The organism is Cupriavidus sp. 01L43, from assembly GCF_056399925.1.
This window is the reverse complement of record NZ_JBFTSH010000005.1, coordinates 340,258-390,469: the sequence shown is the minus strand read 5'-3', so window position 1 is coordinate 390,469 and position 50,212 is coordinate 340,258. Positions and strand designations below refer to the sequence as shown.

Sequence of the window (50,212 nt, the reverse complement as noted above, 5' to 3'; positions counted from 1 at the left end):
ACCGCCAGGAAATAGGCCTGACGCCCGGTCAGCCCCTCGTCCAGCGCGCCGCCGTAAGCCTTCAGTTCTTCCCCAAGATCCGCCATGCCTTTGCGCTCCGTTGTCAGCCTGATAAAGCCTGCTGCAAGGACAACGCGTCGTGCGACGCGAGCCTTGCGCGCCGCACGATAAACGGATTCTCAGGGGGTGGAAATGCTTTGGCTGGGGTAACTCAGGGGCGTTTGATCAAGGCTCAATCGCCATGCAGATTCAGGGTTCTTCTATAGATAGATACCGCTGCGCGTGTTAGCGATTGCGACGGCATCCGCCGGAATCGGAAATCGCCCAGTTGCAATCGGACGTCGATGGCGGACAGCGTCACCACGCGATGCGCTGGCTAGGCCGGCTGGAAGGTTCCCTGCGTCCCGCAGCACGCGCGGGGCAGCGTCACGGTGAAGACCGTGGTGCCCGAGGCCGCCGATGAGGCCGCCTCGACACTTCCGCCGTGCAACGCGGCCAGCTCCCGCGAGATATAGAGCCCGAGGCCCAGCCCCTCGGCGCTGTCGCCGCCGCCCGAGCGGAACGCCTCGAAGACATGCGGCAGGGTCGCCCCATCGATCACGCCGCCATTGGTCACCGTCACCGTCAGGCGCTCGGCCGCCGTGCCGTCCACGGCCACCACTACCGGCACCGCCGGGTCCCCGTGATGCAGGGCGTTGCTGACGAGGTTCGACAGCACCTGCGAGATCAGGTCCGGATCGATGGTCGCCAGCGTATCTCCCACGGTTTCCAGTACCACGCGCTCCTTGCCGTGAGACGCCTCGCATTCATCGACGATGGCCGCGCAGATCGCGCGCAGGTCTTCCTGGCGCGGCTCCAGCTTGACGCGCCCGCCGTGCAGCCGCGCCACGTGCAGCAGCTGGTCCACCATGCGTGCCATGCGCTGGCTGCTGCGCGAGATGCGGTCGGTGGCCGGCTTGAGCTTCTCCTCGCCCCCGAACCGCCCCAGGAACGACGCCGACGCGATGATCGCCGACAGCGGCGTACGCAGGTCGTGCGCGAGCACCGCCATCAGCATCTCGTTGGTCTTGAGCAGTTGCTGGGCGGTTTCGAGTTGCTCGGCCAGTTGCTGCTTCTGCTGGGCCAATTGCACGAATACATCGACCTTGGCCGCCAGCACGCGCGCGTCGATCGGCTTGAACAGGAAGTCGACCGCGCCGGTGGCGTAGCCGCGGAACGCCCGCGCGCTGTCCTCCCCGGCCGCCGTCAGGAACAGGATGGGGATATGGCTGGTGCGCTTGCTGCCGCGCATCAGTTCGGCCAGCTCGAAGCCGTCCATCTCGGGCATGTGCACATCGAGGATGGCCAGCCCGAAGTCGTGCTCGAGCAGCAGTTCCAGCGCCTGCGCGCCGGAATTGGCGTGGACGATCTGTACATCGGGCTTGGCCAGCACGGCATCGAGGGCCGTGAGGTTGGCGGCGATGTCGTCGACGGCGAGGATCTTGATCGGAGCTTGCATGGTCAGGGTCGTTCAGAAAACTGGGCCAGGCGTTGGCCGATTTGTTCCAGTGTCAGCACGCGGTCTGCCGCGCCACGGTCGATGGCCTCCTGCGGCATGGTTTCCACGGCGGCGCTGCCCGGCGACTGCACCCACGCCCGACCACCCGCCGCGCGGATCATCGCCAGGCCGCGCGCGCCATCGTCGTTGGCGCCCGAGAGCAGCACGCCGAGCACCCGGGCGCGCCACGCCACCGCCGCCGACTCGAACAGCACGTCGATGGAAGGCCGCGAGAAACGCACCGGCGGCTCTACGGAGAGCGCCAGTTCGACATCCTCCGGCGCCTCCGGCACCCGCTCCACGAGCAGGTGGTAGTCCGGCGGCGCCAGGTAGACGTGGCCCGGCCGCACCGGCATCTTGTCCTCGGCCTCGCACACGGGCAGCGCGCAGCGCGCGCCGAACAGCTCGGGCAGCAGGCTGGGCTGGTTCGGATGCTGGTGCATCACGATCAGCAGCGCCGGCCGGAAGCCCGCCGGCACCATCGGCAGCAGCACGGACAACGCCTCGACGCCACCGGCCGACGCGCCGATCACCACGGCGTCGCACCCTTGCGTATCCATCAGCCCTGCCATCGCGCCTCCTTCACAGCTTGCGGTACAGCCGCTCGCGCGGCACCAGTGGCTCGAAATCCCCGGCGTGGGCGCTGAAGTGCAGGCTCTCCTTGCTCCCCAGCCCCAGGAAGCCGCGCCGCGCCAGCGCGTCGTGGAACAGGCCGATGGCGCGGTCCTGCAGCGCGCGGTCGAAATAGATCAGCACATTGCGGCACGAAATCAGCTGGGCCTCCTGGAACACGCTGTCGGTGGCCAGGCTGTGGTCGGCAAACACCGACTGGCGGATCAGCCCGGCGCTGAACTTGGCCTTGCCATAGGCTGCATGATAGTAGTCCGAGAGCGAGCGCCGCCCGCCCGCCGCCAGGTAGTTGGCGCCGAACGCCCGCAGGCGCCCCGCATCGTACACACCCGCCCGGGCGATGGCCAGCGCGTCGGGGTTGATGTCCGTCGCGTAGAACACCGTGCGCTCGGCCAGCCCCTCCTCCTCGAACAGGATGGCCAGCGACCACAATTCCTCGCCGCTGCTGCACCCGGCCACCCAGACATTGATCGACGGATAGGTCTGGAGCACCGGCACCACATGCTCGCGGATGGCGCGGAAGTAGGACGGGTCCCGGAACATCTCGCTGACCTGCACCGTCAGGTACTGCAGCATGCGCGCGAACAGCGCCGGATCGCGCAGCATGCGGTCCTGAAGTTGCGACAACGTCCCATAGCCCAGGTCGTGCAGCGCCTGCTGCAACCGCCGCCGCACCGAGGCCCGCGCGTAGTGCCGGAAATCGTGCTGGTACTTGCGGAAGATCGCCTCCAGCAGCAGTTCCAGTTCGATTTCGAAATTGGCGTCGGGCAGCGCCGTCTCGCCGTGATCCACCACCGGCACGGGCAGCGGTAACGACAGCGGCGGCAGCGGCGCGGTGTCCGGGGTCTTCAACTTTCGTGGAGCCATACGCGGCACAGGGACAGCAGTTGATCCACATCAATCGGCTTGGCGATGTAGTCGTTCGCCCCGGCGCGCAGGCACGCCTCGCGGTCGGACGGCATCGCCTTGGCGGTCAGCGCGATGATCGGCAGCCGCCCGTATTCGGGCATCTGGCGGATATGGCGCATGGCCGTGATGCCGTCCATCTCCGGCATCATGATGTCCATCAGGACGAGGTCCACGTCCTTGTGGCGCGCCAGCATGTCCAGCGCCTCGCGCCCGCTGCGGGCGATCTCCACGGTGGCCCCGAGCGGCTCGATCACCTTGGACAGCGCGAAGATGTTGCGCGCGTCGTCCTCCACCAGCAGCAGCTTGCGGCCGTCGAAGGCGTCGTCGCGGCTGCGCGCGGCGCGCAGCATGCGCTGCTGCTCGGGCGGCAACTGGGACTCCACGCTGTGCAGGAACAGCGTCACTTCGTCCAGCAGCCGGTCCGGCGAGCGCGCGCCCTTGATGATGATCGACTTCGAATAGCGGCGCAGGCGCTGCTCGTCCTCGGCCGATAGCTGCCGCCCGGTGTAGACGATGACCGGCGGCATCTGCGCGGCGCCATCGCTGGCCATGTGGGCCAGCAGGTCGTGGCCGGTGCCGTCCGGCAGCACCATGTCCATCACCACGCAGTCGAACGCGGCGCCGGCCAGCGCCTCGCGCGCGCTGGCCACGGTGCCGGCGGTGACGATCTCGGCCTGGACCGATTGCAGCAGCGCGCGAATGCTCTCGCGCAGCGCCGGGTCATCCTCGATCACCAGCACGCGGCGCTGGCCCGGCGCCATGCGCGCCTCCAGCCCCCGCATCACCTCGGCCAGCTTGTTGCGCTCGCTCGGCTTGAAGGTGTAGCCGATGGCGCCGCGATGCAGCGCGGCCTCGGAGTGGTCGCTGACCGAGATCAGGTGCGTGGGGATGTGGCGCGTGGCCGGGTCGTGCTTGAGCCAGTCCAGCAGCGTCAGGCCCGACTGGTCCGGCAGCGCCACGTCGAGCAGGATGCCGCAGGGCTGGTGGTGGCGCGCCAGTTCCAGCCCGTGGCTCGACGTGGTGGCGTGGATGCAGTCGAAATCCAGCTCGTGGGCCAGGTCGTAGAGGATGCCAGCGAAGTCGATATCGTCTTCCACGACCAGGATCAGGCGGTTGCCGCGCGTGCGGTGGTCGCGGTCGTCGGCAATCGGCTGGGGATAGCCGGACGGCGATGGGCCCGGCCCGCCTTCGGACGCCTCCGGGGCCGGCACCGGCGCTGCCCGGGCGGCGGGCGAGAGCGGCATGGCCTGTGACGGCGGGGCCTGCACCTGCTCGGGGGCGGCCGGCGGCGTGACCAGCCCGGCCTGCGTGGCGGCATCCGCCACCAGCGTGCGCGGTACGGTCAGCGAGAACACGCTGCCCTGCCCCGGCTCGCTCGCCACAGCAATCACGCCGCCCAGCAGCCGCGCCAGCTCGCGCGAGATCGACAAACCCAGTCCGGTGCCGCCGTAGCGGCGGCTGGTGGTGCCGTCGGCCTGCTGGAAGGCCTCGAAGATGACCTGCTGCTTGTCCTTCGGAATGCCGATGCCGGTGTCGCGCACCTCGAAGCGGATCGCATCGTCGCCCTGCGCGACCAGCGCCAGCGTGACCGAGCCCTTTTCGGTGAACTTGAAGGCGTTGGATAGCAGATTCTTGAGGATCTGCTGCAGGCGCTGGCTGTCCGTGACGATGGCGTCAGGCAGGCCCGGCATCCGCTCCACGCGGAAGGCCACGCCCTTCTGCTCGCCCACATGGTCGAACATCTGCGAAATCCGGGCGGTGAAAGTGTCCAGTTCCACCGGCTCTGGTTCGATGGTCAGGTGGCCGGCCTCGATCTTGGAGAGGTCGAGGATGTCGTTGATCAGGTTCAGCAGGTCGGTATTGGCCGCGTGGATGGTGGCCGCGTAGCGGACCTGCTCGCCGGTCAGCGTGCCGTCCTTGTTCTCCTGCAGCAGCTTCGCCAGGATCAGCGCGCTGTTCAGCGGCGTGCGCAGCTCGTGCGACATATTCGCCAGGAATTCGCTCTTGTACTGGTTCGAGCGCTCCAGCGCCCGGGCGTTGGCGGCCAGTTCGGCCTGGAAGGCGAGCATCTCGCGCTTCTGCGTCTCCAGCCGCTGGGTGTGCTCCTCCAGCTGGACGTTGGTCTGTTCGAGTTCCGCCTGCTGGGTTTCCAGCCGCGCCTGGGAGTCCATCAGCGCGCGGCCGCGTTCCTCCAGTTCCTCGTTGGAGACGCGCAACTCCTCCTGCTGGACCTGCAGTTCCTCGCTCTGGCGCTGGGTCTCGCCCAGCAGGTGTTCCAGCCGGCCCCGGTAGCTGGCGGCGCGCAGGGTCATGCCGACCGGCTCGCCGATGCGCTCCAGCAACTCCACCACATCGGCGGTGCCGCGACGGGACGTGATGAACCCCAGTTCGATCACCCCGACGACCTCACCCTCGGCGGTCAGCGGGGCAGCCACGATCTCGGCGGGGCCGGTGCGGCCCAGCGCGGAGGCCACCGGCAGGTAGTTGGCCGGCAGCCCGCCCACGGCGATTACGCGGTTCTCGGTCACGGCCTGGCCCGCCAGCGTCTCCCCGGGCGCGAGGGTGGCCGGCGCGCGGTCCGCATCGGCCAGCGCCCAGGTGGCCAGCCGATGCAGGCGGCCGTCGTCGCACTGATAGACCACGCCCACGTGGGCATCGAGCGCCTGCGCCAGCCCGCGCACCAGCGCGTCGCCGACATTGCCGGCCGACTGCGCCGAGCGCACCGCCTGGTGAATCTTCACCTGGGCCTGCTGCACCCACATCAGGCGCTGGATGGCGATCTGGCCGACCAGGTAGCGGTAGATCACCACGGCCAGGAACCAGTTCACCAGGAAGCCGATGGAGCGGTTGGTGATGGCGATGGCCGGCGCGGCGCCAGCGGGCGAGATCACGTACCCGACCGCCAGCAGCACCGAGCTGACCGCCGCGGCGATCAGCGGCAGGCGCGGGTTGTCCGAATAGAGCGACAGGCAGATCGGGATCAGGTAGAACAGCCACGCGGCCACGCCGAGCGGCGTGAACGCATCCACCGCGAAAACCACGGCAAGCGAGACAGGCACCAGGATCGTGCCAAACAGAAAGCGTTGCAGGGAAGTCGGTTGCATACCGGCAGGATCGATGGGATGAAAGCGGGCGGGCGCGGCGGCAGGCGTCCCGGCCCCCCGCCAGCATGGATGCCGGCCAGGGCGCCTTATCGTACCTTGCGACGGGCGCCGTGGCTGTCGGTGTCGCGCCGACAATTGCTGCACCGCAGCGCCGCTACAATCGGCCGATCGCCGCCTTGCCGGCACCCCCGGATCCGCCAATGTTCCCGGACGACCCCGCCGCCCACGCCTTGGCCCATGTGGCCGCGCGCAGCCACGGCGCGCCGCTGCACCCAGACTGGCGCGTCACGCTCAATTTCCACCCCGACCGGCTCCACGCCGGCGTGCCGCTGCTCGCGGCCATGGCGGCCGACGGCGTCTATCGTTCCCAATTCGAGACCGGCACCAGCAACGGCGGGCTGACCGCCCACCCCGGCGGAGACCGCTGGCACTGGGAAAGCCGGATGTTCGGCCAGGCCTACGACGCCGCGCCGCCGGCGGACCGCCCCAAGTACGGCGCGCTCAACCATCGCCATCGGCCCGAAGGGGGCTCGCCGCGCTTCGGCGCCTGCCACCTGCGGCTGGCGGCGGACGTGCTGGCGCGGACCACCTTCTGTTACCCGGACAGCGTGTTCGATCCGGTGCATTTCGGCGTGGCCGGACGGCTGGATCTGGTAGACCGGCTGCGCGCCGCGCCGCCGGACGATCCGCTCGACCACTATATAGAAGCGCATGTACACGGCCCGCTGGTGCTGGCGCGCGACGTGGAGGCGCTCGTGCTCGATCCCTCGTACCAAGGCACCGAGACCGAGACGCTGGCCCGCGCCCTGCCGTGCGCCGTCGAATGGCACGCGGGATTCTCGGCGAATGCCGATGACTTGCGGGCCCAGCCCGACTATCGCGGCGCCGCCATCGCCGAACTGGCCGCGACGCTCGCCGGCCACGAACCGCTCACCCCGGCCCGGATCGGCGCAGCCGCCCGCACGGGCCGCCACGATCCCCAGTTGCTGAAGAAGGTCTGGCACTGCCTGGCGCGCTTCGGGAATCGGAATTAGTCACATCACCAGCAGCACCACCCCGCAGATACCCAGCGCCGCCGTCCAGATCCAGTCGAGATTGACCCAGCCGGTCCGCAGGAAGGCCACGCCGACGCGGTCGTAGACCAGCAGCGCCACGGCGCAGATGGCGGCGAGCATCGTTGCCGTGTGCAGGCCCAGCGCCAGCATGGCCGGGCCGAGCGCGTCGGCGGCGTCGAACTGGGTGGCGCCCGGCGTGGCGCAGATCGGCATCAGCGCCGGCACCAGCATCAGCCCGGCCCCGTGCATGCCGGCCATCAGGAACGACCACGCCGCCAGCCCCAGCATGCCAGCCCGCATGCCCACGCGCGGCCGCATGCGGTGCCCGCGCACCATGTGCCAGATCGCCCAACCCAGCAGCACCGCCCCGGCCACCCGCGCGAAGCCGGTGTGCGGCAGCACGCTGCCCAGCCAGAGTGCCACGCCCACGGCCAGCGCCACCGCCGCCGCGTGGCCGAGCGCAATCGGCACCAGCGACCACAGCACCACGCGGCGCTGGCCCCGGTGCAGGCCCAGCGCCACGGCGAACAGCCATCCCATGGCCGGGTTCAGGCCGTGGAACAGGCCCAGCGCGGCAATCGTCAGCCAGGGCCACCAGGCAGTCCATGTCGCCGCCCAGATTGGCGTCCACGTCAGCATGCGCGGCCCCCGCGAAGGCTAGGGAAAGCAGTAGGAATCCGAGGAGCAGTCGCCGCCCTGCAGGCGCACCTGGTGCGGGCGATGGCTCTTGGGCCAGTCGAGGAAGAAGCGCGGGTCGAAGGCGATGCCGCCATCGGGCGCGGCATCGAGCTTGACCATCCAGCCGTCCAGCCCCTCGGGGTAGAACTGCGGATCGACCGCGCCATAGAGAGAATTGGTGAAATAGACGCGCCGGCCGTCCCGGCTGACCTCCACCATCTGCGGGCCGCCGTTCAGTCTGCGGCCCGGCGCGCCCGGATGCCCGGCCCGCGAGACGATGCCGCCGATCCGCACCTTGCCGGTCAGCTTCGGGGCGAAGGGGTCGGAGACGTCGTACTGGAGCAGATCCCCCGTGCCCCAGCAGGACACGTAGAGGAAACGGTCGTCCATCGACAGGTCGATGTCCGTGACCAGCGGCGGCACCGCGCCAAACCCCTTGAGCATCGGCGGAAGCTGGTCCGGGTCGGCCGGCTCGGCGGGGATGTCGATGATCTTCTTCACCGCCCATTTGTCGCCATCGCGGTACCAGGTCCAGATCGACGAGGACAGGTCCTTCAGGCACAGCACGCAGTTGACGAAGCCGTACGCCTTGGTCGGGTCGTGCGCGGGGCGCAGTTCGAAGACCAGCTGGTAGTCCGGGCCGAAATCGATCTCCTGAAGATGCTTGCGCCCCGTGAAATCCCAGAAATGGAGCTTCCGGCCGTAGCGCGCGCCGAGCAGGATGTCGGCGACCAGGCCGTCCTCGATCATGTCCGGCGTGCCCCACTCGCTTGTCACAAGCGTGTCATAGCCCAGGTGCCACCATCCGTCATAGGCGAAATGCTGGGGACCGCGCTCCACCTCCCATTGGCCGAGCGGGTCGAAGCTCTGGGCGTCCAGCATGGCGATGCCGCCCGGCCCCTTGCCCTCGGCATTGCCCAGCGCCGTCACATAGATGCCGCCCGGGCCGCAATGCACCGTGTGGGGGCGGCTGTAGCCGGTGCGCTCGGCCAGTTCCTCGGGCTCGATCACCCGGCTGATGACGGGCTGGCGCGGGTCCGGGCCGGTATCGAGGATATAGATACGAGAGGAACGCAGGCCCGGCACCACGAGGTAGCGCCGTTCCATATGAGGATGCGGCGCGTTGGGACACAGGCAGGACGAGCAGGCATTCCACCCGAAATGATGCAGTTCGTCGCCGGCATGGGTCATGGTCACCTGCCCGACGATCTGCGCGTACGTGGCCGAGCCCGGGTCCACGTCCACCACGGCGATGCCGTCCGGCTGCTGGCGCCCGGGGTCGAACATCGCCACATAGGCCAGGGTCTCGGGCGGCGCCTTGGCGGCCAGCCGCGGAGACGGGTAAAAGCTCGGGTCGGGCTTCCAGGTGGCCATGATTCGCCTCCGGTGGACTGCGGGCTTGAACTATAGGACATGGCCGGCCCATGTGACGCCCATGATCCTTGGGTTCAGACGGCCTATCCCAAGGTGTTATGGCGGGTATCGACCCTTTCTCTGCACCATAGGCGTTCTCCTAATTTGCTGAAATCGCGGATCGAAAAGACTGACACCTATCGCCTTTATTGATCAATACGATATGACTTGTCGTAGTCGTTCTGCGATAGTGCTTTCAACACCCCCTGCCCACAAAGGAATTGTCATGAACAAGCTTACGACCGCTTTCGGCGCGCCCGTCGTCGATAACCAGAACATTCAGACCGCTGGTCCGCGCGGACCGGCCCTGTTGCAGGACGTATGGTTCCTGGAAAAGCTGGCCCACTTCGACCGCGAGGTCATCCCCGAGCGCCGCATGCACGCCAAGGGTTCGGGCGCCTATGGCACGTTCACGGTCACGCATGACATCACCAAGTACACGCGCGCCAAGCTGTTCTCCGAAATCGGCAAGAAAACCGAGCTGTTCCTGCGCTTCTCGTCGGTGGCTGGCGAGCGCGGCGCGGCCGATGCCGAGCGGGATATCCGTGGTTTCGCGATGAAGTTCTATACCGAGGAAGGCAACTGGGATCTGGTGGGCAACAACACCCCGGTCTTCTTCCTGCGTGACCCGCTGAAGTTCCCCGACCTGAACCACGCCGTCAAGCGCGACCCGCGCACCGGCCTGCGCAGCGCCGACAACAACTGGGACTTCTGGACCGGCCTGCCCGAGGCGCTGCACCAGGTCACCATCGTCATGAGCGATCGCGGCATCCCCAGTTCGTGGCGCCACATGCATGGCTTCGGCAGCCATACCTACAGCTTCATCAACGCCAACTACGAGCGCCACTGGGTGAAGTTCCACTTCCGGACGGAGCAGGGCATCCAGAACCTGACCGACGCCGAAGCCGCCGAGGTGACTGGCCGCGACCGCGAGCACCACCAGCGCGACCTGTACGAAGCCATCGAGCGTGGCGAGTTCCCGCGCTGGAAGCTGTACATCCAGATCATGACGGAAGCCGAGGCGGGCAAGTACCGCGTCAACCCGTTCGACCTGACCAAGATCTGGTCGAAGAAGGACTTCCCGCTGATCGAAGTGGGCGTGATGGAGCTGAACCGCAACCCCGAGAACCATTTCGCCGAGGTGGAGCAGGCCGCGTTCGCGCCGTCGACCATCGTGCCGGGGATCGGCTTCTCGCCGGACAAGATGCTGCAGGGCCGCCTGTTCTCGTATGGCGACACCCAGCGCTACCGCCTGGGCGTGAACCATTCGATGATCCCGGTCAACTCGCCGAAGGCCGCCAAGTTCGTGAACAGCTATCACCGCGACGGCCGCATGCGCATCGACGATAACCAGGGCGGCAAGACCTCCTACGAGCCGAACACGCGCGGCGAGTGGGTGGAGCAGCCGGACTTCCGCGAGCCGCCGCTGACGCTGGAAGGCACCGCCGACCACTGGAACCATCGTGTGGACGACGACTACTTCTCGCAGCCGGGCGACCTGTTCCGCCTGATGACGCCGGCCCAGCAGCAGGTGCTGTTCGATAACACGGCCCGCGCCATCAAGGGCGTGTCGCGCCATATCCAGCAGCGCCATATCGAGCATTGCACCAAGGCCGACCCGGCCTACGGCCAGGGCGTGGCGGCTGCGATCGAACGGATCGAAGGCCAGAAGTAAGCGCTAACCGGGCTACCGGACGATCGGGCACTCCGGGGCTGCGGCCCCGGGCTGCCCGGACACCGCAGGACAGGACAACAGGACAACGCCATGGACCAGACATCGACCCCACCCACCGGCACCATGACGGCGGAAGAGGAATCCCGCATGGTGGCCGCGCTGGGCGAAGTATTCGACCTCGCGCGCCAGGGCGACGCGCCGGCGCTGGGTGCGCTGATCGCGCGCGGCATGCCGGCCAACCTGCGCAATGAAAAGGGCGACAGCCTGCTGATGCTGGCCGCCTACCACGGTCATGTGGACACCGTGCTGGCGCTGCTCCAGGCTGGCGCCTCGCCGGACCTGCGCAATGCGGCCGGCCAGACGCCGCTGGCAGGCGCTGCGTTCAAGGGTTTCAGGGAAGTGATCGAAGCACTACTTGCGCATGGCGCCGATGTGGAAGGGGCCTCGCCGGACGGCCGCACCGCGCTGATGACGGCGGCGATGTTCAATCGCACCGAAATCGTCGATCTGCTGATCGCGCATGGCGCCAATCCGGACGCGCGCGACCACCGCGGCCTCTCCGCCGCCGATGCCGCCGCCGTCATGGGCGCCGGCCGCGCGGCCACCCAGTTGGGCGGGCCGCACCACTAGGTCTTATCGGTCAATCTGGCTTAGCCACGGCCGACGAACGGCATCTTGGTGGCCATCACGGTCATGAACTGCACATTGGCCTCCAGCGGCAGGTTGGCCATGTGCAGGACCGAACTGGCGATGTGCGCCACATCCATCAGCGGTTCCGGGCGAATCTCGCCATTGGCCTGCGGCACGCCGCGCGCCATGCGGTTGGCCATGTCGGTGCCGGCGTTGCCGATGTCGATCTGGCCACAGGCGATGTCCCAGGCGCGGCCATCGAGCGACAGGCTCTTGGTCAGCCCCGTGATGGCATGCTTGGTGGCCGTGTAGGGCACCGTGTTCGGGCGCGGGGCGTGGGCCGAAATCGACCCGTTATTGATGATCCGCCCGCCGCGCGGGTCCTGCGACTTCATCAGCGCGAACGCGCCGCGCGCGCACAGGAAGGCGCCGGTCAGGTTGGTATCGACCACGGCCTTCCACTGCTCGACCGACAGTTCATCGATGGAAATGGCCGGGGCGTTGATGCCGGCGTTATTGAACAGCACGTCCAGCCGGCCGAAGCGCTCGCGCACCCGGGCGTAGAGCTGGTCGACCGAGGCCGGGTCGCTCACATCGCACTGCACGGCCAGCGCGGTCTGGCCAGCGGCGGCGGCTTCGGCCGCCAGCGCCTCGAGTGTGGCGGCGGTCCGGCCGGCCAGCACCACCTGGTAGCCGTCGGCCAGCAGCGCCTGCGCCACGGCCTTGCCAATACCCCGGGCCGCGCCCGTGACCAGTGCGACTTTGCTTCCTTGCGTCATGCCTTGTCTCCTGTTTTCGTAGCTGCCGATGATAGTCTGACGCGCCTGAAAATGCCTTGGGAGCCATTCCCGGCGTCGCATTTTCGTGATGATCTAAAGATATAACAACAAAGCATTTGGCCGGCGGGGCGCCTTCCCGTAGCATGCGGCAGTCTTTTCTTGCGGACAGGGCCGATTGCGCCCGGTCCACGCGCAATTTTCTTTCAATCGCCCCCAATCAATGTCTGCCGATCTTGCCCTGTCGCCCGCCGCGACGCAGGCCGCCGCCCAGGCGGCCGCGCCCGCCCGTGCGACCATCCGTTCCGCCGCCGATGTGGCCAAGCTGGTCAACCAGGGCGGCGCCGCCGTCAGCAATGCCCGCATCGTCGTGGCCATCGCGCTGGGCGGCATCTTCCTCGATGCCTATGACCTCGGCGCCCTGGCCTTCGGCCTGAAGGACGTCACCCGCGAATTCAACCTGTCGCCCGCCGGCACCGGCATGGTGGCGTCGGCCATCACGTTCGGCGCCATCGTCGGCGCCTTCCTGGGCGGCTATTTCACCGACCGCATCGGCCGCTACCGCGTGTTCATGGCCGACATGGTGTTCTTCGTCGTGGCCGCCATCGCCTGCGCGTTTGCGCCGAACGAATACGTGCTGGCCGGCGCGCGCTTCGTCATGGGGCTGGGGGTCGGCATCGACCTCCCTGTCGCCATGGCCTTCCTGGCCGAGTTCTCCAAGCTCCAGGGCAAGGGCAACAAGGCGTCCCGGGTGGCGATGTGGTGCCCGACCTGGTACGCGGCCATCTGCGTGTCCTATCTGTTAGTGCTGCTCTGCTACTCGGTGCTGCCGGAATCGCACAGCAACCTGCTGTGGCGCATCATCCTCGGCTTCGGCGCCGTGCCGGCGCTGGTCATCATCGCCGTGCGCAGCCGCTACATGAGCGAATCGCCGGTGTGGGCCGCCAACCAGGGCGACCTGGAAGGCGCCGCCAAGATCCTGCGCCAGTCCTACGGCATCGACGCTGTGGTGGCCCCGGACGCCGTGGCCGAGCCGCCCAAGCGCCCCGCCTCCTGGCGCAACTACGGGCTGCTGCTCAAGGGCGTGTACGCGCGGCGCACGGTGCTGGCCACGGTGATGTCGATTGCCTCGTCGTTCGCCTATAACGCCGTGGCGTTCGGCCTGCCGGTGATCATCGCCAGCTTCCTGGCGCAGTCGATGCTGACCACGATCCTGGTCTCGCTGGCGCTGAACCTGCTGTTCGCATTCGTCGGCGGCCTGATCGGCGTGCACCTGGTGCCGAAGACCGGCGCCTGGAAGCTGACCGTGACCGGCTACGCCTTCCAGCTCGCCGCGCTGATCGGCCTGGCGCTGGTCGGCAAGCCCCACGGCGCCCCCGAAGTGGTCGCCGCCATCGCCTTCCTGGCCGTGTTCCTGCTGGGCCAGGGCTTCGGCCCGGGCGCGCACACCATGACCTACGCCTCGCTGAGCTACCCGACGTCGCTGCGCGGCGTGGGCGTCGGCTTCAACCAGACGCTGATGCGCGCCAGCTCCACGGCATCGCTGTTCCTGTTCCCGGTGCTGGCCGCCGCGCTGAGCACCAAGGTGTTCTGGGTCATCGCCCTGGCCCCGCTGGCCGGCCTGGTCGCCCTGCTGGCCATCCGCTGGGAGCCGGCCAACTACGACGTGGACGCCGAAGACTTCTGATCCGTCGATGGGGGGCTGGCTGGTTTCCCATCAGGTCTGCGCGTAAAAACCCCACGCTTGAGAGAGCGTGGGGTTTTTACGTTTTGGACACACACCGTGGGGTGTTGCCGACAGTGGGCATGACCGCCATTGCCCATGTTTTGTATATACGACAAAATGCCAACACAGGATCACTCATAGTCTGAGTTAGACCGAGAAATCGCGTAAAAATGCGACGCTGCGCCCCCTGACCACACGGCCAATCTGCTCATGCAATGGGTCTTGCCGTATATACAAATAGGGGGTAGCATTTGAAGATCGTCATCTCACCATCGATCGCGAAGAAGCTCGTGGCAAAGCACGGCGGCATCCGCGATGTGGAGATCCGGCAAGCCTTTGCGAACCGGGTGGGTCAGATCCTTGTGGATGACCGCGAGGAACACGCCTCCGACCCGCCCACGCACTGGTTCTGCGCGAAGACGGACACCGGCCGCATGCTCAAGATCGTCTACGTCAGAAGGGACGACACTATTTTTCTCAAGACCGCGTATGAACCGGCACTGCCCACCGTGGCGTTCTACCGGCGCATGTGCCTGGCCGCGTGGTCATGAATCAACCTTTGCAACAGGAGCAGTACATGGGCAACGCCAAGAAAATTCCGGGAACCGTCGAAGCGTGGGAGCAGGGTGACCTCGGGGAGGACGAGGCACACGCCGTCGTCGCGCCCGACGAATCAGCGGCACTCGACCGGGCACTTGGCCTGCAGGCGGTGTCGATCCGCCTGCAAAAGTCGCTGATCAGCGATTTCAAGTTCCTCGCCGAAGAGCACGGCATGGGCTACCAACCGCTCATGCGCGAAGCGCTTCGCCGCTTTGCAGAAGCAGAGATGAAGCGTCTCGCGGTCAAGTACGCCAACGAACGGCGGCGTGGCGCGGCCGAGCAGGGGGACAGCAAGCCCAAGCGGCCGAAGGCGGCCTGACCAAGGTTTGGCGCGCTCTACGAACCGGCCTGCGCCTCCAGCCACGACGCCAGGGTCCCGACCACGCCCTTGGCGAACATCGTGAACACCGGCTCGCTGACAAACCCCGTATGTGGCGTAATAACCACATCCGTACGCCCGCGCAGCGGATGATCGGCGGGCACCGGCTCCACGTCGAAGACGTCCAGCGCCGCCATGGCAGGGCGATGGCGGTCCAGCGCGCGCGGCAGGGCTTCCATGTCGATCAGGGCCGAGCGGGAGGTGTTGACCAGCAGCGCGTCGGCCCGCATCAGCGCCAGCCGCTCGGCGTTGATCAGCCGCGTGGTTTCCGCCGTCGGCACCAGATGCAGGCTGACCACGCGCGAGGTGGAGAGCAGCGCCTCCAGGCTCACCGCCGTCACCCCCTCTGCCGCCGCGCGCTCGGGCGTCATGCGCGGGCTCCACGTCACCACTTCCATGCCGAGCGCCTTGCCGACACGCGCCACGCGCTTGCCGATCTCGCCCAGGCCGATCAGGCCCAGCCGCTCGCCGTGCAGCACGCCGGGCAGCGGCAGCGCCTCCGCAGGCCGCCAGCCGCCGAGCCGCATCGTCGCCATCTGCATCTCCAGTTGGCGCGTGGCCGCCAAAATCAGCGCCCACGTCATCTCGCAGGTGGACTCCTTGGACGGCCCCCATTCCGTATTGGCGACGGGGATGCCGCGCGCGCGCAGCGCCTCCACGTCGAGCGTGGTGTTACGCGTGCCGGTGAAGACCACGTAGCGCAGCCGCTCGGCCAGCCGCAGCGTGGCGGCATCCAGCGGGGTGCGGTCCCGCACCAGCACCAGCACCTCCACCTCGCGCAGCACGGCGGCCAGCGCCTCCCCGCGCAGCGGGGCGTGGTGGAAGGCCACGTCCGCCTGCGCCTGGATGGCCGACCAGTCCGCCAGCCGGGTCAGGGCGCGCTCGTAGTCGCCCAGTACCGCAATCCGGGGGCGCGCCATGTTACGGACGCGCCAGCGCGGTAATGGTGCCGACGTTGGCGGTATCGCCCAGCTTCCAGCAGGCATCGATCAGCTTGGCTACCTGCGCCGCGCCGAGCACCGGGTCGGCCAGCGCGTGGAACTTGGCGTCCAGGTTGGCATCGGTCATCGGGCGTTGCAGCGAGCCGATGGCGTGCTCCACCGTCACCGCGATTTCGCGGCCGTTCTTGAGCACGGCCTTGACGATGGAAGCGGCCTCGTCGACGTTCGCGTCGGCCGTCGCCACCACCTTGCGGCGCAGCGCCACCACGTCCTCACGGGTGACGATGTGGTCCGAGAACTCCTCCTCGGCGGCGCGCCCGAAGATCAGGCCCGCCGCGCAGCCGTGGTAGACGCTGAACTTGGCGAGCAGGCCATCGGTCGGCTCCTTCTTGCCGGTCAGCTCCAGCACCAGCGGGTGCACGCGCAGTTCGATGCGCTCCACGTCCTCGGCCTTCACGCCCTGCTCGCGCAGCTGCACGCAGGCGTCGATGCTCGGGTGGATCACGATGCCGCAGGCAAACGGCTTGTAGGTATTGAACGAGATCTCGAAGCGGCTGCCCAGCTCGTCGGTAATCTCGTTCCAGTCGGTCTTGGCCGAGATCACCTGCATGAAGCCGCGCGGTGCCTCCAGCGCCTTCGCGCTCGACGTGTAGCCGTGCCGCGCCATCAGCGCCGACATCAGCCCGGCGCGCGCCGCGCCGCCCGGGTGGAACGGCTTGGTCATGGTGCCGAACTGTTCGCGCAGACCCACCGGCTGGGAAGCGGCGATGCCCAGCGCCATCGTCGTACGGTCCTCGTCCAGCCCAAGCAGGCGCGAGCAGGCTGCCGCCGCGCCCAGCATGCCGGTGGAGCCGGTGATGTGCCAGCCACGGTCGTAGTGGTCCGGGTACATGGCGTTGCCCACGCGGCAGGCCACGTCGATGCCCAGCACCACGGCATCGGTCACGGCACGGCCGCTGGCGCCGGTGTGCTCGGCCAGCGCCAGCACGGCGGATGCCACCGGGCCGGCCGGGTGGATGATGGTCTTCAGGTGCGTATCGTCGAAATCGAACGTATGCGAGGTAATGCCATTCACCAGCGCGGCGCTGGCCATGTCCACCTTGTCGCGGCGGCCCAGCACCGTGGCCTGCGGCGCCGGCTGGAGTTCCGCCACGGCGGCCAGCGCGGCCACGGCGGACTCATGCCCGGCGGCGCCCACGGCGCAGCCCAGCCAGTTCATGAAGGTGCGATGGGCTTCGTGGTCCACCTCGCGGCTCCAGCCTTGCGACGGATGCGTGGCCACGAACTTTCCGAGGATGCGCGTGACCGGCGGGGCGTTGTGGTCGGCGGCGACATGGGTATTSCGTGCCATGGGATAGGGGTCCTTGTTCAGTGAATCGAAAAATGGGGGCTGGCGCCCGGTCGGGGCAGCCGAGCCGGTCAGGTATCGAGATGGATGCCGCGGTCCTTGGCGAGCTTGCTCCAGCGGTTCACCTCGTCGGCGATATAGCGGCGGAACTGGTCGGGCGTCATCGGCGTGGGCTGCAGCGCCTCGGAGGACAGCTTGTCAGCCAGGTCGGGGCTCTTGAGCACCGTGTTGAGCGAACTGTTGAGCTTGGCGACGATATCGGCGGGCATGCCGGCCGGGCCGACCACGCCGTACCACTGCTGGGCGTCGAAGCCCTTGAGCCCGGCTTCCTCCAGCGTCGGCACGTCCTTGAGCAGCGGGTGGCGCGCGTGGCCGGTCACGGCCAGCGGCCTCACGCGGCCCGAGCGGATATGCGGCAGCGCGGCGGAAAGCCCCGGGAACATCGCCTGCGTCTGGCCGCCAATCAGGTCGTTGAACGCCGGGGCAATGCCCCGGTACGCCGCGTGGGTCATCTTCACGTTGACCTGCTGGGCGAACAGCTCCATCGACAGATGCGTCAGCGACCCCGGCCCGGACGAGCCGTACGCCACCGCGCCGGACTTCTTCGCATAGGCGATGAACTCGGCCAACGTGGACGCAGGGACGCCGGCACTCACCACCAGCACATTGGGCGTGCCGCCGATCATGCCGATGGCGGTGAAGTCCTTGAGCGGGTCGTAGGGCACCTTGCGGGTGGCGGGATTGGTGCCGTGCGTGGCGACGTAGCCCTGCATCAGGCTGTAGCCGTCCGGGGCGGCCTTGGCGGTCATCTGGCAGGCAATCACCCCGCCGCCGCCGGCCTGGTTCTCGACCACGATGGACTGGCCGAGCACGCGGCCCCAGCGGTCCGCCACGGTGCGGCCGATCAGGTCCGAGCCGCCGCCGGCCGATACCGGCACCACGTAGCGCAGCGGCTTGTTGGGAAACGGGTCTTGCGCCTCGGCAAAGCCGGGCATGGCGAGCAGCATCGCGCCAGACTTGAGCAGGCTGCGGCGGGTGGCATTCATGTCTCCTCCACTTGCATGACACCGCGGGAAGCGTCCCGGGTGCCTTTTTTTCGGGATGGGGCCAATGGCCGGCTGGGCCGGCGGGGCCCTGGCTTTGGCTGAACGCATCATGGACGCCCGCCGCGCGTCTGTGAATTGCAAATTTCCTCTCGATTGATGCATGGAGTGCATCAATGGGGAGTCGCCATGGTGCACCCTGAGTTGACACGGACCGGCGGCCTGCGAATACTCCACATCGCCAGCCCGCGCCCCGACCATGTCCATGCTCATGGGTGGCAGGGTTAGAGACGTCATTCACCGCTGTCACACATCCAAGCAAGGACGACCATGAAAAGACTCCGCACGCTCCTCTGTGCCGCCGTGGTGGCGGGACTCGCCGGTTGCGCATCGACCCTCTCCGGCACGGGCGCCGACGCGCCCAAGCCCACCGCGCCGGGGCAGATCACCGCCGGCAAGACCGAAGTGCTCTGGCTCGGCCAGGCCGCCATGCGCATCACCACGCCGGGCGGCAAGGTCATCATGATCGACCCCTGGCTGACCGGAAATCCCAAGACGCCGGCCAACTTCAAGCAACTGGGCGCGCTCGGCAAAATCGACCTGATCCTGGTCACCCACGCCCACGGCGACCACCTCGGCGACGCCGCGGCGCTGTCGCAGCTCAACAACGCGCCGATCTGGAACGGCGGCGGCATGGGCCAGACCCTCGTCGCGCTGGGCATGGTGCCGGCGGCGATGTCGCAGCGCTTCAACAAGAGCGGCACGGTGGCACCGTTCGGGCCGCAGGGGCCGAAAATCACCGCCGTCCACGCCGAGCACTCGTCCGAACTGGTCTGGAAGAACCCGGCCACGAACAAGGATGAAGTGCACTACGGCGGTGAACCGGTCGGGTACATCATCGAGATGGAGAACGGCTTCAAGGTCTGGCACATGGGCGATACCGGCCTGTACGGCGACATGCGCATGATCGGCGAGATGATCAAGCCGGACCTCGTGCTGATTCCGATTGGCGGGCACTTCACGATGGGGCCGAAAGAGGCCGCCGTGGCCGTGCGCGACATGATCAAGCCCAGGTACGCCATCCCGATGCACTACCTGACCACGCCGCAGCTGGCCGGCACGCCGGCCCAGTTCACGGCCGCGCTGGGGGTCACCGGCACGCAGGTGATCGTGCCGGAGCCGGGCCAGAAGGTGGACTTCTGATGAACCGGACGCGACGCCTGATCAGCACCGCCGGCACCGCCAGCGCCGCAGCCATCGCGCTGGCGCTGTCCGGCTGTGCCACGCCGGGCGGACCGGCAGCCGCCGGCAGTCCGGATGCACGCGCCGCCGCCACGGAACTCGGCGGCACCGGCAAGCTGCGCGCCGCCATCAACCTCGGCAACCCGATCCTGGCGGGCCGGGCGGCCAACGGCGAGCTTCAGGGCGTGTCCGTCGACCTGGCCCGCGAGGCCGCGCGCCGGCTGAACCTGCCGCTGGAACTGGTGGCGTTCCAGTCGGCAGGCAGCGTGGTGGAGGCGGTGAAGGGGCGGCAGGTCGATCTGGCCTTCGTCGCCATCGACCCGGTGCGCGCGGCGGACATGGAATACACCGCGCCCTACGTGATCATCGAAGGCGCCTACCTCGTGCGCAACGACGCCGCGCTGCAGCGCAACGAGGACGTGGACCGCCCCGGCACGCGCATCGTGGTGGGCCGGGGCAGCGCCTACGACCTGTTCCTCACGCGCGAGATCAAGGCGGCCACGCTGGTGCGCGCGCCGACCTCCCCCGCCGTGACGGACATGTTCCTGGCCGAGCGGCTCGACGTGGCGGCCGGCGTAAAGCAGCAGCTGGAAGCCGACGCACGGCGCGTGGGCGGCGTGCGGCTGCTGCCGGGCCGCTTCATGGTCATCGAGCAGGCCATGGGCGTGCCCAAGGGCCGCACCGCCGCGCGGGCGTGGCTGAGCAGCTATATCGAGGAGATGAAGGCCAGCGGCTTCGTGGCGGCGGCGCTGCAACGGCACCGCATCGAAGGGGCGGGCGTGGCGCCGCCCCGGCAGCCCTGACGCTATCGCCAGTTGCTATCGGCCTTAATCAATTCCCCACATAATTCCCGGCTTCCGCCACCGCCCTTTCCCTCCCCATGAGCCAGCCCGACCAGCCCGACCAGCCCGACCAGCCCGATCACCCCGAACACCCGCTCCAGGCCGCCTTCCTGCGGCACGAACAATCGCTGGCGCCGGCCGGGCACATGGTCGGCGAGGACGACAGCGCCGTGTACCGCACGCTGCTGGAGTCCACCAAGGCCATTCCGTGGAAGATCGACTGGGCGACCATGGCATTCGCCTATATCGGCCCGCAGATCGAGGCGCTGCTCGGCTGGGCGCCGTCGTCCTGGAAGACCGTCAATGACTGGGCCGACCGCATGCACCCGGACGACCGCGAGGCCGTGGTGAACTTCTGCGTGGCGCAGTCGCAGGCGGGCACCGACCACGAGGCCGACTACCGGGCGCTCACGCGCGACGGCGGCTATATCTGGCTGCGGGATGTGGTCCACGTGGTGCGCAAGCCCAGCGGCGAGGTGGAGTCGCTGATCGGCTTCATGTTCGACATCAGCGAACGCAAGCGCACCGAGGAACAGCTCGCCCAGTTGCAGAAGGAGCTGGAGCGGCTCTCGTTCACGGACGGGCTGACTGGCGTGGGCAACCGCCGCATGTTCGACACCGTGGTCGAACGCGAATGGGCCGCCCTGCAGGACGCCGGCAAGCCGCTGTCGCTGATCCTGATGGATGTGGATTTCTTCAAGGCCTACAACGACTACTACGGCCACCTGCAGGGCGATGACTGCCTGCGCAAGGTGGCGGCGCTGCTGGCCGATGCGGTGGGCGCCGAGCACTTCGTGGGCCGCTTTGGCGGCGAGGAGTTCGTGGCCGTGCTGCCGGGCACCGACGCGGACACAGCCGTGACGATTGCCGAGCGCTGCCGCACGATGATCGCCGACGCGGCCATCCCCCACCTGCGCTCCCCCTACGAACAGCGCGTAACGGCCAGCTTCGGCGTGGGCACCACGCTGCCGGTGCCGGGCGCGGAGCCCACTGCCTTCATCAACCTCGTGGACGCGCAGTTGTATCACGCGAAGGACAATGGCCGGAACCGCATCGCCGCCGTGGATCGGGCCGGCATGCAGGGCGAAGGCTTCCGGACGCACTCGCGCTGAATCTACCCCCAACGGGTGTTGGCGCACGGCCATCGGCACGCGCCGCACCTGTTGGCTGGCACCCGCCAGCCAGGCGCCCGATAGCGCGGTTTTGCGCCAGCCACGGCACATTCGGGCGAGATTTTCGATTGGCACGACCCCTGCGTAGGAAGGGAGGAACGCGCGATTGCGTTCCTTGCCCTTCCTACCCTGTCCCAATCGGAGTTCGACCCATGTACTACCGCTTTCTTCCCTTCCTCATCGGCGTCGCCATCGCCACCGCCCTTGCCGCCCAGCTTGCCCAGGCCGCCAGCCCGCGTGACAGCCTGTTCGCCGGCGACAAATACGGCTACAACTTCCGCATCGATTCGCGCGATGTCTACAGCGACGGCGCCCGTGGCCGCTTCGACGTCTACACCGACGGCGCCCGCGACGTGACACCGCCCTCGCGCGACCAGGACAGCTCGCGTTTCCTGTCGGGCATGGACCGGCGTGGGGTGTCCGCCGAGCCGTCACGCCAGTTCGACGTCTACACGGATGGCGCGCTGGCTTGACTGCCGGATTTCTCCCCTCTCCCGCAAGCGGGAGAGGGGAGCGGCCCGCCGGGTCGCGTGATAGTGTGCCGTCCATGACCCATTTCCTGGCGGAACTGGATGGACGCACTGATTACCGCCGCCGCGCGGGCGCTGGCGGCGGGTGACCCGCTCGGCGCGCTGAACCGCGTGGCCCTGCGCGAGGACGCGCCGGCGCTGGCGTTGCGCGGCATCGCCATGGCCCAGCTTGGCGATCTCGCGCGTGCCCGGCTGCTGGTGCGCCGCGCCGCCCGCGCCTTCGGCCAGAAGGAGGCCGTGGCCCGGGCGCGCTGCGTGGTGGCCGAAGCCGAGATCGCGCTGGTTTCCCGCGATCTCGGCTGGCCAGCCAGATCGCTCGGCGCCGCGCAGGCCACGCTGGCGGCGCACGGCGACCTCGCCAATGCCGCCCACGCCCGCCAACTCGAAATCCGCCATCTGCTGCTGATTGGCCGGCTCGATGCCGCCGAGGCCGCGCTCGCCACGCTCGACCCCACCCCCTTCCCACCCGCCTCGCGCGCCGCGCACGAACTGATCGTGGCCGGCATCGCCCTGCGCCGGCTGCGCACGCAAGCCGCGCGCGAGGCCCTCGCCCGGGCCAGTCAGGCGGCGCGCCAGGCCGCCATTCCCGGGCTCTCGGCCGAGGTGGAGCAGGCCGTCCGGCTGCTCGACGCCCCCGCCGCGCGGCAGATCACGCCGGACGGCGACCGGCCGCTGCGGCTCGACGAGGTGGAGGCGCTGCTGGCCTCCAAGGCGCTGGTGATCGATGGCTGCCGTCATGTCGTGCAGGCCGACGGCACGGCCATCTCGCTGGCGCGGCGGCCGGTGCTGCTGACGCTGGCGCGGGCGCTCGGCGAAGCCTGGCCGGCCGATGTGCCCCGGGACGCCCTGATCGCCCGGGCCTTCCGTACCCGCCATATCGACGGCTCCCACCGCGCGCGGCTGCGCGTGGAAATCGGCCGGCTGCGCGCGATGCTGGGCGCGCTGGCGCGGGTGGAGGCCACCCCGGACGGCTTCGCGCTGGTGCCACTGGAGCCACCGCCCGCCCGGCAGGTGGTCGTGCTGGCGCGGCCGGTCGAGGAAAAGCACGGTGCCGTGCTGGCCTTGCTGGGCGATGGCGAGTCGTGGTCCAGTTCCGCCCTCGCCCTGGCGCTGGGCGCCAGCCAGCGCACCGCCCAGCGCGCGCTGGACGCGCTGGCCGCCGACGGCAAGGTTGAGGCGTTCGGCCGGGGCCGCGCCCGGCGCTGGCTGAGCACCCCCGTGCCCGGATTCACGACGACCTTGTTACTCCCCACCCCGCTGCCGAATCACTAGGATGAAGGCATGTTTCAACCAACGAGGGAATCCACCCATGAAACGACAGCCCGCTGAAATCCTCCGTGAATACGGCCCCTTCCCCGGCGTCGAGGCCGTCCACGGCGTCACCTACGACGGCAAGCGCGTCTGGTTCGCCTCGGGCGACGCACTCCACGTGCTCGACCCGGCCACGGGCCAGACGCTGCGCACCCTCGACGTGACTGCCAATGCCGGCACCGCCTTCGACGGCAAGCACCTGTACCAGATTGCCGAGCGCCAGATCCAGAAAATCGATCCGCAGACCGGGGAGGTTGTCGCCACCATCCCCGCCCCGGGCGACGGCAACGACTCGGGCATGGCCTGGGCCGAAGGCACGCTGTGGGTGGGCCAGTGGCAGGCGCGCAAGATCCACCAGATCGACCCGGAGACCGGCAAGGTCCTGCGCACCATCGAGTCCAACCGCTTTGTCACGGGCGTGACGTGGGTGGACGGCGAGCTGTGGCATGGCACCTGGGAGAGCGAGGAAAGCGAGCTGCGGCGCGTCGATCCGGCCTCGGGCGAGGTGCTGGAGCGGCTGGATTTGCCGGCCGGCGTGGGCGTCTCGGGGCTGGAGTCCGATGGCGCCGACCAGTTCTTCTGCGGCGGCGGCACGAGCGGCAAGCTGCGCGCCGTGCGCCGGCCCCGGAAGGGCTGACAAACGGGGCTGAAAGCCCGCGGCGCACAAAGCGCCATTTTCGTTGCGATGTCAATCCCCCCACCGGCGCCCACCCCCGGGCGCCGCGCGCCTGTTGTAGCGGCGCCGACGCCGCGCATTCCTTGCCCCGCGCGGCGTTCAGCCTGATGCCGGCTCGTATTAGAATCGCCGGTGTCGATCCGTTCGGCATGCAACAGAACCAGTGGTCATGTTCCGGGTGCGGGAAGGCCCCGGACTGGTTCCGATCTGCCTGCCAGAACACGCGTTACCCATCGAGACCCACTCAACAGTTATCAGGCCAGCGTCCAAGGGGATTCCGGGCTGAGGAAGACATGACCTCGTTTGCATATGATGTTGCCCTGGCGCCGGAGCCCGCGGAAAGCGGGACTGCCGGCGACCGCCCTGCCGGGCGCGAGGCCTGGGCGCTGCTGGAAGCTTCCGGCGCGCTGGCCATGCGGGTCGATGTCCAGGGTCGCATCCTCCAGGCCACCGAAGCCACGGCTGACCTGCTCGTCTACCCCCACGAATACCTGCTGCGCACGTCGGTGCTCGACGTCATCGCCCCGGAATCCCGCGATAGCGTGGCCGCCCTGCTCCAGGCCTGCGCGCGCGACCGCGCCGCCCGCCGCGAGCGCGTGCGCTTTGCCGGCGGCATCGGCGGCGGCTGGCTGGACCTGCGCATCGCGCACCAGCCCGGCGAGGGCAACACCCCGGCGAGCCTGCTGCTGTTCGGCCACGACGTCACGGACTGGGTCGAGAACGAGCGCCAGCTCAACGCCCGCGCCTTCCTGGACCCGCTGACCGGCGTCGGCAACCGGGCCTTCATCCGCCGCCGCATCGAGCAGTACATGGCCGGCGCCGCCAGCGCGCGCGTGCCGTTCGCCGTGGCGCTGATGGACCTGGACGGCTTCAAGAACATCAACGATTCGCTCGGCCACGAGTTCGGCGACGCGCTGCTCAAGGAAGTCGGCGCCCGCCTGCAGGACACCGTGCGATCCCAGCAGAGCGTGGCGCGCCTGGGTGGCGATGAATTCGTGCTGATGCTCGATGGCCTGGAGTCCGAGGCCGAGGCCATCCGCATTCTCGAGCGCGTGATCCACGTCTGCCGCCAGCCCTTCCTGCTGGGCGGCTGCCATGTGCGGATCACCACCAGCATCGGGCTGGCCTTCTCGTCGGCCGCGTCCGGCAACGTCCAGCCGGAGTCGGAGTCGCACTGGCTGCGCCGCGCCGACCTGGCCATGTACGAGGCCAAGGCGCTGGGCAAGAACCGCTATTGCGTCTACTCGCCCGAGCTGGACCGCCGGCTGGACGAGCAGTTCCGCATCGAGCAGAGCATGTTCGAGGCGGTGCAGAACGGCGAATTCCTGCTCCACTACCAGCCCATCGTCTGGCCGGCCACGGGCGAGGTCTGCGCCGTGGAGGCGCTGATGCGCTGGGACCACGCGGGCGAGTTCATCCGCCCCGACGTCTTCATTCCCGTGGCCGAGAAGAACGGCCTGATCAAGCATCTGGGCGCCTGGGCGCTGCGCTGCGCCTGCGCCCAGTTGGCTGCGTGGGACGCCCAGGGGCTCCAGGTCGGCCATATGTCGGTCAACGTCTCCGCCGTGCAGTTCCTGCACCCGGGGTTCTTCGAGAGCGTGCGCAACGCCATCCAGGACGCCGGCATCAGCGCCGACCGCCTGGTGCTGGAGATCACCGAAAGCGCGCTGATGACCGACCCCAAGGCCGCCGAGGACCTGCTGATGTCCCTGCGCGCGCTGGGCCTGCGCTTTGCCGTGGACGACTTCGGCACCGGCTATTCCAGCCTCTCCTATCTGCGTCGCTTCCCGCTGTCCGCGCTCAAGGTGGACCGCAGCTTCGTGGCGGACATGGTCGATTCCCCGCATGCGCGCACCATCGTCTCGGCGGTGCTGTCGCTGGCGCGCGAGCTGGGTCTGGTAGCCATCGCCGAGGGCGTGGAAACCGACGCGCAGGGCGAGCTGCTGGCCGCCCAGGGCTGCAACCTCGTGCAGGGCTGGCGCTATGCGCGCGCGCTGAGCCCGCTCGACTTCGAGCAGGCCCTCGCGGACGGCCGCCTGATGCTTGGCCGCGACGAAGTGTTCTCGCGGCAGGTGGCTGGATGACCATGCTGTCCAAGGAACAATTCTTCGAGTCGCTGTGGAACCGCATGGCGCAGCAGGGGGACTTCCCGACCCTGCAGTACTGTGTCGACAACATCTTCCAGACGCTCAACGGCGATCTCACCGTGGGCGAGATGGCCACCAGCGTGCTGTCCGACTTCAGCCTGTCGCAGAAGGTGATCCGGCTGGCCAACTCGGCGATGTACCGCTCGTTCGGCGGCGAGGTCACCACGGTGTCCCGCGCCATCCTGGTGCTCGGCGTGGAGGCCATCAGCCACCTGACGCTGGGCATCCAGCTGCTCGACTACTTCCACGGCGTGGCGTCGCAGCGCCCGCAAGCCACCAAGGGGCTCCAGCGCGCGCTGGTGGCGGGCGAGATCACCCGGGCGCTGTCGCATGCGCGCGGCATCAACGAGGGCGAGGAAGCCGTCGTCTGCACGTTGATGCACCACATGAGCCGGCTGCTGGTGGTGTTCTACTTCCCGGACGAGTGGGAGCGCGTGGAGGCGATGTGCGCCGCGCACCCGATGACCGAGAACGAGGCCTGCCAGGAGGTGCTGGGCGTCTCGATGGAGGAGATCGCCGAGGCCGCCGCGCGCAAGTGGCGCCTGCCGGGGATCATCGCCCATGCCATGAAGCCGCGCCTGATGTCGCCGGACACGGTGCTGGAAACCCATGCCGACTGGCTGGCCGCCATCGCCCATGTCTCGGCCCAGGCCGCCGCTGCCATGGTGCGCGACGGCACGCAGGAGTCGGTGCAGGACCTGCTCACCGCCCACGCCAAGATGCTGGGCCTGACCACCGGCGACGTGGCGATTGCCGTGCGCCAGGCCGATTCGCTCAATACCTCGATCACCCGCGCCGAGGCCCCGGCCGAGGCGGCGGCGCCCGTCGGCGCCAGCAGCGATCCGGAAGACATGCTGCGGCGGCTGCGCCAGGGGCTGGACGAGGTGCGGCGCGAGGGCGCCGGGCTGTCGGTGTCCCAGCTGGCGCCGATGGTGCTGGAAACCACGATGCGCGCAATGAACTTCTCGCGCTGCTTCCTGATGATGCTGAACCCGGCCACCAAGCGCTTCCACGCGCGGCTGGGCTTTGGCGAGGGCATGCGTGACAAGCTGACGGCCCTGTCCTTCGAGGAAGGCTTCGTGCCCGACGTGTTCCACTTCGCCGGGCTGGCCGACAAGCCGCTGCTGATCGAGGATGCATTCGACCCGAGCATCGCCCACCGGATTCCGCGCTGGTACCGCGACGCCATGCCGGACGCGAAGTCGATCCTGCTGGCGCCGGTGCGCATGCGCAACCGCTGCATCGCGCTGATCTATGGCGACTGGGGCGCCACGCGCTGCGCCTGGGAGCTTGGTGAAGCCGAGCTGAATGCCGTGGACGAGTTGATGCGCGAGATCGCCGCCGGCGTGCTGCGCGCCGCGCCGCAGCGCGCGGAGCCGTAGCTAGCCCAAGTCAGCGGCGAATCAGTGCCGGGTGGCCTTGCGCTGGGCCTTGTCGGCGTACATCGCCGCATCGGCCTGCGCCAGCAGCTCATGCACCGTGGCGTGGCGGGACGGATCGAACTCGGTCAGCCCCACGCTGAAACGCAGGCGGTAGCCACGCGCGTTCTGCGCATTCCACGCATCCACGTTTCGATGCAGGCGCGCCAGCGCCTCGCCACAGCCGGCGGCATGGGTATTGGTCAGCAGCGCGGCGAATTCGTCGCCGCCGAGCCGCCCCACCACATCCGAATCCCGGAACGCCATCCGCAGCGCCGCGCCGAACGCGGTCAGCGCGCGGTCGCCTTCGGCATGGCCGAACTGGTCGTTGATCGGCTTGAAGCCGTCCATATCGAAGAACACCAGCGTGGCCGGCCGGTCCAGCCGGCGGCACAGCTCGATGGCATGCTGGCTCAGCACCGTGAAGCCGCGCCGGTTGGAGAGCGCGGTCAGCTCGTCCATGCTGGCCAGGTGCACGGCGGCCAGCTCCTGCTCGGCCATGCGGGCCAGGTCGTGCAGCAGCGCGCGGTCGTCGTCGTCGAAGGTGCGCGGCTGGCGGTCGATCAGGCAGAGCGTGCCGAGCTTGGTGCCGTTGTGCGCCACCAGCGGGCAGCCGGCGTAAAAGCGGATGTGCGGCTCGCCGGTGACCAGCGGGTTGTCGTGGAAGCGCGGGTCCAGGCGGGCGTCGGGAATCAGCAGGATGCCGTCGCCGGCAATCGCGTGGCCGCAGAACGAGGTGTTGCGCGGCGCCTCGGTCTGGTCCAGGCCCTCGCAGGCCTTGAACCACTGACGGTTGGCATCGACCAGGCTGACGACCGCGATCGGCACGTCAAACAGCCGTTTGGCGAGCCGGGTCAGGCGGTCGAACCGTTCCTCGGCCGGGGTGTCGAGGATGTTGAGCGATCTCAGCGTGGCGAGACGCAGGGTTTCATCGGGCGGAATCGGGGGCGGCTGCATGGGCGGTTCCTGAGCGCGCGCCGGGCGGGTCCCGGCGGCGAGGGATCGTGCCTGTGTTAACGGCCAAATCGTACGCCGCCTGCAGGCTTGCCGCCCACGTGCACACCGATTGTTTCAATTTTTTGCGAGGTCGGGAGCACCTTCTATTCGCCCCGGCTGGCCCGGTCCATCAACACGCGCACACTGTCCGCCCGCGTCTCGGCACAGGCCACCGCCTCCGGCAGCACCATGCCGGCGAGCCGCGTCAGCACGTTGCCGGGCGGCATCTCCACCGCCAGCCGCACACCGCAGGCGCGCGCCAGCAGCATGGTCTCGTGCCAGCGCACCGGCAACGCCATGTTGGCGGCGAGATCCGCCGCGATGCGTGCCGGGTCGCGTAGCTCGCGCGCGGCGCTGGCGCTGAACAACCGCAGCGTGGGCCGGCGCAGCGTGACCGGCGCGAACGCCTGTGCGAGGCTCGCGGCGGCATCGTCCAGCAGCGGGCAGTGGGACGGCACGGCGATGGCCACCCGCTTGGCGCCATGCGCGCCGGCCTCCTGCGCCAGCGCCGCCACACGGGCCATCGCCACGTCCGCCCCGGCGATGACGAGCTGCGTCGGCGCGTTGAAATTGGCGACATAGACCGGCAGGCCGGTCGCCCGGACCCGCGTCACGATGGCTTCCAGCGCCGGGGCTTCGAGCCCGAGGATGGCGGTCATGCCGAAGCCCTGCGGGTAGGCGTCCGCCATCAGCCGGCCCCGCAGCGCCACCAGCCGCACCGCGTCGTCATAGGCCAGCGCGCCGGCCACCACGGCCGCCGCGTAGGCGCCGATCGACAGCCCGGCCACAGCCTCCGGCCGGGCGCCGTCCGCCATCAGCGCGCGTGCCGTGGCTACGCCGGCCGCCAGCAGGCAGAGCTGGACCGATACGGTGGAGGTCAGGCTGTCGGCGGTGTCGAGCGCCATCACGTCATGGCCCAGCGCGTCGCTGGTCTGGGCGAGGGTTTCGTGCACGGCGCGATGGTCGCGCAGGCCGTGGAGCATGCCGGGGCGCTGCGCACCTTGTCCGGGGAAGGTCAGCAGCGTGCTCATGCCGTCTGCCACGGGTCCGTGCAGCGCACCGGGCCGGTGGCGGTCTTCAGCAGCACGCGGCCTCCGGTGCGCAGGCGCTCCAGCAGGGCAAAGCCGCCGTGGGGCGTGGCGATCTGGATGTCGAGCCGCGCGTCCTTGCAATCGTCGAYCAGCGCCGCCAGCCATTGTTCGTCCGCCTGACCCAGCGGCGCGGCGGCGTCAATCAGCAGGTCCACATCGCTGCCGGGATGGAGCACATCGAGCCCGGACGCGAGCGTGAACCCGGCCGCGCCGGTCACGCCCCATGGCAGGCCGCGCGCATCGAGTAGCGGGGCGATCTGCGCCAGCGTGCGCAGCGCCGGCAGCGCCAGTCGGCGCGGGTGATCCTGCCAGCGCGCCGCCCGGGCGATGGCGAATGGCGACATCACCCGATCGCACTGGGACGCATCGATCCACGTGGCGTGGCGCTCCTCGCGCCGCCGGCCGCGCAGCCCCACCGGGATGCAGCTATCGCGCAGCAGATCGCGCCGCACCACTACGGGCGCCACCGCCAGCCACGTGGCATCGACCCACGCCGGCAGCGGCTGGCTGGCCGCGAACGCCGGGGCGTCGCGCAGCCAGATCAGGTCGTGCGGCTGGAGTGGGCGGGGGAGCGGAGCGTCCGGCACGGTGTCATCCCTGCCACTGCCGGGCGAGCACTTCGCGCACGCGCGCCGATGCCTGCCGATTCTCGCCGCCCAGCCGGCTGCGCAGGTCGCGCTCGGGGTCGGCGTCGATATCGGCCAGCGCAGCTTCCAGCGTCGTGCGCACCGTGGCGACGTCACCGGCTTCGGGCGCCTCGGCCCGGGAGACCGGCACGCGCCGCCACAGCAGGCCCAGCGTGGCGTAGTTGTCGATGTCGTAGGCCATCGGCGGCACCGTGGCCGCGAAGGCTTCGAGGTCCTCCACGCTGCGCATGGTGATGCGCGCCGCCGCTTCCTTGCCCATCGCATGCACCTGCACGCCGGGGTCGGCCAGCGCGACGATGCGGTTGGCCTGATAGCCGTGCGCGAGGAAGGCGCCCGACATGGCCTTGCCCACCAGCAGCGCGATCACCGGATGCCCCTGCAGGCGCGCGGTGGCGTAGGCATCCGCCGCGCTGGCCAGCGACTGGTGGATGCCGAACGCTTCCTCGCGCCGGCCGTAGGCCTGGCTCGGGGTGTCCACCACGGCGACGATGGCGCGCTTGACCGGCGCGTCGCGGTCCGCCTGCACGGCGTCATGGACGGCGCGCGCGAGCGTCCAGCCCTCGCGCAGCCCCACCTCGCCCTGCCGGGCGCGCGGGAACGGGCTGGCGGCATCGGGCACCACCGCGATCCAGCGCACGGGCCGGCCCGCCAGTTCGCCATCGGCCACCTGGATCGAAGCCGGATAGTCGGTCAGGCGCGATGCGCCCTGGCTCAAGGCGGCGAGCCAAATGGCGCCCCGGGAGTTCGATTCAGTCGATTCGGTCGTCATGACGGTTCTCCAAACACGGCGCGCACGGTGGCCGCATCGGCCTGCCGCGCGGGGTCATAGTCGGCCAGCCGCTGCAGATAGAACGCATACGCGGCACTGCGCGGCGGGGTGGGTGGCTGATTGGGCGGCTCGGCGACGAGGGCCGCCACGGTGGCGCGGATCGCCGCGCTGTCGTCCTCGACGTAGCGGTCCGCCAGCCCGGTAGCGATGCGCTGCTCGCCGCCGGTCAGGCTCCAGATCAGCGGCCGGTCGCGCGAGTCGTACTCGGCAATGCCGGCCTCCTGCTCGATCACGGCCGGCCCGTTCAGGCCCAGCCGCGCCTCACGCGTGACCACCAGCGTGCTGCACAGTCCGGCCGCAATCGACATCCCGCCGAAACACCCCACCTGCCCCGCAATCACGCCGATCACCGGCTGGTAGCGGCGCAGATCGACGATGCCCGCGTGGATCTCGGCGATGGCGGCGAGGCCGAGGTTGGCCTCCTGCAGCCGCACGCCGCCGGTCTCGAACAGGATCACCGCGCGCGTCGGGGTGCCCTGCCGGTTGTCCTGCGCGGCCAGTTCCAGCGCGCCGGCAATCTTGGCGCCGCCCACTTCGCCCAGGCTGCCGCCCTGAAAGGCGCCTTCGATGGCCAGCACGACGGTGGGATGCCCGTCGATGGTGCCCTTGGCGACGATCACGCCGTCATCGGCCTGCGGCACCACGCCCTGACGCGCGAGCCAGGTCGAAGTCAGGCCGTCGAACGGCCCCGCCAGTTCGCGGAAGGTGCCGGGGTCCAGCAGCGCATGGGCGCGCGCGCGGGCGCCCAGTTCGACAAAACTCTCGCGCGACAGCAGTGCGGGCTGGCTCATGGCTGCCCCTTGCTGTCATCCAATGCCTCGAACGCCTCGGCCAGCCGCATGCCCACCACGCCCGGCGTGGCGCCGAAGTCGTGGATGCGGATACGCATGGCGGCGCGCGGCTCGGCGCTGAAGACGCGCGTGAGTTGGGCGTCCCAGACGCGGCCGTAGCCGTCCACCGAGGTGGTCACCTGGATCGAGGTCTTGCCGGCGTCGCCGGGTTCGATCATCACTTCAAGGTCGCCAGAACCGACCACGCCCACCAGCACGCGTTGGCTGGCCGGTGCGCCGGCGGGATATTCGAACTGGAGTTGTTCCATCATCGGTCTCCGTGGGGGAGCGCCGGCCCGGTGGGCAGGCGATCCAGAAATAACGTGGCGGCGAGCAGGTCGGCGGCGCCGCCGGGGGAGGCGTTGCGCGCCAGCATGCCGGCTTCGAGCCGATGCAGCAGCCGCCGGCCCGGCAGCGTGCCGATGCCGCCCGCTGCAAGCACGGCGGCGGCGCCGGCCTGCATCGTGGCCAGCCCTTCGCGGCCGGCGCGGGCCAGCACGCAGGTATCGTCGAGCCCGGCCATGATCGCCAGCAGCGCATTGACGCGCGCGGTGGGCTCCGCATCGCCGCGCGCGCGGCTGGCGCGCAGCGTCGGCAAACCCCGTTGCACGACATGCGGGAAGCCGGCCTCGGCCTGCCCGCGCGCGCCGCCTACCTGATACGCCTGCCGCGCCAGTTCGCCCTTGTTGCCGGTGTGCGCGGGGCGATGCCCGTCTGGCAGCCGGGCGATGGCCCCCGCCGCGTCGGCCACGGCGTGGGCATCGGCACCCTCCGGCAGCAGCCCGGCGGCGCCGGCCAGCAGGCCCAGGCACCAGATCGCGCCGCGATGGGTGTTGACGCCGCCGGTGGCGCGCAGCATCGTCGCCTCCGCCGCGCGGCCCAGCGCGCCGAGTTGTTCGCGCAGGGGTCGATCGACGCCGGAGGATTCCCGCCCCGCCTCCGCCATCGCGGCGAAGCCGCCGCGCAGGCTGCGCGCGGACGCCACCATCAGCGCCAGCGTCAGGTCGCGGTGGGCGCCGCTGCCGCGCGCATCCACCAGCCCGGGCTTGGGCGACAGCATCGCCTCGTCGATCAACACCGCTTCGGCCAGCGCGCCGATGGCGCCGGCGCGATCTTCGGTGAGCGCTACCGCATGGATTGGGACGGCCATTACCAGCTCCGGAAACGTGCCGGCGGCTCGTACAGCCCGCCCGACCACTCGACCAGATCGGCCATGCTCTTGGCCGCCAGCAGCGAGCGCGTGGCATCGGCGCGATGCACGCCGAGGTCTTCCGGCAGCGCGATCAGCCCGTCGCTGCGCATCTGGCGCGTGGTGGCCGGGTCGTGGCGCATGCCGATCGGCGTGACGCCGGCCACCGCCGCGATCATCCGGCGGCGCTGCTCGATCGACGTGGCCTTATATAAATAGGCGATGCCTTCCTCGGTCAGCACGTGCGTGACGTCATCGCCATAAATCATCACCGGCGCCAGCGGCATGCCGGCATCCTTGGCCACCTGCACGGCGTCCATGGACTCCACGAAGGTCGGCTTGCCGCCCGCCTGGAAGGTTTCGACCATCTGCACCACCAGCTTGCGGCCCCGCGCGAGCGGGTCGTCAGTCTCGATCAGGTCGAGCCAGGCCGGGGTGGCGTGGCGGCGGCCGCCCGGCTGGTGGCCCATGTTCGGCGCGCCACCGAAGCCCGAAAGCCGGCCGCGCGTGACCGTCGACGAATGCCCGTCGCCATCGATCTGGAGCGTGGAGCCGATAAACAGGTCCACCGCGTACTGGCCGGCGAGCTGGCAGAAGGCCCGGTTGGAGCGCATCGCGCCGTCCGCGCCGGTGAAGAACACGTCGGGCCGGGCCGCCACGTAGTTCTCCATGCCCAGTTCGCTGCCGAAGCTGTGCACGCTCTCGACCCAGCCCGACTCGATGGCCGGGATCAGCGTCGGGTGCGGGTTCAGCGTCCAGTGCTTGCAGATCTTGCCCTTGAGCCCGAGCGATTCGCCGTAGGTCGGCAGGATCAGTTCGATGGCGGCCGTGTTGAAGCCGATGCCGTGGTTCAGCGACTGCACCTTGTGCCGCTCGTAGATGCCACGGATGGCCATCATCGCCATCAGCACGTGCACCGGCTTGATCAGGCGAGGGTCGCGCGTGAACAGCGGCTCGCAGAAGAACGGCTTGTCGGCCTGCACCACGTAGTCGATCCACGAGCCGGGGATGTCCACGCGCGGCAGGTCGGCCGGGTCGTCCACGATCTCGTTGACCTGGGCGATCACCAGGCCGTCGCGGAACGCGGCGGCTTCCACCAGCGCGGGCGTGTCCTCGGTGCTGGCGCCGGTGTAGAGGTTGCCAGCGCGGTCGGCCTTGTAGCCGGCAATCAGCACAATCTGTGGTGTCAGATCCACATACAGCCGGGCGTACAGCTCGATATAGGTGTGGATGGCGCCGACTTCGAGCAGCCCATCCTCAAGGAACTGCGAGATCCGCACGCTCTGTGTGCCGGCATAGGCGAAGTCGAGCTTGCGCGCGATGCCGCGCTCGAACAGGTCCAGATGTTCGACCCGGCTCACGCTCGGAATGATCATGTGCAGGTCGTGCACGGTGGCCGGGTCTACCTCGGCCAGCGCACGGGACAGGAAGTCCGCCTGCTTCTGGTTGTTGCCTTCGAGCACCACGCGGTCGCCCGGGGCGGTCACGGCTTCGAGGAAGGGGACGATGTTGTCGGTGGCAACCACCTTGCCATCGGCCAGCCGGGCGCCAAGGCCCTGGCGGCGGCGCTTCTCAACGCGGCGGGTGTCCCATTGGCGGGGAGTGGGGGAATCTGGCATCGCGGCTCCGGACATGCGGCATGACTGTCGATGTGGGCCACGATACGCCGGGGGCCATGGTCAAACAATGACACCCGGCGGCGGATCGTTACGGTGAGAGAAATGACGGGACCGCCACTTCCCTCTGTCCGGGCTCGGCTAGTTGCTGTTAGGCGGATCCGGGGCGAAGCGGTTGAACACGTAGTCGCGGTTCTTGACGACCGTGTGGCAGGCGAAGCAGGCCTGTTGCTTGGTGGCGTCCGAGGGCTTGCCGTCATCAAACTGCACGTAGCCCCAGCCGCCGGTGGCGGCGTACTTGGTCGAATCCCGCACCATGAACTGGAGGCCGTTCTTCGGGTGCCCGGCCACGTGGGACTGGGCCTTGCCGAAGGCTTCCGCGCTCTCCGCCAGCGCGTCGTAGCTCCAGGCGAGCCGGGCGATGATGGCGCCGTCGGGCAGCGGGTACTTGCCGCTGCGCAGGGCCACGACCGCCGCCTCGTTGCCGAGGATGGCGCGCAGGTCGTCGGTGGCGCCTTCCTCGCGGGCCACCGAGATCAGCGTCCACGCGCGGTAGCCGGGCGGGATCTTGTCCGGCACGGCTACCTTGCTGAGGTCCTGATTGGCTATCTTGGCGACCGGCTTGGCCGCCTGCATGCTGTCTTTCCCGGCGGCTTCCTTCGCCGTCTCCGCCAGCCCAACGCCCGCGCCAGCCAACGCCGTCACGGCCAGCGCCATCCCTACGATTTTTTTCATGGTTTGTCCTCCGGTGTGCAGGCGCCATCGTCACGCCAATCCGCCGCGCGGCATTGAACGGGCGGTCGGATTTGTCCGGAATGAACGTTGCGCAGCGTCGCGCCGTTTGCGCCACATCAAGCACCGAACTTTCTTAATGGCCGCGCAAGAAGTTTTACTTCCGCCGACTGGGCGTTGCGGCGATCATGACCGCGTCCTTGAATCCGGCCAGGAAGAGGTAGGCGATGCGCGCCCATGGCACCCTGAATTCCGCGCGATGTGTGGTGATGTTGGCGATGATGGGGATGGTGGGCCTCGCCCCGGCGCCGGCCCACGCCCAGACCGGTCCCACGTTCGGCATCGTGGGCGCCAACGTCCAGAAGCAGGCCAATGCGGTGCTGACGCTGATGTCGTTCGCCGTGGTGCCTGACCTCGCCTCCAGTTCGCTCTCCATCAGCAACACCAGCACCGACAACCCCGCCCTGACGCTCTGGCAGCTCGGCGGCGGTTTCACCTTGAGCCAGTCGTTCCCGCTCTATCTGGAGGGGTCGATTGCCTACAACCGCTACGACCCGACCTTCGTGGCCTCCAACGGCCAGGAGACCCGCAAGCTGCCGACCAAGTGGAATACCTTCGCGGGCACGGTCGGCGTCGGCTGGGATTTCCCGCTCATCGACAGCAAGGAACTGGTGTTCCGGCCGATCTTCAATGCGTCGATCGGCCGCGTGGCCAGCGACCTCTCCGTCGCCAAGTTCGCGGTGGAACATGTGACCGACCAGGAGATCGCCTTCCTGGACAACGGCGCCATGAACGCCTACGGGCTGGGCGGGTCGGTGATGCTGGACTGGGAAAGCCACCGCAACGAGCGCGATGTCGATGTGGAGCTGCGCTACACCAACATCTACCTGCGCAGCTTTGGCACCACGGGGGGCATGAACGCCTCCGCCGCCGCCCAGACCGCCAGCCTCTACGCCCGCTGGCGCGCGCCCACCGGCCTGCGTGCGCTGGACCGGCCGGTGCGCTATGTGCTCGAACTGTCCCACTCGCACTACTTCGGCAATCAGGCCGGCGCGCTGGGCTTCAGCCAGCTGACCACGGTCGGCACCGGGCTGGAACTCGACACCAGCGCACATGAAGTATTCGTCACCCGCATTCGGGGCGTGTTCCGCTACGTCTTCGGCAACAACGTGCACGGCCTGTCGTTCGGGCTGGCGGCCAGCTTCTAGGGGCCGGCTCAGCGCACGGCGGAGCCCTCGGCGGTCCGCGCCACTTCGAGCCGGTTGCCGCCGAGCGATTTGGCGCGATACAGCGCCTGGTCGGCGGCGGCCAGCGCGTCGGCCAGCGGCGGCACCTCGGTCTCGAAGTGGGCCAGCCCGATGCTGACCGTGGCCGGAATGCCGAGACCGAGGCCGTGGATCTGGTGCGGGATGGTGTCGGCGAAGCGCGTGGCCACGGCCTCGCCGAGCGCCCGGGCGCGGCGCGCGTCGTCGCCGGTCAGCAGGGCGGCGAACTCCTCGCCGCCGATGCGCCCGAGCAGCGCGTGCGGCCCCAGCACACGCCGGGCGATTTCCGCGAACGACTTCAGCACCTGGTCACCAGTCTGGTGACCGTACACGTCGTTGACGGCCTTGAAGCGGTCGAGGTCGAACGCCAGCACGGCCACCGGCCGGCTCCCTTCGCCACCGAGGAGGCGGGCGCCCTGCTCGAAGAACCAGCGGCGGTTGCCCAGCCGGGTCAGGTAGTCGGTCTGGGCTTCCTGCAGGAGCTGGCCGTGGGCCTCGTCACGGATCAGCTTGAGCAGCGCCATCGGCAGGAGGACCGAGTACAGCACCCCTTCGTAGACCGTGAGCTTGCTGGCGGCGGCCTGCATCGCCGGCCCGTAGGCAGAAACCAGCCACGGCAGGATCAGGGCCCGCGCGACATAGACCACGGCATGGATGCCCGCCACGACCACGATGATGTGGCGCGAACGGAGCGCCTTCGTCGCCTCGCAACGCAGCATCTCGCGCGCTGTCATGGCGCTGATCAGCGCGATCGGCAGGGCGCTGACGTAGTTCCACATGAGGTCCAGCCGCTGCGCGCCCCAGCCGGCCCACACCAGCGCGTCCACGATCAGTATCCCCACCGACGCCGCGCGATACTGCCGCCCGCTCAGCGAGGCGATACCGCCGAGTACCAGCAGGTATCCGGTGAGGATGACGAGATTGCTGACGGCGGAGCCCATCGCCCCGGGCACGCTGCGCCGGACCAGCACCAGCGCGCAGCCGATGGCGAGCGTCGTGAAGCCGGCCGCGAGAATCCGCAGCGTCCGGCTGCGGCGGGGATTGGTCCGATGCTCCCAGAACGTCATGCCGGCACTGGCCAGAAGCGTCCCGATGGCGAGGAGATAAAGGGTGAGGAGGTCTACGTACATCCCAAATGTCAAGACATTGCGCCGACGCATCGCGCCGGCTGCCGAATTTTACGTGGAAACCCGCCCGCGGGATGGTGCTTGATACGCCGGTGATTGGTGCCTGTTCGGTGCCTGTTCGGTGCCTGTTCGGTGCCTGTTCGGTGCCTGTTCGGTGCCTGTTCGGTGCCTACTCGCGGATCAGGTCGATGAGCGCGCGCAGGCCGGCCGGCACGTGGCGGCGGCCCGGGTAGTACAGGCACAGGCCATCGAGCGGCGGCGTCCAGCCTTCCAGCACGCGCACCAGCGTGCCGGCCTGCAGGTCGGCGGCCACGTTCCACTCGCTCAGGTAGGCCAGCCCCAGCCCGGCGCGGGCGGCCTGCTGCGTCAGGCCGGGCTCGTCGAGGGTCAGCGCGCCTTTGACGTCGACGCGCACCGCCTCGCCGTGCCGCGCGAATTCCCACTGGTAGATCGCCCCGCTCGGCATGCGCGTGCGGATGCAGGCGTGCGCGTGCAGGTCGGCGGGCGTGCGCGGCGGCTTGTGCCGGGCGAAGTAGTCCGGGCTGCCGACCACGGCGAAGCGCTGGGTATCGCCAAAGGGCACGGCGATCATGTCCTGCGGCAGGGTTTCGGCGAGGCGGATGCCGGCATCGAAGCCGTCGGCGACGATGTCGATCAGCCGCCCTTCCGTGACGATATCGAGCGTCATGGCCGGATAGCGCTGCAGGAAGGCGATGAACAGCGGCATCACCTGCCGCGCGGCGCCCGCCGAGGTGTTGATGCGCAACTGGCCCGACACGGTGTCGCGCAGGCTCCCCGCCTGCTCGATCGCGCCCCGGATCGTGGACAGCGCCGGGGCGATGCTGTCCACGAACTGCGTGCCGGCTGCCGTCAGCGACACACTGCGCGTGGTGCGATGGAACAGCCGCACGCCGATGCGCGACTCCAGCGCCGCCACCGCGTGGCTGAGCGCGGACGTGGAGACGCCCAGCTCCGCCGCTGCCGCCCGAAAGCTGCGATGCCGCGCCACCGCCAGCACCGCCTCCAGTTCACCGAGGCCCGAGGATTTCATTATCCTGATTTCTTCATCATCACATCCCGCATTGTATGGCTAGTCAACACAATGGCGCAGGGCTATCTTGTGCTTCAGCCCGCGTTTTTCGCGCTTTGCTTAAGATGCTTTTCCGCTACCCCGGAGACCCACCATGCAGATCATCGACAAGATTTATATCGACGGTGCCTTCGTCACCCCGCACGGCGACGAGATGTTCGACCTGTTCAACCCGGCCACCGAACAGGTGATCGGCCAGGTGCGCCTGGCCGACGCGCAGGACGCCCGGGACGCCATCGCCGCCGCCAAACGGGCGTTCCCGGCCTTCTCCCGCACCAGCCAGCGCGCGCGCGTGGACCTGCTGAAGCGCATGCACGCCGCCGTGCTGGCGAAGGAGGACGAACTGTACGAGGCGATCACCGAGGAGTACGGCGCGCCGGTGTCCCGGGGCCGCTGGATGGCCCGGCATGCGAGCAACGTGCTGATCGACGCGGCCAATGTGCTCGAGCAGTACACGTTCACGCGCCGCGTGGGCGGCGCCGAGGTGGTGATGCAGCCGATGGGCGTGGCCGGGCTGATCACGCCGTGGAACAGCGACGCGGGCTTTATCTGCGGCAAGCTGGCTGCCGCCGTGGCCGCCGGCTGCACCGCCGTCATCAAGCCGAGCGAGATGAGCGCGATGCAGACCCGCATCATCACCGAGGCGCTGCACGCGGCGGACGTGCCGCCCGGCGTGTTCAATATCGTCACGGGGCGCGGCGATGTGGTCGGCGCCGAGATCAGCACGCATCCCGATGTGACCAAGGTGTCGTTCACGGGCTCCACGGCGGTCGGCAAGACCATCCTGCGCGTGGCGGCGGACACGCTGAAGCGGGTGACGCTGGAGCTGGGCGGCAAGTCGCCCGTGGTGGTGCTCGACGATGCGAACTTCGACGAAGCCGTGCCGATGGCCATGGACGCCGGCTTTATGAACAGCGGGCAGGCGTGCATCGCCGGCACGCGGATTCTGGTGCCGGAACACCGGCTTGCCGAGTTCGAGGCGCACGTGCGCGACATCGTGGCGGCCACGCAAGCCGGCGATCCGCGCGATCCGCAGACGACGGTTGGGCCGATGGTCAGCCAGAAGCAGTGGGAGCGCGTGCAGCGCTATATCCGCATCGGCATTGACGAAGGCGCGCGGCTGGTGGCGGGCGGCGAAGGCCGGCCGGAAGGGCTCGACGCAGGATGGTTCGTGCGCCCGACCGTCTTCAGCGATGTGACCAACGACATGACGATTGCGCGGGAGGAGATCTTCGGGCCGGTACTGTCGATCATCACCTACCGGGACACCGAGGAGGCCATCGCCATCGCCAACGACACCAGCTACGGCTTGCAGGCGTACGTGCTGTCGGCCGATGTCCAGCGGGCGCACGCGGTGGCATCGCGCATCGAGGCCGGGCGGGTCCTCGTCAACACGCTCGCCCACGACCCGGCGGCGCCGTTCGGCGGCCTGAAGCAGTCGGGCATTGGGCGCGAGTACGGCGTCTATGGGCTGGAAGCGTTCCTGGAGACCAAGGCGGTGCTGAACGTGCCGGTGTAGTCAGGGGCGCTGTCATGGCGGGCGGGCTCAGCCCGCCCAGGCATGGCGCACCAGCAGCGCCGACAGAACGAACATGGTGATGCCGACCAGCCCGTCGAGCACGCGCCATGCCTTCGGCCGGGCGAACCACGGGGCGAGAAAGCGCGCGCCAAACCCGAGCAGCCCGAACCAGCACAGGCTGGCGGAACTGGCGCCCGCCACGAACCAGCCACGTAGCGCGGCCGGCTGCTGGGCGCCGATGCTGCCCACCAGCAGCACGGTATCTAAATAGACATGCGGATTGAGCAGCGTGAAGGCCGCCGCCTGCGCCAGGATCGCGCCTCGGCTAAGACTCTTCGCACCCTTCTCCCCCTCCGAGGCTTGCAGCCGCTGCGCCTGCCCCGCGCGCCGCAGCGCCCGCCAGCCATAGACGGCCAGAAAGATCGCGCCGGCCAGCGCCAGTAAGCGCGCAAGGCCCGGGCGCTCGCCCAGCACCTGGGCCATGCCCATGACGCCGGCGGCAATCAGCAAGGCATCCGCCACCGCGCAGAGCAGGACCACGCTGCCCACATGCTCCCGGCGCAGGCCCTGACGCAGCACGAACGCGTTCTGCGCGCCGATGGCGACGATCAGGCCGAAGCTCAGGGCCAGGCCCTGCAGGGCGACGGATAAAGGGAGCGAAGGAGTGGGCAGTGCGGAAATCATGTGCGCAGCTTGCCTGCTCTGGAAAATGTAGACAAACTATCTTTTCTTCATTCGATGTAGTTTCGCTAATCTCATGCTCGATTACGCCGCCCTGTCCGCCTTGGCCGCCGTGGTGCGCGAAGGCAGCTTCGAGCGTGCGGCCCGCGCGCTGCACGTGACCCCATCGGCCATTTCCCAACGCATTCGCCTGCTGGAGGAGCGCGTGGGCTGCGCGCTGGTGATCCGCGACCAGCCCTGCCGGGCCACGGAAACCGGGCGCCGCCTGTGCCAGCACGTGGACCGCGTGCGGATGCTCGAACATGAATTGCAGGGGACGTTGCCGTCACTTGCGGCGGAGGGGCTGGCGCGGGTGGCGCTGCCCGTCGCGATCAATGCCGACAGTCTGGCGACGTGGGCCGCGCCGGCGATTGCGACGTTTGCCGCGCAACATCCCGTCCTGATGGAGGTGGCGGTGGACGATCAGGACCACACCACCGAATGGCTGCGCAGCGGCGCCGTGCTGGCTGCCGTGACCGCCGCCGCCCGCCCTGCCGCTGGCTGCGAAAGCCGTCCGCTGGGCGCCATGCGCTATCTGGCGGCTGCCAGCCCGGCCTTCGTGCAACGCCATTTCGCCGCCGGCGTGGGCGCCGGCAGTATGGCGGCGGCGCCGAGCCTGGTGTTCAACAACAAGGATGCGTTGCAGGCGACCTGGGTGCGGCGCCTGTGCCATCGGCATGTGGAACTGCCCCGGCACACGCTGCCGTCGTCGCAGGCGTTTGTCACGGCGGCCGTGGCCGGCATGGGTTGGGGCCTGCATCCGCAGAGCCTGATCGCCGGGCATCTCGCAGACGGCACGCTGGTCGAACTGGTGCCGGACACCCCGCTGGACGTGCCCCTGCACTGGCACTACGCCCGCGCGGCATCGGCCTTGATCGACGGCCTGAGCCGGGAAGTGATGGCCGCCGCCCGGACCGGTCTGTTACCGCCCTGACCGGCCCGGCGGCAGCTTTCCGCGCCTATATCAAGGCAGCACGATGTTGAACATGCCGTCGAACTTGTCGAGCAGCCCGAACAGTTCGTTCACCTTCTGCTGGTCGCCGGTCACCTTGGCGCGGCCCGCCGCGACTTCCTTGTCCAGCGCGGCGCCGCCCATCAGCATCGCCGCGAAGCTGCCCTTGTCCACGGTCAAGGTGGCGTCAGGATTCGGCAGGGTCTTGTCGGCGGTGTAGAGCAGCACGCCATTGCGCAGCTCCAGAGCGAAGGTCTTGCCGTCCGGCTGCACCCAGTTCAGGCGCGTTTCCTTGCCGGCGGCGCGGGGGCCGTTCAGGCGGATGCCGACGTAGTCGAGGATCAGTTCCGGCGTCATCGCCGCCACCATGTCCGGGCTGGACGTGCTGAGCGGGCGCTGCTTCGGCGTGCCGTTGCGCAGTTCGAAGGCGCCCATCAGGAACTCGTTGCGCCAGGTCGGGTTCTCGGTCTGGTAGCCCATCTGCTCGAGGGCGTCGGCCTCCAGGTTGCGCGCGGCCTGGTTGTTCGGATCGGCGAAGACCACGTGCTTGAGCATCTCGGCTGCCCAGCGGTATTCGCCCTTGGCGATGGCCTGCTTGCCGAGCTTCAGCACGTTGTCCGCGCCGCCCATCGCCTCCACATACTTCTTGCCGACTTCTTCCGGCGGCAGCGGGTGGAGGTTGGCCGGATTGCTGTCATACCAGCCCAGGTAGCGCTGGTAGACCGCCTTGGCGTTGTGGTTGACCGAGCCGTAGTAGCCGCGGTTGTACCACTTGTTGCCGATGCTGGCCGGAAGCTGGAGCTGCTCGGCGATCTCGGTGGCGTTGTAGCCCTTGTTGGCCAGGTTCAGGGTCTGGTCGTGCAGGTACTTGAACATGTCGCGCTGATCGGCCATGAACTGCACCGAGCGCTCGCGCCCGAAGGTCGGCCAGTGGTGCTGGGCGATGACGATGTCCAGCTTGTCGCCATAGCGGCCGATAGCGGTGTGCAGCGTCTTCCACCAATGTGCCGCATCACGCACCTGGGCGCCGCGCAGCGTGTAGAGGTTGTGCAGCGTGTGGGTGGCGTCCTCGGCCGTGTTGAGCACCTTGAACTGCGGGAAGTAGATCAGCATTTCCGCCGGGGCCTCGGTGCCGGGCGCCATCTGGAACTCCATGTCCACGCCATCGACATTCAGGGTCTCGCCGGTCTTCGTCACGGTGACCGTGGGCGGAATCAGCGTGAAGGTGCCGGTGGAGGTGGTCTTGCCCAGCCCCGCATCCATCTGGCCGCGCGCCGAGGGCGGCAGGAAGGCGCCGTACTGGTACAGCGTGCGCCGGCTCATGGCGTTGCCGGCGAAGACGTTCTCGCTCACCGCTTCGTCCAGGAAGCCCTGCGGCGCGATCACCTTGACCTTGCCGGACTTCACATCGGCCTCGTTCACCACGCCCTTGACGCCGCCGTAGTGGTCCGCGTGGCTGTGGGTGTAGATGACGGCGACCACCGGCTTCTTCGGCCGGTGCTTGAAGTAGAGGTCGAGCGCGGCCTTGGCGACTTCCGTGGTCACCAGCGGATCGATCACGATCACGCCGGTGTCGCCTTCCACGATCGTCATATTGGACAGGTCGAAGCCGCGCACCTGATAGACGCGGTCCGTCACCTTGAACAGGCCGTTGGTCAGGTTCAGCTTGGCCAGGCGCCACAGGCTCGGGTTGACGGTGTCGGGGACCTGATCGCCCTTGATGAAGTCGTACTTGCGCAGATCCCAGTTGACGGTGTTCCCGGTCTTGATCGGCATTTCCGTGGTGCCGATGAAGCCGCGCTGGGCGTCGTCGAAGTCCTGGCGGTCAGCGAAGTCGAGTTGCTTGATCGTGTCTGCCTGCACCTGCCGCGTGATGGCGGACGCCTCCTTGGGCGCGTCGGCGGCATGGGCGCCACTCACGGCAAGGCAAGCAGCGAGGGCGAACGGGGTCATCAGGCAAAATGCGCGCGTCATCGAAAATCTTCCTCCGGGAAATGTGACAAAAAGTCGACACAAGTATCCCCGAGGCAACGCTGTGTGCGATCTGAATGTTTTGTCGCGCCGAATTAAGCGGATTGGCTTTGTTCTGATTTCACGGCGTGGTCACGCCATCGTCGGCGAACTCGACCCGATTCCGGCCGCGCTCCTTGCTGCGGTACAGGGCCGTGTCGGCGCGGGCGATCATGCCGTGGATGGTGTCGCCCGGCTGCACGCAGGCCACGCCCAGGCTGGCGGTCATCCGGCCCGTCACCGCGAAGTCCTGCTCGGCCAGCGCATTGCGCAGCCGGTGGGCGAAGTGCACGGCGTCCTGCAGGGCAGTATCGGCGCAGATCAGCAGGAACTCCTCGCCGCCCCAGCGGCCGAGGGTGTCCGTGGGCCGCTTGACCGCCATGATCAGGTCGGCGATCTCGACCAGCACGCGGTCGCCCACCTGATGGCCGTAGGTGTCGTTGACCGACTTGAAGCGGTCCACGTCGATCAGCAGGATCGAGAACGGGTTGCCTTCGACGCGGCTGCGCGCCAGCGCGCTGGCCAGTGCATCGTCGAGATGCCGCCGGTTGAACACCCCGGTGAGCTGGTCGGTCTTGGAGAGCGCCTCAAGCAGGCGGTTTTTCTCCATCAATTCCAGTTCCGCCTCCGTGCGCAGGGCAATGATCAGCCGGAGCCGGCGCAGGACCGAGTTGAAGCCGTCGATCACGCTGTCGAACTCGGTCCGGCCCAGCCGGGCGAGTTCGTCGAGATGGTCGCCATGGCTGGAAGACAGCTCGAACAGCGCCTCCCGCAGATGCTCGAGCGGCCGGAACACCATCCGCAGGCCGAAGGTCAGCAGGATGACCAGCGCTACGTCGATCACGGCGACCTCGGTGATCCCCTGGATCATGGCCGCGCGCTGGGTCTTCTGCATGGTGTCGCGCGTGAAGCGGACCACGGCCGTACCGATGGCCTGGCTGCGCCGCTCGGCGTCGATGTCGTCCGGGGGATAGAGGGTGACTTCCGCCAGCACGTCATGCCCGCTGGCCGCGCAGAATGGCCCGGCCGGGGCGGCGGTGGCTGTGCGCTGCACCGCCGCGTACACCTCCTCCCGGTCTGGGGAGAAGACGCAGGCCTCGGTGACCTCGGGATGGATCAGCGTGGATTCCAGCTGCGTGCGCAGGGTCCCCACGTTCAGCGCCCAGGTAGGGGCGGCCAGGCTCTGCTTGAGGCCGTCCAACACCTCGCCACGGGTCCGCTCGAAGCGCTGCTCCAGGTCCTGGTGCAGCAGCCATTGCCGATGCATGGCGAACGCGCCCAGCGTTGTCGTGGTGGCAACGATGAACAGCACGATCATCCTGTTCCGGATCGAACGAACCGGTGGCAGCAGTGGCATGGAATGCGCAATCCTGAGGGGTCGCGGCGCGGGCTATTGGTCCGCCGCCTGGTCGAACAATTGCCGGAACCTGGCGAGTTCCGGGTGCGATTCCTCGTACTTCTTGCTGAATCCGACGTGCACGGTCTCGGTCTTGATGGTCATCGCCCGCCGGGACTTGTAGCGCATGCGCTCCGGAATGCCCTGCGCTTCCAGCGTGACCAGCGCCTCGTTGATGACCACGGTGGGATTCACCACGCAGTCGATCTCCTGCACCAGCATCTTCTTGACCAGGTCGTGGAACTCATGCCCCTCCACAAGCTGGATCTTGCCCTCCCGCGCGAGCTGGAAAAAGCGCGGGCCGGGGGCGAGGTAGCCGCGCTGGTTGCCGAACTTCAGCCCGGCGAAGTCGTCCGGATAGCGATGGAAGGTGCGGCCCTCGATCGAATCGCGGTTGCAGTGCACCGCCACTTCCTCGCTATAGAACGGCTTGGAGTGATTCAGGAACGGCCGCTCCCTGGGCCGGTAATAGACGCCGAGCACGCCGGCGCTGTTGCCGTTCCGGGCCTCCTCCACCACCCGCGCCCAGGGGGCAAAGCGGACCTGCACCTTGAATTCGGGAATCCGCTTCAGGACGCGATTGATATTGTCGATATAGGCGCCCTTGGGAATCCCATTTTCCTCGTAGGACTGGGGTCGCTGGCCGGCCTCCGAGTACAGGACGATGGTGGTCTGCGCCTGGGTGGGCGCGGCAGGCGGCGCGGCGCGGGCCTGGGCGGCGGCCTGCGCGTGCCAGATCCCCAGCACCAATGGCGCCATTACGGCGATTCGTCGCGCAGACAGCATGATTTCCATGGGCACCAAGGGATTGACACGCCAGTACAACGGCATTCTCCCGTATTTATTGACGGCGGTGCGGCCCCCTCACAAGGGGTATTGCCTCCCGGAAACCCTAGGCTTTCATTAGCATCCGGCACACGGCGGCCAGGCCGAGCAGGTTCGGATCGCGCTCCCGGCGGCGCAGGAAGCTCAGGCCGATGGACTGCTTCATGTCGTATTCGGCGGTCAGGGGGACAAAGGCGACGTTCTTCGCGAACACGTCCCGCACGCGCCCGGGCAGCAGGGAATAACCGATGCCGCCGCCCACGAGGTTCATCAGCGAGAAAATGTCCCCGACCTTCATCACCACGTTGGGCGTGAAATCTGCGATGCGGAACGCCTCCATGAAGCCGCTCGATGTCACAAAGCCCTCGCCCAGCGACACGAACGGCTCGTCCCGGCAGACCCGCAGGTCGATCTCGGGCAGCGTGGCGTAGTGGGAATCCGCCGGGGCGGCGAAGAAGATGTCGTCCTCGAACATCGGAATCGACTCGATTTCGGCGTCGGGCTCGGGCAGGGCCATCAGCGTGGCGTCGATGGAGCCCTGGCGCAGCTTCTGGAGCAGGTCGGCGTTGGAGCCGAGCACGAGTTCGGTCTGCAGCTCCGGGCGGCGCATCTTGATGCCGATGACCACCTGCGGCACGGTCTTGATGGTCAGCGAATAGAGCGAGCCGATCTTGAGCTGGTCGGCGGAGTAGCCGGCGGCCTCGCGCGTGACGCGGACGCCGTCGGACATCGTCTTGAGGACATCTCGCGCCACATCGGCCAGCACGTGCGCGGCCTCGGTCGGCAACAGGTTGCGGCCCTCGTGGCGGAACAGCGCGCAGCGCATGCCGTCCTCGAGCGAATGGAGCGCCCGGTGCACGCTTACCGGGCTGATATCGAGCGCCTCCGCGGCCTTGGCCAGGTTGCCGGTCTCCATGAAGGCCAGCAGGGCCTCGAGCTTGCGGAACGTGATCTCTTCACTGATGCGCAGGGGCATGGCGGCGGGGGCGACGGGAGGGTCAGGGGGTCGATGACGCCACCATGATACGCCGCCCGCCTCGCGCTATTCGAGCGCCGTGCCCTTGGCCTGCGGCGCGACAATGGCCTCGGCCGGCACTTCCGCTGCCGGCTCAGCCGGCGCGTCGGTCTGGCCATCCGTAGGCTGCGCCGGCGGCTCGACCTCATCCTTCGGCACGTAGGACGGATCGCGCGCCCAGCGGTTCAGGTCCTTGGCCAGCGCCACGGCGCTGCGGTTCAGGATCGAACAGGTGCCCTTGAACCCGCCCCAGAATCCGCCGATGGACCAGCGGTTCAGCTTGACGTGGCGCGCCACCTTGCCGCCTTCGATCAGCTCGGCATTCACCGTGATGGCCTTCGGGCCGGTCCAGGCCCCGCCGCCCACGCCCAGGACGTGCGTGATCTGGAGCCGCATCACCTGGGCCTCGCCGGCCTCCGCGCCGGCGGCCAGCTTGCCGTCACCGCCCTTGTTGCGGCGGCGCAGGACGTCCGACACACGCGTGGCCAGCATCGACTCGATCTGGCATTCCTCGCGGACCTTGTCGACCACGCCGGCGCCGGGCGCATAGGTAACGGGGGTTTCCAGCAGGACTTGAGTGTTGGCGGCCAGGGCAGGCGCGCACAGCAGCGCGCCCAGGGACACTGCGCACAGGGACTTGTAGAGCATTCGGAACGAGACTGAGGATGGATCGCGAGCCGAAGGGTATCAGCGCGCCGGCCGCCACGCCTCAGTGGTTAGTGGGGTGTCGGCGTGGCGCAACGGGTGGCGAGGGGGCAGGTCGTGCCCCCTCGGTGCTACACCTCGTCGTGCGTGCCCAGCGCCTTGTTGATCCGCAGCGCCACGAGCGTGCCGACGGCACCGGACAGCAAGTACAGGCTCACTGCCGCCAGCCCGAACAGGGACGACAGGCCCAGCGCCACCAGCGGCGCGAAGGCCGCGCCGAACAGCCAGCCGAAGTCCGTGGTCAGTGCGGCGCCCGTGTAGCGGTAGCGGCGGTCGAAATTCGACGTCACCACGCCCGCCGCCTGCCCGTAGGACAGCCCCAGCAGCGCAAACCCGACCAGGATGAACACGTCCTGCCCGGTCTGCCCGCCGTCGAGCAGCCATGGGGCGAACAGGCTGAAGATGCCGATCAGCACCGCCATCACCGCCAGCGTGGTGCGGCGGCCGATGCGGTCCGCGATCCAGCCCGACAGCAGCGTGCCGATGAAGGCGATGAAGCCGCCCACGATCTGGATCGCCAGCATGTCCGTCACGCCCTGCGCCTTGTGCAGGAGCACCCAGGACAGCGGGAACACCGTCACCAGGTGGAACAGCGCGTAGCTCGCCAACGCCGCGAAGGCGCCGAGGAAGATGTTGAAGCCTTGCGCGTTCACCATCTGCAACGTGCTGATCGGCTCCAGCTCGCCTTCGTCGAGCAGTTGCGTGTACTCGTGCGTCACCACCAGCCGCAGCCGCGCGAACAGCGCCACCACGTTGATGGCGAAGGCCACGAAGAACGGATAGCGCCAGCCCCAGTCGATGAATTCAGCCGGTGTCAGGCTCGCGTAGAGGAACAGGAACAGCGCGCCGGCGATGATGAAGCCCGTGGGCGCGCCCAGTTGCCCCACCATCGCGTACCAGCCGCGCTTGTGCGGGGGCGAGTTGATGGCCAGCAGCGACGGCAGGCCATCCCACGAGCCGCCGAAGGCAATGCCCTGCAGGAAGCGGAAAAACGCGAGCAGGTAGATGGCGGCGCTGCCGAGCGTGGCATAGGACGGCAGGAAGGCGATGCCCACCGTTGCCGTGCCGAGCAGGAACAGCGAGGCCGTCAGCTTGACGCCGCGCCCCCATCGGCGCTGAATGCGCATGAACAGCGCCGTGCCGAACGGCCGCCCGATGAACGCGAAGGAAAAGATCGTGAAGCTGTAGAGCAGCCCGGCCAGCTCACTGGCGAAGGGGAAGTAGACCGATGGGAAGACCAGCACCGAGGCGATGCCGTAGACAAAGAAGTCGAAGTACTCCGACGCGCGGCCGATCACGACGCCGGTGGCGATTTCGGCGGGCGCCACCTGATGGTGACCTTCCGCCGGAGGTGCAGTCGGCGACGCGCGGTGCTGATGGGTCAGGCTGGCCATCCTTGAGATCTCCTTCGCGAGCGAGAGGCATGTCAAACTGCACTCAAAGTCATCCACTGACAAGAATAGCGCCTAAACTGCCATAGGAAATCGAAAAGATGATTGCGTCGAGCGGCGCTCGACGTTCCTCAAACGCCACTTCCGCAACCATGCGACCCTTCGATTCTGCGGCTCGGCCGCTCAAAGTGACGGGAAGACTGCTTTTGCGTGTTGGTGCGTTCGGCCTGCTGGCCGCGCTCGCCGGTTGCAACGCAGTGCTTTTTTCGCCATCTGGCGAGTTGGCCGTGCGCCAGCGCGACCTCATCATCATCGCCACCCTGCTGATGCTGCTGATCATCGTTCCGGTGATCATCCTGACGCTGCTGTTCGCCTGGCGGTACCGGGAGAACGCCAACAATCCCCACTACAACCCTGACTGGGACCACTCCACCGTGCTGGAGCTGGCCATCTGGGCCGCGCCGCTGCTGATCATCATCGCGCTG

At 68.6% G+C, this 50,212-nt stretch carries 47 protein-coding genes (1 of these 47 cut by a window edge); 19 read left to right on the top strand and 28 right to left on the bottom strand.

The window, feature by feature from the left end:
* Nucleotides 1-266, top strand: a 266-nt coding sequence (locus AC1DP9_RS12360; protein ID WP_477107491.1) for a hypothetical protein, incomplete at its 5' end; no start/stop codon positions are given.
* 110 nt (nucleotides 267-376) lie between these two features.
* Here the strand turns inward: AC1DP9_RS12360 and AC1DP9_RS12355 are convergent.
* From AC1DP9_RS12355 to AC1DP9_RS12340, 4 genes are read right to left on the bottom strand one after another with little or no spacing between them, the layout of a single operon-like run.
* Nucleotides 377-1,498, bottom strand: coding sequence for a hybrid sensor histidine kinase/response regulator (locus AC1DP9_RS12355; protein ID WP_477107490.1), 1,122 nt, complete (start codon nucleotides 1,496-1,498; stop codon nucleotides 377-379).
* Between the two features lie 2 nt (nucleotides 1,499-1,500).
* On the bottom strand, nucleotides 1,501-2,109 hold the full coding sequence (locus AC1DP9_RS12350; RefSeq protein WP_477107489.1) for a chemotaxis protein CheB: 609 nt from the start codon (nucleotides 2,107-2,109) through the stop codon (nucleotides 1,501-1,503).
* A gap of 10 nt (nucleotides 2,110-2,119) precedes the next feature.
* The gene (locus AC1DP9_RS12345; RefSeq protein ID WP_477107488.1) at nucleotides 2,120-3,019 is read right to left on the bottom strand and encodes a CheR family methyltransferase; all 900 of its coding nucleotides are present in this window, start codon (nucleotides 3,017-3,019) and stop codon (nucleotides 2,120-2,122) included.
* Nucleotides 3,016-6,180, bottom strand: coding sequence for a response regulator (locus AC1DP9_RS12340; protein ID WP_477107487.1), 3,165 nt, complete (start codon nucleotides 6,178-6,180; stop codon nucleotides 3,016-3,018). The genes AC1DP9_RS12345 and AC1DP9_RS12340 overlap by 4 nt, the downstream gene beginning before the upstream one ends.
* Nucleotides 6,181-6,380: 200 nt before the next feature.
* Here AC1DP9_RS12340 and AC1DP9_RS12335 point away from each other — a divergent pair, with 200 nt between their 5' ends.
* Nucleotides 6,381-7,214 carry a DUF3626 domain-containing protein gene (locus AC1DP9_RS12335; RefSeq protein ID WP_477107486.1) on the top strand — a complete coding sequence of 278 codons (834 nt, stop codon included), beginning with the start codon at nucleotides 6,381-6,383 and terminating at the stop codon, nucleotides 7,212-7,214.
* Here the strand turns inward: AC1DP9_RS12335 and AC1DP9_RS12330 are convergent, their stop codons facing one another.
* Both AC1DP9_RS12330 and AC1DP9_RS12325 read right to left on the bottom strand, forming a co-directional pair.
* Nucleotides 7,215-7,874 carry a hypothetical protein gene (locus tag AC1DP9_RS12330; protein ID WP_477107485.1) on the bottom strand — a complete coding sequence of 220 codons (660 nt, stop codon included), beginning with the start codon at nucleotides 7,872-7,874 and terminating at the stop codon, nucleotides 7,215-7,217.
* A gap of 18 nt (nucleotides 7,875-7,892) precedes the next feature.
* The gene (locus AC1DP9_RS12325) at nucleotides 7,893-9,287 is read right to left on the bottom strand and encodes a selenium-binding family protein (RefSeq protein WP_477107484.1); all 1,395 of its coding nucleotides are present in this window, start codon (nucleotides 9,285-9,287) and stop codon (nucleotides 7,893-7,895) included.
* A gap of 265 nt (nucleotides 9,288-9,552) precedes the next feature.
* Between AC1DP9_RS12325 and AC1DP9_RS12320 the strand changes: the two genes are divergently transcribed.
* Together AC1DP9_RS12320 and AC1DP9_RS12315 are read left to right on the top strand one after the other, a co-directional pair.
* Nucleotides 9,553-11,001: a catalase gene (locus AC1DP9_RS12320; RefSeq protein WP_477107483.1), complete on the top strand. Its 1,449-nt coding sequence runs from the start codon at nucleotides 9,553-9,555 to the stop codon at nucleotides 10,999-11,001.
* Between the two features lie 123 nt (nucleotides 11,002-11,124).
* Nucleotides 11,125-11,631: an ankyrin repeat domain-containing protein gene (locus AC1DP9_RS12315; protein WP_477107499.1), complete on the top strand. Its 507-nt coding sequence runs from the start codon at nucleotides 11,125-11,127 to the stop codon at nucleotides 11,629-11,631.
* A 20-nt stretch (nucleotides 11,632-11,651) separates the two neighbouring features.
* On the opposite strand, the gene AC1DP9_RS12310 is transcribed toward AC1DP9_RS12315, so the two are convergent.
* Nucleotides 11,652-12,410: an SDR family oxidoreductase gene (locus AC1DP9_RS12310; protein WP_092293690.1), complete on the bottom strand. Its 759-nt coding sequence runs from the start codon at nucleotides 12,408-12,410 to the stop codon at nucleotides 11,652-11,654.
* 220 nt (nucleotides 12,411-12,630) lie between these two features.
* Between AC1DP9_RS12310 and AC1DP9_RS12305 the strand changes: the two genes are divergently transcribed.
* The 3 genes from AC1DP9_RS12305 to AC1DP9_RS12295 all read left to right on the top strand — a co-directional run bounded on the left by AC1DP9_RS12305 (nucleotide 12,631) and on the right by AC1DP9_RS12295 (nucleotide 15,052).
* The gene (locus AC1DP9_RS12305) at nucleotides 12,631-14,094 is read left to right on the top strand and encodes an MFS transporter (RefSeq protein ID WP_092293692.1); all 1,464 of its coding nucleotides are present in this window, start codon (nucleotides 12,631-12,633) and stop codon (nucleotides 14,092-14,094) included.
* A 329-nt stretch (nucleotides 14,095-14,423) separates the two neighbouring features.
* On the top strand, nucleotides 14,424-14,684 hold the full coding sequence (locus AC1DP9_RS12300) for a BrnT family toxin (protein ID WP_477107482.1): 261 nt from the start codon (nucleotides 14,424-14,426) through the stop codon (nucleotides 14,682-14,684).
* 26 nt (nucleotides 14,685-14,710) lie between these two features.
* Nucleotides 14,711-15,052: a hypothetical protein gene (locus AC1DP9_RS12295; protein WP_477107481.1), complete on the top strand. Its 342-nt coding sequence runs from the start codon at nucleotides 14,711-14,713 to the stop codon at nucleotides 15,050-15,052.
* Between the two features lie 17 nt (nucleotides 15,053-15,069).
* Here the strand turns inward: AC1DP9_RS12295 and AC1DP9_RS12290 are convergent, their stop codons facing one another.
* From AC1DP9_RS12290 to AC1DP9_RS12280, 3 genes are all read right to left on the bottom strand, one after another.
* Nucleotides 15,070-16,032, bottom strand: a complete 963-nt coding sequence (locus AC1DP9_RS12290; RefSeq protein WP_477107480.1) for a D-2-hydroxyacid dehydrogenase family protein — start codon at nucleotides 16,030-16,032, stop codon at nucleotides 15,070-15,072.
* Nucleotide 16,033: 1 nt separating this feature from the next.
* Entirely contained in the window at nucleotides 16,034-17,404 is a 1,371-nt protein-coding gene (locus AC1DP9_RS12285) for an MmgE/PrpD family protein (protein WP_477107479.1), read from the bottom strand.
* 68 nt (nucleotides 17,405-17,472) lie between these two features.
* Nucleotides 17,473-18,447: a Bug family tripartite tricarboxylate transporter substrate binding protein gene (locus AC1DP9_RS12280; protein WP_477107478.1), complete on the bottom strand. Its 975-nt coding sequence runs from the start codon at nucleotides 18,445-18,447 to the stop codon at nucleotides 17,473-17,475.
* A gap of 327 nt (nucleotides 18,448-18,774) precedes the next feature.
* Here AC1DP9_RS12280 and AC1DP9_RS12275 point away from each other — a divergent pair, with 327 nt between their 5' ends.
* The 8 genes from AC1DP9_RS12275 to AC1DP9_RS12240 all read left to right on the top strand — a co-directional run bounded on the left by AC1DP9_RS12275 (nucleotide 18,775) and on the right by AC1DP9_RS12240 (nucleotide 27,746).
* Nucleotides 18,775-19,647, top strand: coding sequence for a metal-dependent hydrolase (locus AC1DP9_RS12275; protein WP_477105144.1), 873 nt, complete (start codon nucleotides 18,775-18,777; stop codon nucleotides 19,645-19,647).
* Entirely contained in the window at nucleotides 19,647-20,489 is an 843-nt protein-coding gene (locus tag AC1DP9_RS12270) for an ABC transporter substrate-binding protein (RefSeq protein WP_477107477.1), read from the top strand. The genes AC1DP9_RS12275 and AC1DP9_RS12270 overlap by 1 nt, the downstream gene beginning before the upstream one ends.
* 77 nt (nucleotides 20,490-20,566) lie before the next feature.
* A complete protein-coding gene (locus AC1DP9_RS12265; protein ID WP_477107476.1) occupies nucleotides 20,567-21,640 on the top strand; it encodes a sensor domain-containing diguanylate cyclase in 1,074 nt (357 codons plus the stop codon).
* A gap of 212 nt (nucleotides 21,641-21,852) precedes the next feature.
* Nucleotides 21,853-22,173, top strand: coding sequence for a hypothetical protein (locus AC1DP9_RS12260; protein ID WP_477107475.1), 321 nt, complete (start codon nucleotides 21,853-21,855; stop codon nucleotides 22,171-22,173).
* A 99-nt stretch (nucleotides 22,174-22,272) separates the two neighbouring features.
* The gene (locus AC1DP9_RS12255) at nucleotides 22,273-23,502 is read left to right on the top strand and encodes a helix-turn-helix domain-containing protein (RefSeq protein ID WP_477107474.1); all 1,230 of its coding nucleotides are present in this window, start codon (nucleotides 22,273-22,275) and stop codon (nucleotides 23,500-23,502) included.
* 37 nt (nucleotides 23,503-23,539) lie between these two features.
* Nucleotides 23,540-24,178, top strand: coding sequence for a Vgb family protein (locus AC1DP9_RS12250; protein WP_477107473.1), 639 nt, complete (start codon nucleotides 23,540-23,542; stop codon nucleotides 24,176-24,178).
* Nucleotides 24,179-24,510: 332 nt separating this feature from the next.
* Complete coding sequence (locus tag AC1DP9_RS12245) at nucleotides 24,511-26,301, top strand: putative bifunctional diguanylate cyclase/phosphodiesterase (protein ID WP_092293715.1); 1,791 nt, start codon at nucleotides 24,511-24,513, stop codon at nucleotides 26,299-26,301.
* Entirely contained in the window at nucleotides 26,298-27,746 is a 1,449-nt protein-coding gene (locus AC1DP9_RS12240; RefSeq protein WP_477107472.1) for an HDOD domain-containing protein, read from the top strand. The genes AC1DP9_RS12245 and AC1DP9_RS12240 overlap by 4 nt, the downstream gene beginning before the upstream one ends.
* Nucleotides 27,747-27,767: 21 nt before the next feature.
* Here the strand turns inward: AC1DP9_RS12240 and AC1DP9_RS12235 are convergent, their stop codons facing one another.
* The 9 genes from AC1DP9_RS12235 to AC1DP9_RS12195 form a co-directional block, all read right to left on the bottom strand.
* Nucleotides 27,768-28,739 carry a GGDEF domain-containing protein gene (locus AC1DP9_RS12235; protein WP_477107471.1) on the bottom strand — a complete coding sequence of 324 codons (972 nt, stop codon included), beginning with the start codon at nucleotides 28,737-28,739 and terminating at the stop codon, nucleotides 27,768-27,770.
* A 143-nt stretch (nucleotides 28,740-28,882) separates the two neighbouring features.
* On the bottom strand, nucleotides 28,883-29,809 hold the full coding sequence (gene mdcH / locus AC1DP9_RS12230; RefSeq protein WP_477107470.1) for a malonate decarboxylase subunit epsilon: 927 nt from the start codon (nucleotides 29,807-29,809) through the stop codon (nucleotides 28,883-28,885).
* The gene (locus AC1DP9_RS12225; RefSeq protein ID WP_477107469.1) at nucleotides 29,806-30,456 is read right to left on the bottom strand and encodes a malonate decarboxylase holo-ACP synthase; all 651 of its coding nucleotides are present in this window, start codon (nucleotides 30,454-30,456) and stop codon (nucleotides 29,806-29,808) included. Before AC1DP9_RS12225 ends, mdcH begins: the two co-directional genes overlap by 4 nt.
* A gap of 4 nt (nucleotides 30,457-30,460) precedes the next feature.
* Nucleotides 30,461-31,285: a biotin-independent malonate decarboxylase subunit gamma gene (mdcE, locus tag AC1DP9_RS12220; RefSeq protein ID WP_477107468.1), complete on the bottom strand. Its 825-nt coding sequence runs from the start codon at nucleotides 31,283-31,285 to the stop codon at nucleotides 30,461-30,463.
* Nucleotides 31,282-32,136 (bottom strand): biotin-independent malonate decarboxylase subunit beta, encoded by an 855-nt coding sequence (locus tag AC1DP9_RS12215; protein ID WP_477107467.1) that lies wholly within the window; start codon nucleotides 32,134-32,136, stop codon nucleotides 31,282-31,284. The genes mdcE and AC1DP9_RS12215 overlap by 4 nt, the downstream gene beginning before the upstream one ends.
* Entirely contained in the window at nucleotides 32,133-32,444 is a 312-nt protein-coding gene (locus AC1DP9_RS12210) for a malonate decarboxylase subunit delta (protein ID WP_092293727.1), read from the bottom strand. The genes AC1DP9_RS12215 and AC1DP9_RS12210 overlap by 4 nt, the downstream gene beginning before the upstream one ends.
* Nucleotides 32,444-33,325, bottom strand: coding sequence for a triphosphoribosyl-dephospho-CoA synthase (locus AC1DP9_RS12205; protein WP_477107466.1), 882 nt, complete (start codon nucleotides 33,323-33,325; stop codon nucleotides 32,444-32,446). Before AC1DP9_RS12205 ends, AC1DP9_RS12210 begins: the two co-directional genes overlap by 1 nt.
* Nucleotides 33,325-34,983 (bottom strand): malonate decarboxylase subunit alpha, encoded by a 1,659-nt coding sequence (mdcA, locus tag AC1DP9_RS12200; RefSeq protein ID WP_477107465.1) that lies wholly within the window; start codon nucleotides 34,981-34,983, stop codon nucleotides 33,325-33,327. Before mdcA ends, AC1DP9_RS12205 begins: the two co-directional genes overlap by 1 nt.
* A gap of 138 nt (nucleotides 34,984-35,121) precedes the next feature.
* The gene (locus AC1DP9_RS12195) at nucleotides 35,122-35,715 is read right to left on the bottom strand and encodes a cytochrome P460 family protein (protein WP_218158026.1); all 594 of its coding nucleotides are present in this window, start codon (nucleotides 35,713-35,715) and stop codon (nucleotides 35,122-35,124) included.
* Nucleotides 35,716-35,990: 275 nt separating this feature from the next.
* Between AC1DP9_RS12195 and AC1DP9_RS12190 the strand changes: the two genes are divergently transcribed.
* Complete coding sequence (locus AC1DP9_RS12190; protein ID WP_477105220.1) at nucleotides 35,991-36,920, top strand: hypothetical protein; 930 nt, start codon at nucleotides 35,991-35,993, stop codon at nucleotides 36,918-36,920.
* Between the two features lie 8 nt (nucleotides 36,921-36,928).
* Here AC1DP9_RS12190 and AC1DP9_RS12185 read toward each other — a convergent pair whose 3' ends face one another.
* Entirely contained in the window at nucleotides 36,929-38,107 is a 1,179-nt protein-coding gene (locus AC1DP9_RS12185) for a GGDEF domain-containing protein (protein ID WP_477107464.1), read from the bottom strand.
* A 166-nt stretch (nucleotides 38,108-38,273) separates the two neighbouring features.
* Nucleotides 38,274-39,155 carry a LysR family transcriptional regulator gene (locus AC1DP9_RS12180; RefSeq protein ID WP_477107463.1) on the bottom strand — a complete coding sequence of 294 codons (882 nt, stop codon included), beginning with the start codon at nucleotides 39,153-39,155 and terminating at the stop codon, nucleotides 38,274-38,276.
* 133 nt (nucleotides 39,156-39,288) lie between these two features.
* Here AC1DP9_RS12180 and AC1DP9_RS12175 point away from each other — a divergent pair, with 133 nt between their 5' ends.
* Nucleotides 39,289-40,713 carry an aldehyde dehydrogenase family protein gene (locus tag AC1DP9_RS12175; protein ID WP_477107462.1) on the top strand — a complete coding sequence of 475 codons (1,425 nt, stop codon included), beginning with the start codon at nucleotides 39,289-39,291 and terminating at the stop codon, nucleotides 40,711-40,713.
* A 27-nt stretch (nucleotides 40,714-40,740) separates the two neighbouring features.
* Here the strand turns inward: AC1DP9_RS12175 and AC1DP9_RS12170 are convergent, their stop codons facing one another.
* Nucleotides 40,741-41,397 carry a LysE/ArgO family amino acid transporter gene (locus AC1DP9_RS12170; protein ID WP_477107461.1) on the bottom strand — a complete coding sequence of 219 codons (657 nt, stop codon included), beginning with the start codon at nucleotides 41,395-41,397 and terminating at the stop codon, nucleotides 40,741-40,743.
* A 73-nt stretch (nucleotides 41,398-41,470) separates the two neighbouring features.
* Here AC1DP9_RS12170 and AC1DP9_RS12165 point away from each other — a divergent pair, with 73 nt between their 5' ends.
* Nucleotides 41,471-42,367 carry a LysR family transcriptional regulator ArgP gene (locus tag AC1DP9_RS12165; protein WP_477107460.1) on the top strand — a complete coding sequence of 299 codons (897 nt, stop codon included), beginning with the start codon at nucleotides 41,471-41,473 and terminating at the stop codon, nucleotides 42,365-42,367.
* Between the two features lie 30 nt (nucleotides 42,368-42,397).
* On the opposite strand, the gene AC1DP9_RS12160 is transcribed toward AC1DP9_RS12165, so the two are convergent.
* The 6 genes from AC1DP9_RS12160 to AC1DP9_RS12135 all read right to left on the bottom strand — a co-directional run bounded on the left by AC1DP9_RS12160 (nucleotide 42,398) and on the right by AC1DP9_RS12135 (nucleotide 49,730).
* The gene (locus AC1DP9_RS12160; protein WP_477107459.1) at nucleotides 42,398-44,359 is read right to left on the bottom strand and encodes an alkyl/aryl-sulfatase; all 1,962 of its coding nucleotides are present in this window, start codon (nucleotides 44,357-44,359) and stop codon (nucleotides 42,398-42,400) included.
* Nucleotides 44,360-44,477: 118 nt separating this feature from the next.
* Nucleotides 44,478-45,752, bottom strand: coding sequence for a GGDEF domain-containing protein (locus AC1DP9_RS12155; RefSeq protein WP_477107458.1), 1,275 nt, complete (start codon nucleotides 45,750-45,752; stop codon nucleotides 44,478-44,480).
* A gap of 33 nt (nucleotides 45,753-45,785) precedes the next feature.
* Nucleotides 45,786-46,550, bottom strand: coding sequence for a substrate-binding periplasmic protein (locus AC1DP9_RS12150; protein ID WP_177219896.1), 765 nt, complete (start codon nucleotides 46,548-46,550; stop codon nucleotides 45,786-45,788).
* Between the two features lie 133 nt (nucleotides 46,551-46,683).
* Nucleotides 46,684-47,592: a LysR family transcriptional regulator gene (locus AC1DP9_RS12145; RefSeq protein WP_477107457.1), complete on the bottom strand. Its 909-nt coding sequence runs from the start codon at nucleotides 47,590-47,592 to the stop codon at nucleotides 46,684-46,686.
* 66 nt (nucleotides 47,593-47,658) lie between these two features.
* Nucleotides 47,659-48,279 carry a hypothetical protein gene (locus tag AC1DP9_RS12140; protein WP_477107456.1) on the bottom strand — a complete coding sequence of 207 codons (621 nt, stop codon included), beginning with the start codon at nucleotides 48,277-48,279 and terminating at the stop codon, nucleotides 47,659-47,661.
* Nucleotides 48,280-48,407: 128 nt separating this feature from the next.
* Nucleotides 48,408-49,730 (bottom strand): MFS transporter, encoded by a 1,323-nt coding sequence (locus AC1DP9_RS12135; protein ID WP_092293752.1) that lies wholly within the window; start codon nucleotides 49,728-49,730, stop codon nucleotides 48,408-48,410.
* Nucleotides 49,731-49,879: 149 nt separating this feature from the next.
* Between AC1DP9_RS12135 and cyoA the strand changes: the two genes are divergently transcribed.
* A protein-coding gene (gene cyoA, locus AC1DP9_RS12130) for a ubiquinol oxidase subunit II (protein ID WP_092293754.1) crosses the window boundary here: on the top strand, nucleotides 49,880-50,212 show its 5' portion. Its footprint extends 729 nt past the window's final position; only the first 333 of its 1,062 coding nucleotides appear in the window; the start codon lies at nucleotides 49,880-49,882; its stop codon lies off the right edge, out of view.

Bases quoted from the DNA above. Each gene is read 5' to 3' on its own strand.
- AC1DP9_RS12350 (WP_477107489.1), bottom strand. From the start codon at position 2,109: ATGGCAGGGCTGATGGATACGCAAGGGTGCGACGCCGTGGTGATCGGC.
- AC1DP9_RS12295 (WP_477107481.1), top strand. From the start codon at position 14,711: ATGGGCAACGCCAAGAAAATTCCGGGAACCGTCGAAGCGTGGGAGCAG.
- AC1DP9_RS12235 (WP_477107471.1), bottom strand. From the start codon at position 28,739: ATGCAGCCGCCCCCGATTCCGCCCGATGAAACCCTGCGTCTCGCCACG.
- AC1DP9_RS12280 (WP_477107478.1), bottom strand. From the start codon at position 18,447: ATGAATGCCACCCGCCGCAGCCTGCTCAAGTCTGGCGCGATGCTGCTC.
- AC1DP9_RS12340 (WP_477107487.1), bottom strand. From the start codon at position 6,180: ATGCAACCGACTTCCCTGCAACGCTTTCTGTTTGGCACGATCCTGGTG.
- AC1DP9_RS12135 (WP_092293752.1), bottom strand. From the start codon at position 49,730: ATGGCCAGCCTGACCCATCAGCACCGCGCGTCGCCGACTGCACCTCCG.
- AC1DP9_RS12180 (WP_477107463.1), bottom strand. From the start codon at position 39,155: ATGAAATCCTCGGGCCTCGGTGAACTGGAGGCGGTGCTGGCGGTGGCG.
- AC1DP9_RS12255 (WP_477107474.1), top strand. From the start codon at position 22,273: ATGGACGCACTGATTACCGCCGCCGCGCGGGCGCTGGCGGCGGGTGAC.
- AC1DP9_RS12140 (WP_477107456.1), bottom strand. From the start codon at position 48,279: ATGCTCTACAAGTCCCTGTGCGCAGTGTCCCTGGGCGCGCTGCTGTGC.
- AC1DP9_RS12320 (WP_477107483.1), top strand. From the start codon at position 9,553: ATGAACAAGCTTACGACCGCTTTCGGCGCGCCCGTCGTCGATAACCAG.
- AC1DP9_RS12170 (WP_477107461.1), bottom strand. From the start codon at position 41,397: ATGATTTCCGCACTGCCCACTCCTTCGCTCCCTTTATCCGTCGCCCTG.
- AC1DP9_RS12195 (WP_218158026.1), bottom strand. From the start codon at position 35,715: ATGAAAAAAATCGTAGGGATGGCGCTGGCCGTGACGGCGTTGGCTGGC.
- AC1DP9_RS12210 (WP_092293727.1), bottom strand. From the start codon at position 32,444: ATGGAACAACTCCAGTTCGAATATCCCGCCGGCGCACCGGCCAGCCAA.
- mdcA (WP_477107465.1), bottom strand. From the start codon at position 34,983: ATGCCAGATTCCCCCACTCCCCGCCAATGGGACACCCGCCGCGTTGAG.
- AC1DP9_RS12165 (WP_477107460.1), top strand. From the start codon at position 41,471: ATGCTCGATTACGCCGCCCTGTCCGCCTTGGCCGCCGTGGTGCGCGAA.
- AC1DP9_RS12270 (WP_477107477.1), top strand. From the start codon at position 19,647: ATGAACCGGACGCGACGCCTGATCAGCACCGCCGGCACCGCCAGCGCC.
- AC1DP9_RS12265 (WP_477107476.1), top strand. From the start codon at position 20,567: ATGAGCCAGCCCGACCAGCCCGACCAGCCCGACCAGCCCGATCACCCC.
- AC1DP9_RS12145 (WP_477107457.1), bottom strand. From the start codon at position 47,592: ATGCCCCTGCGCATCAGTGAAGAGATCACGTTCCGCAAGCTCGAGGCC.
- AC1DP9_RS12335 (WP_477107486.1), top strand. From the start codon at position 6,381: ATGTTCCCGGACGACCCCGCCGCCCACGCCTTGGCCCATGTGGCCGCG.
- AC1DP9_RS12250 (WP_477107473.1), top strand. From the start codon at position 23,540: ATGAAACGACAGCCCGCTGAAATCCTCCGTGAATACGGCCCCTTCCCC.
- AC1DP9_RS12305 (WP_092293692.1), top strand. From the start codon at position 12,631: ATGTCTGCCGATCTTGCCCTGTCGCCCGCCGCGACGCAGGCCGCCGCC.
- AC1DP9_RS12330 (WP_477107485.1), bottom strand. From the start codon at position 7,874: ATGCTGACGTGGACGCCAATCTGGGCGGCGACATGGACTGCCTGGTGG.
- AC1DP9_RS12290 (WP_477107480.1), bottom strand. From the start codon at position 16,032: ATGGCGCGCCCCCGGATTGCGGTACTGGGCGACTACGAGCGCGCCCTG.
- AC1DP9_RS12175 (WP_477107462.1), top strand. From the start codon at position 39,289: ATGCAGATCATCGACAAGATTTATATCGACGGTGCCTTCGTCACCCCG.
- AC1DP9_RS12355 (WP_477107490.1), bottom strand. From the start codon at position 1,498: ATGCAAGCTCCGATCAAGATCCTCGCCGTCGACGACATCGCCGCCAAC.
- mdcE (WP_477107468.1), bottom strand. From the start codon at position 31,285: ATGACGACCGAATCGACTGAATCGAACTCCCGGGGCGCCATTTGGCTC.
- AC1DP9_RS12150 (WP_177219896.1), bottom strand. From the start codon at position 46,550: ATGGCGCCATTGGTGCTGGGGATCTGGCACGCGCAGGCCGCCGCCCAG.
- AC1DP9_RS12260 (WP_477107475.1), top strand. From the start codon at position 21,853: ATGTACTACCGCTTTCTTCCCTTCCTCATCGGCGTCGCCATCGCCACC.
- mdcH (WP_477107470.1), bottom strand. From the start codon at position 29,809: ATGAGCACGCTGCTGACCTTCCCCGGACAAGGTGCGCAGCGCCCCGGC.
- AC1DP9_RS12275 (WP_477105144.1), top strand. From the start codon at position 18,775: ATGAAAAGACTCCGCACGCTCCTCTGTGCCGCCGTGGTGGCGGGACTC.
- AC1DP9_RS12155 (WP_477107458.1), bottom strand. From the start codon at position 45,752: ATGCCACTGCTGCCACCGGTTCGTTCGATCCGGAACAGGATGATCGTG.
- AC1DP9_RS12310 (WP_092293690.1), bottom strand. From the start codon at position 12,410: ATGACGCAAGGAAGCAAAGTCGCACTGGTCACGGGCGCGGCCCGGGGT.
- AC1DP9_RS12325 (WP_477107484.1), bottom strand. From the start codon at position 9,287: ATGGCCACCTGGAAGCCCGACCCGAGCTTTTACCCGTCTCCGCGGCTG.
- AC1DP9_RS12245 (WP_092293715.1), top strand. From the start codon at position 24,511: ATGACCTCGTTTGCATATGATGTTGCCCTGGCGCCGGAGCCCGCGGAA.
- AC1DP9_RS12160 (WP_477107459.1), bottom strand. From the start codon at position 44,359: ATGACGCGCGCATTTTGCCTGATGACCCCGTTCGCCCTCGCTGCTTGC.
- AC1DP9_RS12185 (WP_477107464.1), bottom strand. From the start codon at position 38,107: ATGTACGTAGACCTCCTCACCCTTTATCTCCTCGCCATCGGGACGCTT.
- AC1DP9_RS12315 (WP_477107499.1), top strand. From the start codon at position 11,125: ATGACGGCGGAAGAGGAATCCCGCATGGTGGCCGCGCTGGGCGAAGTA.
- AC1DP9_RS12215 (WP_477107467.1), bottom strand. From the start codon at position 32,136: ATGAGCCAGCCCGCACTGCTGTCGCGCGAGAGTTTTGTCGAACTGGGC.
- AC1DP9_RS12205 (WP_477107466.1), bottom strand. From the start codon at position 33,325: ATGGCCGTCCCAATCCATGCGGTAGCGCTCACCGAAGATCGCGCCGGC.
- AC1DP9_RS12190 (WP_477105220.1), top strand. From the start codon at position 35,991: ATGATGGGGATGGTGGGCCTCGCCCCGGCGCCGGCCCACGCCCAGACC.
- AC1DP9_RS12240 (WP_477107472.1), top strand. From the start codon at position 26,298: ATGACCATGCTGTCCAAGGAACAATTCTTCGAGTCGCTGTGGAACCGC.